General features: G+C 57.6%; 38 protein-coding genes and 3 tRNA genes (1 of these 41 running past the window's edge). 15 read left to right on the forward strand and 26 right to left on the reverse strand.

Annotated features, from left to right (window positions below; genetic code table 11):
- Positions 1 to 112, forward strand: the end of a protein-coding gene (locus tag QMG40_RS11340) for an SACE_7040 family transcriptional regulator (protein WP_283531151.1). Its footprint begins 485 nt before the window's first position; the window shows 112 of its 597 coding nt (coding positions 486–597); its start codon lies off the left edge, out of view; it ends in the stop codon at positions 110 to 112.
- Between the two features lie 97 nt (positions 113 to 209).
- Here QMG40_RS11340 and QMG40_RS11345 read toward each other — a convergent pair whose 3' ends face one another.
- The 3 genes from QMG40_RS11345 to pdhA are packed head-to-tail and all read right to left on the reverse strand — an operon-like array spanning position 210 to position 3,759.
- On the reverse strand, positions 210 to 1,592 hold the full coding sequence (locus QMG40_RS11345) for a dihydrolipoamide acetyltransferase family protein (protein WP_283531152.1): 1,383 nt from the start codon (positions 1,590 to 1,592) through the stop codon (positions 210 to 212).
- A 2-nt stretch (positions 1,593 to 1,594) separates the two neighbouring features.
- Positions 1,595 to 2,605, reverse strand: coding sequence for an alpha-ketoacid dehydrogenase subunit beta (locus QMG40_RS11350; RefSeq protein ID WP_283531153.1), 1,011 nt, complete (start codon positions 2,603 to 2,605; stop codon positions 1,595 to 1,597).
- Complete coding sequence (pdhA, locus tag QMG40_RS11355; RefSeq protein WP_283531154.1) at positions 2,602 to 3,759, reverse strand: pyruvate dehydrogenase (acetyl-transferring) E1 component subunit alpha; 1,158 nt, start codon at positions 3,757 to 3,759, stop codon at positions 2,602 to 2,604. Before pdhA ends, QMG40_RS11350 begins: the two co-directional genes overlap by 4 nt.
- A gap of 143 nt (positions 3,760 to 3,902) precedes the next feature.
- On the opposite strand from pdhA, the gene QMG40_RS11360 reads away from it, so the two are divergent.
- Positions 3,903 to 4,373, forward strand: a complete 471-nt coding sequence (locus QMG40_RS11360) for an Lrp/AsnC family transcriptional regulator (protein WP_283531155.1) — start codon at positions 3,903 to 3,905, stop codon at positions 4,371 to 4,373.
- 167 nt (positions 4,374 to 4,540) lie between these two features.
- Here the strand turns inward: QMG40_RS11360 and QMG40_RS11365 are convergent, their stop codons facing one another.
- Positions 4,541 to 6,166 (reverse strand): solute symporter family protein, encoded by a 1,626-nt coding sequence (locus tag QMG40_RS11365; RefSeq protein WP_283531208.1) that lies wholly within the window; start codon positions 6,164 to 6,166, stop codon positions 4,541 to 4,543.
- A 30-nt stretch (positions 6,167 to 6,196) separates the two neighbouring features.
- A complete protein-coding gene (locus QMG40_RS11370) occupies positions 6,197 to 6,565 on the reverse strand; it encodes a DUF485 domain-containing protein (RefSeq protein WP_283531156.1) in 369 nt (122 codons plus the stop codon).
- A gap of 173 nt (positions 6,566 to 6,738) precedes the next feature.
- Here QMG40_RS11370 and QMG40_RS11375 point away from each other — a divergent pair, with 173 nt between their 5' ends.
- From QMG40_RS11375 to QMG40_RS11390, 4 genes are all read left to right on the forward strand, one after another.
- Positions 6,739 to 7,959 (forward strand): GAF domain-containing sensor histidine kinase, encoded by a 1,221-nt coding sequence (locus QMG40_RS11375; RefSeq protein ID WP_459252997.1) that lies wholly within the window; start codon positions 6,739 to 6,741, stop codon positions 7,957 to 7,959.
- A gap of 65 nt (positions 7,960 to 8,024) precedes the next feature.
- A complete protein-coding gene (locus QMG40_RS11380; protein WP_283531158.1) occupies positions 8,025 to 8,750 on the forward strand; it encodes a LytR/AlgR family response regulator transcription factor in 726 nt (241 codons plus the stop codon).
- A gap of 16 nt (positions 8,751 to 8,766) precedes the next feature.
- Complete coding sequence (locus QMG40_RS11385; protein WP_283531159.1) at positions 8,767 to 9,159, forward strand: DUF485 domain-containing protein; 393 nt, start codon at positions 8,767 to 8,769, stop codon at positions 9,157 to 9,159.
- Positions 9,156 to 10,673, forward strand: coding sequence for a sodium/solute symporter (locus tag QMG40_RS11390; protein ID WP_283531160.1), 1,518 nt, complete (start codon positions 9,156 to 9,158; stop codon positions 10,671 to 10,673). Before QMG40_RS11385 ends, QMG40_RS11390 begins: the two co-directional genes overlap by 4 nt.
- Before the next feature lies 1 nt (position 10,674).
- Here the strand turns inward: QMG40_RS11390 and QMG40_RS11395 are convergent, their stop codons facing one another.
- The 6 genes from QMG40_RS11395 to rpsB form a co-directional block, all read right to left on the reverse strand.
- The gene (locus tag QMG40_RS11395; protein WP_459252998.1) at positions 10,675 to 11,274 is read right to left on the reverse strand and encodes a DivIVA domain-containing protein; all 600 of its coding nucleotides are present in this window, start codon (positions 11,272 to 11,274) and stop codon (positions 10,675 to 10,677) included.
- Between the two features lie 59 nt (positions 11,275 to 11,333).
- Entirely contained in the window at positions 11,334 to 12,224 is an 891-nt protein-coding gene (locus QMG40_RS11400) for a phosphatidate cytidylyltransferase (RefSeq protein ID WP_283531210.1), read from the reverse strand.
- Positions 12,225 to 12,628: 404 nt separating this feature from the next.
- Positions 12,629 to 13,186 (reverse strand): ribosome recycling factor, encoded by a 558-nt coding sequence (gene frr, locus QMG40_RS11405; RefSeq protein WP_283531161.1) that lies wholly within the window; start codon positions 13,184 to 13,186, stop codon positions 12,629 to 12,631.
- A gap of 130 nt (positions 13,187 to 13,316) precedes the next feature.
- Positions 13,317 to 14,072, reverse strand: coding sequence for a UMP kinase (gene pyrH, locus QMG40_RS11410; protein ID WP_283531162.1), 756 nt, complete (start codon positions 14,070 to 14,072; stop codon positions 13,317 to 13,319).
- Positions 14,073 to 14,280: 208 nt separating this feature from the next.
- Positions 14,281 to 15,108 (reverse strand): translation elongation factor Ts, encoded by an 828-nt coding sequence (gene tsf / locus QMG40_RS11415; protein WP_283531163.1) that lies wholly within the window; start codon positions 15,106 to 15,108, stop codon positions 14,281 to 14,283.
- Positions 15,109 to 15,272: 164 nt separating this feature from the next.
- Entirely contained in the window at positions 15,273 to 16,220 is a 948-nt protein-coding gene (gene rpsB, locus QMG40_RS11420) for a 30S ribosomal protein S2 (protein ID WP_283531164.1), read from the reverse strand.
- Between the two features lie 380 nt (positions 16,221 to 16,600).
- Here rpsB and QMG40_RS11425 point away from each other — a divergent pair, with 380 nt between their 5' ends.
- The gene (locus QMG40_RS11425) at positions 16,601 to 17,242 is read left to right on the forward strand and encodes a M23 family metallopeptidase (RefSeq protein ID WP_283531165.1); all 642 of its coding nucleotides are present in this window, start codon (positions 16,601 to 16,603) and stop codon (positions 17,240 to 17,242) included.
- A 39-nt stretch (positions 17,243 to 17,281) separates the two neighbouring features.
- Here QMG40_RS11425 and QMG40_RS11430 read toward each other — a convergent pair whose 3' ends face one another.
- From QMG40_RS11430 to QMG40_RS11450, 5 genes are all read right to left on the reverse strand, one after another.
- Positions 17,282 to 18,496: an acyl-CoA dehydrogenase family protein gene (locus tag QMG40_RS11430; protein WP_283531166.1), complete on the reverse strand. Its 1,215-nt coding sequence runs from the start codon at positions 18,494 to 18,496 to the stop codon at positions 17,282 to 17,284.
- A 229-nt stretch (positions 18,497 to 18,725) separates the two neighbouring features.
- Positions 18,726 to 18,799, reverse strand: a tRNA-Ile gene (locus QMG40_RS11435).
- An 80-nt stretch (positions 18,800 to 18,879) separates the two neighbouring features.
- Positions 18,880 to 20,085 (reverse strand): glycosyltransferase, encoded by a 1,206-nt coding sequence (locus tag QMG40_RS11440; protein WP_283531167.1) that lies wholly within the window; start codon positions 20,083 to 20,085, stop codon positions 18,880 to 18,882.
- Positions 20,086 to 20,127: 42 nt separating this feature from the next.
- Positions 20,128 to 21,030, reverse strand: a complete 903-nt coding sequence (locus QMG40_RS11445) for a DMT family transporter (protein WP_283531168.1) — start codon at positions 21,028 to 21,030, stop codon at positions 20,128 to 20,130.
- The gene (locus QMG40_RS11450; protein ID WP_283531169.1) at positions 21,027 to 21,614 is read right to left on the reverse strand and encodes a CDP-alcohol phosphatidyltransferase family protein; all 588 of its coding nucleotides are present in this window, start codon (positions 21,612 to 21,614) and stop codon (positions 21,027 to 21,029) included. The genes QMG40_RS11445 and QMG40_RS11450 overlap by 4 nt, the downstream gene beginning before the upstream one ends.
- Here QMG40_RS11450 and QMG40_RS11455 point away from each other — a divergent pair.
- The gene (locus tag QMG40_RS11455; protein WP_283531170.1) at positions 21,613 to 21,816 is read left to right on the forward strand and encodes a hypothetical protein; all 204 of its coding nucleotides are present in this window, start codon (positions 21,613 to 21,615) and stop codon (positions 21,814 to 21,816) included. The two genes, QMG40_RS11450 and QMG40_RS11455, sit on opposite strands and share 2 nt — an antisense overlap.
- A 2-nt stretch (positions 21,817 to 21,818) precedes the next feature.
- On the opposite strand, the gene QMG40_RS11460 is transcribed toward QMG40_RS11455, so the two are convergent.
- A complete protein-coding gene (locus QMG40_RS11460; RefSeq protein WP_283531171.1) occupies positions 21,819 to 22,658 on the reverse strand; it encodes a phage holin family protein in 840 nt (279 codons plus the stop codon).
- Positions 22,659 to 22,979: 321 nt separating this feature from the next.
- On the opposite strand from QMG40_RS11460, the gene QMG40_RS11465 reads away from it, so the two are divergent.
- Complete coding sequence (locus QMG40_RS11465; protein WP_283531172.1) at positions 22,980 to 24,200, forward strand: multidrug effflux MFS transporter; 1,221 nt, start codon at positions 22,980 to 22,982, stop codon at positions 24,198 to 24,200.
- A gap of 95 nt (positions 24,201 to 24,295) precedes the next feature.
- Here QMG40_RS11465 and QMG40_RS11470 read toward each other — a convergent pair.
- The 5 genes from QMG40_RS11470 to dusB form a co-directional block, all read right to left on the reverse strand.
- Positions 24,296 to 24,368: transfer RNA gene (locus QMG40_RS11470), tRNA-Asn, on the reverse strand.
- Positions 24,369 to 24,484: 116 nt separating this feature from the next.
- Positions 24,485 to 24,560, reverse strand: a tRNA-Asn gene (locus QMG40_RS11475).
- A 62-nt stretch (positions 24,561 to 24,622) separates the two neighbouring features.
- Entirely contained in the window at positions 24,623 to 26,650 is a 2,028-nt protein-coding gene (gene dnaG, locus QMG40_RS11480; RefSeq protein ID WP_283531173.1) for a DNA primase, read from the reverse strand.
- A gap of 202 nt (positions 26,651 to 26,852) precedes the next feature.
- Complete coding sequence (locus QMG40_RS11485) at positions 26,853 to 28,127, reverse strand: deoxyguanosinetriphosphate triphosphohydrolase (protein WP_283531174.1); 1,275 nt, start codon at positions 28,125 to 28,127, stop codon at positions 26,853 to 26,855.
- A 220-nt stretch (positions 28,128 to 28,347) separates the two neighbouring features.
- Positions 28,348 to 29,529: a tRNA dihydrouridine synthase DusB gene (gene dusB / locus QMG40_RS11490; protein ID WP_283531175.1), complete on the reverse strand. Its 1,182-nt coding sequence runs from the start codon at positions 29,527 to 29,529 to the stop codon at positions 28,348 to 28,350.
- Between the two features lie 266 nt (positions 29,530 to 29,795).
- On the opposite strand from dusB, the gene QMG40_RS11495 reads away from it, so the two are divergent.
- The 3 genes from QMG40_RS11495 (at position 29,796) to QMG40_RS11505 (ending at position 33,560) form a co-directional block, all read left to right on the forward strand.
- Positions 29,796 to 30,575, forward strand: a complete 780-nt coding sequence (locus tag QMG40_RS11495) for an ATP-binding cassette domain-containing protein (RefSeq protein WP_283531176.1) — start codon at positions 29,796 to 29,798, stop codon at positions 30,573 to 30,575.
- Entirely contained in the window at positions 30,575 to 32,923 is a 2,349-nt protein-coding gene (locus QMG40_RS11500; protein WP_283531177.1) for a YhgE/Pip family protein, read from the forward strand. Before QMG40_RS11495 ends, QMG40_RS11500 begins: the two co-directional genes overlap by 1 nt.
- Before the next feature lie 64 nt (positions 32,924 to 32,987).
- Positions 32,988 to 33,560, forward strand: coding sequence for a TetR/AcrR family transcriptional regulator (locus QMG40_RS11505; protein ID WP_283531178.1), 573 nt, complete (start codon positions 32,988 to 32,990; stop codon positions 33,558 to 33,560).
- Between the two features lie 138 nt (positions 33,561 to 33,698).
- Here QMG40_RS11505 and mgtE read toward each other — a convergent pair whose 3' ends face one another.
- Positions 33,699 to 35,057, reverse strand: coding sequence for a magnesium transporter (mgtE, locus tag QMG40_RS11510; RefSeq protein ID WP_283531179.1), 1,359 nt, complete (start codon positions 35,055 to 35,057; stop codon positions 33,699 to 33,701).
- Between the two features lie 491 nt (positions 35,058 to 35,548).
- Between mgtE and QMG40_RS11515 the strand changes: the two genes are divergently transcribed.
- The 3 genes from QMG40_RS11515 to QMG40_RS11525 are packed head-to-tail and all read left to right on the forward strand — an operon-like array spanning position 35,549 to position 38,784.
- Positions 35,549 to 36,850: a type III polyketide synthase gene (locus QMG40_RS11515; protein ID WP_283531180.1), complete on the forward strand. Its 1,302-nt coding sequence runs from the start codon at positions 35,549 to 35,551 to the stop codon at positions 36,848 to 36,850.
- The gene (locus tag QMG40_RS11520; protein WP_283531181.1) at positions 36,843 to 37,637 is read left to right on the forward strand and encodes a class I SAM-dependent methyltransferase; all 795 of its coding nucleotides are present in this window, start codon (positions 36,843 to 36,845) and stop codon (positions 37,635 to 37,637) included. Before QMG40_RS11515 ends, QMG40_RS11520 begins: the two co-directional genes overlap by 8 nt.
- Positions 37,630 to 38,784 (forward strand): FAD-dependent oxidoreductase, encoded by a 1,155-nt coding sequence (locus QMG40_RS11525; RefSeq protein WP_283531182.1) that lies wholly within the window; start codon positions 37,630 to 37,632, stop codon positions 38,782 to 38,784. The genes QMG40_RS11520 and QMG40_RS11525 overlap by 8 nt, the downstream gene beginning before the upstream one ends.
- Here QMG40_RS11525 and QMG40_RS11530 read toward each other — a convergent pair.
- From QMG40_RS11530 to QMG40_RS11540, 3 genes are all read right to left on the reverse strand, one after another.
- Positions 38,722 to 40,035, reverse strand: a complete 1,314-nt coding sequence (locus QMG40_RS11530; RefSeq protein ID WP_283531183.1) for a YibE/F family protein — start codon at positions 40,033 to 40,035, stop codon at positions 38,722 to 38,724. The two genes, QMG40_RS11525 and QMG40_RS11530, sit on opposite strands and share 63 nt — an antisense overlap.
- 74 nt (positions 40,036 to 40,109) lie before the next feature.
- On the reverse strand, positions 40,110 to 41,099 hold the full coding sequence (locus tag QMG40_RS11535; protein ID WP_283531184.1) for a GNAT family N-acetyltransferase: 990 nt from the start codon (positions 41,097 to 41,099) through the stop codon (positions 40,110 to 40,112).
- 2 nt (positions 41,100 to 41,101) lie between these two features.
- A complete protein-coding gene (locus QMG40_RS11540; protein WP_283531185.1) occupies positions 41,102 to 42,487 on the reverse strand; it encodes a glycine--tRNA ligase in 1,386 nt (461 codons plus the stop codon).
- Between the last annotated feature and the right edge of the window lie 203 nt (positions 42,488 to 42,690).

Below are 42,690 nucleotides of genomic sequence, written 5' to 3' on the forward strand. Positions count from 1 at the left end.
TTTTGGCCTGATCAACTCAACTCCTCACAGCGTCCACATCCACGGAGCCCAGAACCCCCCGGCTAGACCGGTGCTTGAGGCGATGGCGTGGGCCTCACTGACCGGCGTCTAGACGTTGTACTGAGCTGACCGCCTCCATTGCCTACTAATATTCACGCAAACACGCCGCTGAGCTGCGCGGCTGACCGCGCAGCTCAGCTTGGGCGTTGTTAGGCAATCACCAAGGCCATGGCCGGGTCAGCCAGCACGGAGCCCACATCCGAAAGGAAACGTGAACCTTGTGCGCCGTCCACAAGCCTGTGATCGAATGACAAACTCAATGTCATTACCTGGCGCAGTGCCACCTCACCCTGGTATTCCCAGGGCATGGTGCGCACCGCACCCAGCGCCAGGATGCCTGCCTCGCCGGGGTTCAGGATCGGAGTGCCGGCGTCAATACCAAACACACCAATGTTTGTGATGGAAAAGGTGCCGCCAGCTAAGTCAGCAGGAGGTGTTTTGCCTGCCCGCGCCGTATCCGCCAGATTGCCCAGGGCTGTTGCCAGTCCGCGCAGCCCCAGCTCTTGGGCGTCCTTGATATTAGGCACCACCAGACCTCGCGGAGTGGCCGCGGCAATGCCGAGGTTCAGGTAATTGAAGTTCACAATTTCCTGATTTTCTTCATCCCAGTGAGAGTTCAGGGCGGGATGCCGTGCCACGGCCAAACTGACGGCTTTGGCAGCGAGTGTCAGCGGTGTCACCTTGACCCCGGCAAAGTCTTTCCTGGCCCGCAGCTTGGCAAGGAAGTCCATTCCGGCAGTGACATCAATGGTCAAGAACTCGCTCACATGCGGTGCCGTGAAAGCACTTTCCACCATGGCCGATGCCATGAACTTACGCACACCCTTGATGGGTACACGTTCCTCCCGTTCCAGATTCCCAGATTTCCTGGGCACACTCTGACTTATTTCCGGGGTTGAGGCGCCAGCTTCCTGGCTTCCGGCGAAAGTCACCACGTCATCGCGGGTGATAAGTCCTCGCTCGCCCGAACCTGTTACTGCTTCCAAATCAACACCCAGATCCCGCGCCAATTTGCGTACTGGCGGAGTTGACCGCGGCCGATCCGCCTGCATTTGCAACGTCTCAGCAGGTTCGCCAACAACAGGTGCCGGCGGAGCGGGCGCGGCAGGGGGTGCTACCGGGGTTGGAGGTGCAACAGCAGCTGGCGCACTTTCTGCGGCCCTGTTGCGTGCCCGGCGCACAGGAGTTGAAGATGTTTCCGGGTCTGCCCCATATCCGACGAGGGTTGGCACACGTTTTGGCGCGCTCTCCTCAGCAGCAGTGTCAGCAGAGGCCGTGTCGCTGCCCTCGACATTCGGGATGTCAAAGGCGATAATGACTTCGCCCACTTCAACCACCGTGCCTGGCTCGTGCGCAATGGCTGTGACCACGCCGGCATAAGGTGACGGTAGCTCTACTACTGCTTTGGCTGTCTCGACATCTGCTATGACCTGATTAAGCGTCACAGAATCGCCCACGGCGACATGCCACGTGACAATCTCGGACTCCGTGAGCCCCTCACCCAAGTCGGGGAGCTTGAATTCAGCGATCATTCTCAGTATTCCAATCCAGTGTGAGAGTTGGGCCGGCCCAGTGCGCGGTCGACGCCGTCCAGAATCCTGTCAAGATCCGGCAGGTGGTGCTTCTCGAGCTTTGAAGGCGGGTAGGGGATGTCGAAACCAGTGACACGCACGGGTGCGCTCTCAAGGTAATTAAAGCAGCGTTCGGTGATGCTGGCGGCCAGTTCTGCACCGATCCCTAGGGTTCGCGCGGCCTCGTGGGTGATCACAAGACGGCCAGTTCGCTGCACCGATTCCTGAACTGTTGCATAGTCCACCGGTGAGAGTGAACGCAGGTCGATGACTTCGATGGAGATGCCTTCGCCAGCCGCCGCACGGGCAGCGTCAACAGCCGTCTTTACCAACGGGCCATAGCTAACGAGTGTGACATCCGTGCCAGCCTCCACTATGCGTGCCGAACCCATAGCCGGCGCCGCCGTAAGGTCTCCCTCTAAGTCAACCTCGCCCTTGACGTGATACCGACGCTTGGGCTCAAAGTACAGGACAGGGTCATCGCTTGCGATTGCCTGGCGGAGCATGGTGTAAGCATCTTGAGGATTTGAAGGGCTGATCACGCGCAGACCGGAGGTATGCACAAAATAAGCTTCGGGTGATTCGGAGTGGTGCTCAGGAGAGCCGATTCCACCACCGAATGGAACCCGAATCGTCATAGGCATTCGGACCATGCCCTGGGTTCTGGCATGCAGTTTGGCGACCTGGGAGACAATCTGATCAAAGCCCGGGTAGATGAAACCATCAAACTGAATCTCACACACCGGTCGGAACCCACGGTAGGCCAGGCCCACTGCGGTTCCAATGATGGCTGATTCAGCCAAGGGTGTGTCGATGACCCTGTGCGAGCCAAAGTCCTTCATCAACCCGTCAGTTACGCGGAAAACACCACCCAAAGTTCCAATGTCTTCACCCAGCAATACTACTTTGGGGTCATCTTCAAGCGCACGCCGCAGCCCGGCGTTGATAGCCTGTGTCAAGGTCAAATTACTCATGAGACACTCCTTTGTGCGTTGGCATTTACGCCCTGTGTAGCGGAGGCTGTCGCTGGCTCGAAGGATGCTAAATACGCCCTGTACTGCTCGCGTTGGAGCTCGAGTTCAGAGTGCTCATGCACATAAACATTCTCAAACAGGCTCATGGCCTCGGGATCCGGCAGATTAATGCAGGCAAGCCGGAGTGCGGCAGCCTGTTCGTCAGCTTTTGCGCTGATCGCAGCTTCGGCTTCGTCGTCGAGCTTGCCGGCGTTGATCAGGAACGTGCGCATACGCGCCAGCGGGTCCTTGGCACCCCATTCCTCCAGCTCCGTGACGCCCCGGTAACGGGTAGGATCATCGGCGGTGGTGTGCGGGCCCATCCGGTAGGTGACGGCCTCGATGAAGCTGGGACCGCCTCCGGTGCGGGCACGGTGAGCGGCCCATCGAGTAGCTGCCAACACTGCCAGCACGTCGTTGCCGTCTACCTGAAGGCTGGGGATGCCATACCCTGGAGCGCGCCCGGCCAGCGGGACATGTGACTGCAGTCCAACCGGTTCGGAGATTGCCCAGTGGTTGTTCTGGCAGAAGAAAATTACGGGTGCTTGAAAACTGGCCGCAAAAACCATGGCCTCGTGCACATCACCTTGGCTTGTGGCGCCGTCGCCCAAATAAGCGATGGCCAACGATTCCTTGCCTTCAAGGGCTAGCCCCATAGCGTAACCTGTGGCGTGCAAAGTCTGTGCGCCGATGATGATCTGAGGTGTGGCCATGTTGTACTCATGCGGATCCCACCCAGTGTTGCTTGTGCCTCGCCAAACGCCAACAGCCTTTGACATCTCAGCCCCACGGCAATAAACAACGCCGTTCTCGCGGTATGTGGGGAAAATGAAGTCTTCTTTTTCAAGCGCCCGCGCCGATCCCACCTGGGAGGCTTCCTGGCCAACCAAGGGTGGCCACAGGGCGAGCTGGCCCTGGCGCTGCAACGCGGTGGATTCAAAATCGATTCGACGAATGACAACCATGTCTTCGTAGAGATTCCGAAGGCTTTGATCATCTAAGTCGCTGACGAATCCGTCAAGCAGCTCATCGGCAACACGGTCTCCGTCGGCTGTGATGAGTTGGTGCATTTTCATTGCGGCTGGGCCTTTGGGCTCGTGGCGCGAATGGGTCATATTGCTCGCCTCCCTTGCATTGTAATGGGGGTGGTTCTTATCACTGTGACGATACTCACGCCATGCATCCGGCGCAATGACCCAGGATAATGTTGAGCAAAATGCACTACTTCACTGCTCTGAACCGTGCTAGTCTGCGCAGTATGTCAACTTTGGATGGAACAGATGCACGGATTCTCCTAGCCCTGATCAAAGACCCTCGCCAGACAGTGGTAGCCATGGCCGAGTCATTGGGAATATCTCGCAATACAGTCCAAGCCCGGATGGTTGCACTTGAGAAGCGTGATGCGTTCCTGCCATTTGACCACCGGATCAGCCCCGGCCCGCTGGGCTACCCTCTGACAGCCTTTATTTCGGTGCATGTCCAGCAGCGAAAAATCTCTGCCTTGGCAACAGCACTGGCACAGATCCCTGAAGTCGTTGAGGCCCATGGACTCAGTGGTAGGGCAGATCTGTTGGTCAAAGTGGTCTCCACCGGAGCCGAGGACTTGTTCCGCATTAACGGCAAGATCCTCTCCTGCGACGGCGTGGAGCGTACAGAAACATCGCTGGCCATGAACGAGCTGGTTCCCTTCCGCATGTCACCTCTACTAAAACGGATGCTGAAACGCTAATTCACGAACCTTCGCGTCAGCGCAGCTGCGGTGCGGAGGTGTCATTATCTCCAATCTCACGGAGGTGAAGGCGGGGCGGAGAGGTGGGGCGGGGCACGCGAAAGGCTCCGTCCGCCGTCGTAATAAACGGTGAACGGAGCCATCGCGAGAGAGCAGTAGCGCGGGTTTTAGTGGTCCACTGCCTTCTCGGCACCGATACCTGTCAGCGAGCGCACTTCCATCTCAGCCTGAATCCTGGGATCCTCGGTGTTCTTATCCAAAACTGTGCCCAACCAGCCCAGGAAGAATGCCAGGGGGATGGAGACAATGCCCGGGTTCGCCAGCGGGAACCAGGAGAAGTCAGCGCCTGGAATCATGGCCTTCTCGCTACCGGAAACAACCGGTGAGAACGCGATGAGGATGATGGCCGCAGCCAAGCCGCCGTACATGCTCCACAGCGCACCCTGAGTAGTGAACTTCTTCCAGAACAATGAGTAGATAATTGTGGGCAGGTTCGCAGAAGCTGCGATGGCGAAAGCAAGTGCCACCAAAAACGCGATGTTCTGACCGTTGGCCAGGATACCGCCACCGATGGCGACCACACCGATCACCACTACAGTGCGACGGGCTACCTTGACTTCCATCTCCGGCTTGGGCTCGCCCTTGACGATGACGTTGGAGTAGATATCGTGCGCAAAGGATGCCGCCGCCGTGATGGTTAGACCGGCTACAACCGCCAGGATGGTGGCGAAGGCAACGGCGGAGATGAAGCCAAGCAGGATCGGTCCACCCACTACGAAGGCAAGCAGCGGAGCAGCGGCATTGACGCCGCCGGGAGCAGCCAGGATGGCTTCCTTGCCAATCAAGGCACCCGCGCCGTAGCCAAGGACCAGGGTGAAGATGTAGAAACCACCAATCAACCAGATGGCCCAAACAACAGATTTGCGGGCTTCCTTAGCTGTGGGCACGGTGTAGAAGCGCATCAGAACGTGTGGCAGGGCCGCCGTTCCAAGGACAAGTGCCAATGCCAGAGAAACAAAGTCAAGCGGGGCCTTGCCATACGCGGCGCCCGGGTTCAGCAGTGCCTCACCGGCACCGCCTTCAGCGATGGAGGTTTGTACTGCTGCCTCCATGAGTGTTGAGAGGTTGAAGCCGTGCATGGCCAGCACAATGATGGTCATGATCGCCGCACCAATAATGAGCAGGAACGCTTTGATGATCTGCACCCAGGTGGTGCCCTTCATGCCACCGATCAGTACGTAGACAATCATCAGCACACCCACAACGGCGATGACGATGTTCTGGCCCACCTTGTTGGAGTTGTCCAAGCCCAAGAGCAGCGAAACCAATCCACCAGCACCTGCCATTTGGGCCAGCAGGTAGAAGAAGCAGACAACCAGCGTGGTGGTTGCTGCGGCAATGCGCACGGGGCGCTGCTTGAGCCGGAAAGAGAGCACGTCAGCCATGGTGAACTTGCCGGTGTTGCGCAGCAGCTCTGCAACGAGCAGGAGCGCCACCAACCAGGCCACCAGGAATCCGATGGAGTAGAGAAAACCGTCGTAGCCGTTCACGGCAATGGCGCCTGTAATACCCAGGAACGAAGCCGCTGACAGGTAGTCTCCGGCAATAGCCGTGCCATTCTGGCCACCGGAGAAGGAGCGCCCAGCCGCGTAGTAATCGGCTGCAGTTTTGTTATTTCGGCTGGCCCGGAACACCACAATCATGGTGATCGCAACGAATCCCACGAAGATCAGGATGTTAATCCATGAATTCTCCTTGGTTTGCTCGGCGAGCGATTTTGCCAGTGGGGCCATAGTGGGAAAAATCAGAGATAAACTCACGGGCTAAACCTCTTCCTTGGTAGTCGCTGCTGCCTCGATCTGAGCCTCAAGACGGGTGCGAATCACTGCCGCCTGAGGATCGAGCTTCCGGTTTGCATAGGTGACATACCAGGTGGTGATGCCGAAAGTGGTGACGAATTGGAGACTGCCCAGGACTAGTCCAACGTTGATGTTCTCCCACACCTTGATGGACATGAAGTCGTGCGCGTACGCGGCTAGTAGAACGTAGGCGAAGTACCAAACCAAAAAGCCAATGGCTACGGGGAAAACAAAGTTCCGGTGTGTCTTACGGAGCTTCTGGAATTCCTGTGAGCTTTGTTCGCCAACAAAGTCCACCGGACCTTCGGTGCTTGCGTGGGCTGAATTACCCATCATTCCTCCTCAAGTAGTGTGATCCCTTTCACTATGGAGTGCGGTAGCTCACAATATCGAGGGGTTGGGGTGGTGCCGCGGTGAACGGCATTGACACTGCGCCGAACGGCAACTTCTTCACCATGGTGCCCAGTGAATCTCCCGCTAGTCTTTAGATCATGTCCTTTCCCGCACTGAGCGATTCCACACTTTTGCTCATCACAGCAATCGCAGCCGTCATTGCCGCCATCGCGATTGTTGCCGCCGTGGGTTTCCGGCTTTCGCGCTCCTACCGTGAGCTGGGTACCGATGCCGAGCGCGCAACGTTTGCCACTCTGCATTCGGCGGCAGCAGCTGGAGAGCAGTTGCGCAATGGTTTGGAGCCGGCAGGGGCGCTGAAGGCCAGCAAACAGTTGCGTGCATTGCTGAACTGCGCAGCGTTCGCCATGACCGATGATTCGCGTCTCCTAGCCTGGGATGGGGCAGGCGCCGCCGCTAAGCAGCCCGATTCCGCCGTCGTCATGGATTTGGCGGCCAAGGCCCTGAGTAACGGACGCACCCAGGTGGCCACCCTGGACGCGCCGCTGCGGGAGGCGCTGGGGTTGCCACTGCAGGGCGGTGAGTTGAAAGCTGCCGTCATTTGTCCGTTAAAAGTTGATTCGCGAGCTGTTGGCGTGGTGATCATTTTATCCAAGACTCCTTCTGCAGGACTGGTCCGGGCTACCAATGAGGTTGCTGCGTGGGTTTCGGCTCAGCTGGAATTGGCCGAGCTCAGTTCCTCCCGGACTCTCTTGGCAGAGGCTGAGGTGCGTGCACTGCGCGCACAAATCAGTCCGCATTTTATTTACAACTCACTCAACGCCATCGCCTCCTTCATCAACACGGATCCGCAACGGGCAAGGGATTTGGTGGTGGAGTTCGCCGACTTCACCAGATACTCCTTCCGCAGGCACGGCGACTTCACCACACTGGCCGAAGAACTGCGCTGCATTGATAGGTACCTGCTACTTGAAAACGCCCGTTTTGGTGAACGCCTGCAGGTCAGCCTGCAGATTGCCCCCGAAGTCCTCAGCACAGTGATACCGTTCCTGAGCCTGCAGCCGCTGGTGGAGAACGCCGTCCGGCATGGTCTGGAGGCGAAAGTGGGCAAGGGGCTGGTGCAGATTTGTGCCAGGGACCTTGGCGCGTACACGGAAGTGACAATCGAGGACGACGGCGTGGGGATGGACCCCGAGCAGCTGCGGCTAGTTTTGGCTGGTCAGCACGACGGCACGCATGTGGGCCTGCGCAATGTTGACGCGCGCCTTCGTCAGGTTTACGGCGACGAGCACGGGCTCACCATTGACACCGGCATGGGGCACGGCATGCTGATCACCATGACAGTGCCCAAGAATCAACCCGGACATGACGCCTAGCGCCTCCCCACCTCCCCAAACTCACTTCGTTCGTTTGGGGCCCCTCGGCGGTTAGGCTTAGCCCCATGATTAATGTCCTTGTGGCCGACGACGAGCTTCCCGCCGTTGAAGAGCTCGCCTTCCTCCTGGGCCGGGACCCGCGGATCGGCGCCATCCACCGGGCCATGAACGGCGCGGAGGCTCTCAAGCTGCTTGCTGTCCACACGATTGACGCAGTATTTCTTGACATCCACATGCCCGGGCTATCGGGGCTGGAGCTAGCGGCTGTCATTGGCAGTTCCAGTAATCCGCCAGTGGTGGTCTTTGTGACAGCTGATGACGACAGGGCACTTGAGGCCTTTGAACTCGCCGCCGTCGATTACCTGTTGAAGCCGCTGCGCCCGGAACGACTCACCCGCACCGTTGACAGAGTGGTAGAACTTGTAGCCCACCCGGCAGCAGCGGACGAGGTGGAGATGATCACAGTTGATCAAGGCGGCGTCAGTAGACTCATCCGGCTCGATGACGTGAAGTTCGTCCAGGCTCAAGGCGACTACGCCAGGCTGCACACAGCCGAGGCCAGCTACTTGATTCGCATCCCATTGGCTGATTTGGAACAACGTTGGGCAGAGTTGGACTTCATCCGCATTCATAGGTCTTACCTTGTGTGCCTGCAATTTGTGACAGCATGGAAACTTGGTGCAGCGAAGCCAACAGTTTCGGTAGGCAACGCTGTCCTCCCTGTCAGCCGCAGACACGTCCCCATGTTGCGTCAGCATTTACAAGCAACAAGGGTGCGCCCCAACTCATGAGTAAGGGACACTGCCAATGACCATGGGACCACGCCGTCCGCCAGCCCCGGGACGCGTCAGGGTGGCCTCACCCCGTACTGCGGCCCGTCGCTTCTTGGATGGCACAAGCGTGTCGCAGGAGGTAGCCGAACAAACGGCTGTGGGCGAAGTGATGGTGCGTTCACTGATCCGCTCACAGTTGCGGCTCGCCCTGGTTGTGGCGGCCGGGTTCACTTGCGCCCTACTGCTTTTCTGGGTGTTTGTCCGATGGGTCCCATTTTTTGCCGATTGGGTCATCTTGGGCATTCCGGCCCCGTGGATACTGCTCGGTGTTGGCGTGTACCCCATCATTGGTGCCTGCGCCTGGCTTTATGTGCGGGCAGCAACCAAAAATGAGGACCAATACCGTGACCTGGTGGACGGAGCATGAACCCAGCAATTGGTTACACTGCTCTGATTCTTGTCTCCGTCGCTACCACCGTCATTGGGTTTTATGGGCTGCGCGTCTCCCGAACCACAAGTGACTTCTATGTTGCCTCACGCACTGTGCAGCCATGGTGGAACGCCTCGGCAATCGGCGGTGAATATCTTTCCGCAGCGAGCTTCCTTGGCATCGCCGGACTCATCGTCATCTCTGGACTAGACGCTCTCTGGTTCCCCATCGGCTACACGGGCGGGTACTTGATGCTGCTGTTCTTCGTAGCCGCTCCCCTACGTCGCTCCGGTGCCTACACGATCCCTGACTTTGCCGAAGCCAGGCTCGAATCAACCACTGCCCGTTATGTCACAAGCGTACTCGTGGTTGTTGTGGGCTGGTTTTATATTGTGCCGCAATTACACGGTGCAGCCTTGACCATCCGAACCACCACGGGGCTGCCGTCATGGGTGGGCGCAGGATCAGTTGTTGTGGTTGTGTGCCTGACGGTTGTTACCGGTGGCATGCGCTCAATTACATTCGTTCAAGCGTTCCAATACTGGCTTAAGCTCACGGCTTTGGCCGTGCCCGCCATCTTTATTCTGCTTCTGGTGACAGGGGCCACCGGCTCGGCGCCGGCGCTACCGCCTACCACCGAACTGTTTCCCATCACCGACCCGCTCGCTGGCGACGGCACTTACCGCACCCTCTCGCTTCTGGTTGCACTGCTGTTCGGCACTCTGGGGATGCCCCATGTGTTAGTACGTTTTTATACAAATCCCGATGGTGCTGCGGCCCGCCGAACCACGCTGATAGTCCTGGGTTTGCTGGCCATTTTTTATCTATTCCCCACCATTTACGGAGTTCTGGGCAGGGCGTTTCTACCTGAGCTGGCCGCCCACGGTTATCCGGATGCCACGGTGCTGCTGCTGCCTGGAAAACTATTTGGGGGCCTGGCTGGGGATCTACTCTCAGCCCTTGTCGTGGCGGGAGCCTTTGCGGCATTTTTGGCCACAACCTCAGGACTCGTGGTTTCCTTGGCGGGAGTCATCAGCCAAGACGTACTAGGTGGTGGTGTGCGGGGGTTCCGGATAGCGGCCATAGTTGCCGCCGTCGTACCCTTTGGCGTTGCCATGGTTACCGACTCGTTGGCATTGGCCGGCAGCGTGGGGCTGGTTTTTGCCTTCACCGCTTCGACCATTTGCCCCCTACTTTTGCTGGGAATATGGTGGCGCGGGCTCACGGACGTTGGCGCTGTGGCAGGGATGCTGACAGGGGCAGTGTTATGCGGAACGGCGATCATTGTGGGCTCTCAGCTGGCCCCGGACTCGCCATGGCGAGATGTGCTGACGCAGCCGGCCGCCTGGAGCGTCCCAGCCGCTTTTCTGGTGACCATCCTGGTTTCCAAAGCGACGCCCAAGCGCCGCAGTGCAACACTTTCACGGTTCATGTCCAAACTACATGTCCCGGAACGTCCTCTTGCGCTAGAGGATCCACGTACGCCACCAAGTCAGCCCAAAGCCGGTTAACTTATTTCGACGTCAGCGGATCGATCGCAGCCATCAGCTCAACCACGCGGTCCAAGAACGCGTCTACTTGGCTTTCTTCGTAGCCTGCCCTGCCCTTTTCTGGGGCAAATACGGCCCGGCGGACCACATCCACGCTCAGCTCACCGTTGTCTTCTATATAAACCAGCAGCTCACGGCACAGCACATCGACGTCGTTGACGTTGTAGCTCTGCACGCTTTTCCTTAAGGGGCGTCGGAACCGTTCCCCATCGGGGCGGTGCAGGCGTGCCCGCAAAACAGAGGCAGTTTTACCGATTTTCATCATCCAGGCTTTTTCACCCTCGGCCACGATCAATAATTCTTTTTCACGAAGTACAAACTCATCTTCGATCCTGTCCATCGCGGCATCCACAGCATGGGCGCTGTATCCGCCCTTGGCCGAGTCGAAGGCGGCCGTGCGCACATCATGGCTCGTTATGGCCAAGTCTTCGGTGTCTGTGTTCAGGAAATAGGCCCGGGCACGCTCGAGGAACACGTCAACCTGCTTGACGTTGTAGCCTATTTCCTTGGGACCCACCAATTTAAATTTTGATTTGGTCCGGGGCGTCTCATCCATTGTCACAGTCATTTCTTGAACTTTTCTCTATGAGTGGCAACTTGCCGGGCACCGGTTCCAGCGCGTTAGAACCGGCCTAAAACAGTAAAGATGGCGTACGCCACGGGAGCAGCAAACAGGATTGAATCCAGCCTATCCATGACGCCGCCGTGACCTGGCAATAAGTTACTCATGTCCTTCACGCCCAGCTCACGCTTGACCATGGACTCGGCAAAATCTCCACCAGTACCTGCAAAAACCATACCAATGGCTAGCGCAAAGCCTACCCACCAATGCTGATCGAGCAGGAAAACCGTTGCTGGTATGGCAACCAGTGTTGCCCCGGCCAGCGAACCGGCGAAGCCCTCCCAGGATTTTTTGGGACTGATCTTTGGCGCCATGGGGTGTTTGCCAAAGAACACACCAACCAAGTAACCGAAGGTGTCATTGGCAACCACCAGCAACAACATGATGACCACCTTCACCACACCAGGGTTGATGTCGTTCAGGTCCAAGGTCAGCCCCAGGGTGGCTCCACTCTCCCCGCGCAGCATCAAGAACACGAAGCTGAGCAAAAAGGGGATCCACATGAGGGAGAAAACTCCGGCGAGGATACTTTTCGCTGCCCCGGGTTCAGCGTCCAGGGAACGCCACAGAACCGTAGCCCCGGCGCTGGCTGCCAAGGCAAAGAGTAGCCCTTCGGCACCCGCGAAATAGGCACACGCCGGCATGGCCAACGCCCCGATCATGACAGGAGTGGTGGGTGCCTTGATCCCTTTGTCCGCCAGTGCACGGTTTACTTCCCACACACCAACACAGGAAAAGATTGTCGCAACCGCAACGAAAGCCGCCGGGTAAAAAAGCAGTGATCCAATAACAAGGATCAGCAGTGCCAAACCCACACTGATGGCGGCCGGAAGGTCTCGACCCGCCTTGGGGGTCCTGATTGCTTTCAAGGCTGTGGCCGCCTCAGGCATTGACGCCAGAGTCCCCTGTGAGGTGGGAATGACAGGCAGCCCGGTGATCCGCATTGCTGGCACCGGGAGAGGTGCTGCCTCATCCTGCCCAACTTCAGCTTCATCCGTCTCTGGGCCGCTGAGGGTGTCCGGGCGCACTTCTCCTGGGTTTTCGCCGCCGTCGTTCTTCTCCGGCAAAGGCTGCTTCTGAACCGCGGGTGATTGAGCAGCTTCTTGCCCCACCTCAGGCTGGGGCTCAGCACTTTTGGGGATGATGATGGGAATCATGCCCGTCAGCTCAGCATGACGTCTGGCCTTCCGCGACGCGAACTGGTAGTCCAGTGGTGCCGGAATGAGCCCAGTATTAGGGTTTAACACCTCCGGTACCTTGCCGGTTCCGATCGGCGTATTCTCTGGGTCGGCCATTAGACCTCGAGAAGCTCGACTTCCTTGCGCTTGAGCAGCTCATCGATGTTCTCCGTGTGGGACTTGGTCAACGTATCCAGTTCCTTCTCGGCGCGTGCTCCATCATCCTCACCCGCATCTCCGTCCTTGACCAGCTTGTCCAGCTGCTCCTTGGCCTTGCGGCGGATGTTGCGCACGGAAATCTTGGCATCTTCACCCTTGGTGCGCACGATCTTAACGTATTCTTTGCGACGTTCCGCCGTGAGCTCAGGCATAACGATACGAATGACGTTGCCGTCATTGGAGGGGTTGGCACCCACCTCAGAGGAGCTCAGTGCACGCTCAATATCGTGCATTGAAGTCTTGTCAAAAGGAGTTATGAGCAAGGTACGGGCTTCCGGAACAGCAAAGGCTGCCAGCTGCTGCAGAGGCGTAGGGGAACCGTAGTAGTCCACCATGACCTTGTGAAACATGGCTGGGTTGGCACGGCCTGTACGAACCGCCGAGAACTCCTCTTTGGCAACTTCGATGGCCTTATCCATCTTTTCCTCGGCCTCGAGCAAAGTTTCTTCGATCACGCGTCTCTCCCTCATAAATGACTACACAACTAATCCACCATACAAATCGTGGCAATTCTGGGTCTATCCTATCGTGACACGAGTGGCGGCTGGGGGCCGCCACACGCTCACTTGCCCAACTGATGAACCCTTACGGGGTGACCAGCGTGCCCAACTCTTCTCCGAGGATGGCGCGGGCCACGTTGCCTTCGCCTTCCATCCCAAAGACCAGCATCGTGACATTGTTGTCTTTACACAGGCTAAACGCGGTCTGGTCCATGACACGAATGTCCCGGGCCATCGCTTCGTCATAGCTCAAGTGATCAAGTTTTACGGCTGTGGGATCCTTCTTTGGATCGGCGGTGTAAACACCATCCACACCATTCTTGGCCATCAGGACAACGTCGGCATGTACTTCCAGCGCGCGCTGGGCCGCCACTGTGTCTGTGGAGAAGTAAGGCAGACCGGCGCCCGCACCAAAGATGACAACACGGCTTTTTTCCATGTGTCGGATGGCGCGGCGCGGAATGTAGGCCTCCGCCACTTGGCCCATGGTGATGGCACTCTGCACTCGTGTGTCCACACCGGCCTGCTCCAGGAAGTCCTGCAGGGCCAGACAGTTCATAACCGTGCCAAGCATGCCCATGTAGTCTGCCCGCGAACGGTCCATGCCGGCTTGAGAGAGCTGTGCTCCACGGAAGAAGTTACCTCCGCCCACCACAATGGCAACCTCCACCTGGTCTACGGTGCTGGCGATTTGTTTGGCGATGTCCCGGATGGTGTCCATGTCGACACCCAGCTTGCCTGCGCCGAAAACCTCACCTGAGAGTTTAAGCAAAACCCGACGACGTTTGACTGCTCCGGTTGCAGTGGCACTGGGCGCAGTCTGCGAAATATTAGTGGTCATGGTGCCTTCCGTAGGTGCCCGCTTTTGCTGGTAGCGCTTGCACAGTCTCGCATCAGCGCTCTGCCTGGGCTTGTGCTGTTTCTGACCTGGCGCGAGGCAGTTCAAGAGCTGCCTTAAGAATCTTATCTGACGTTGGATACAAAGAAGGGGTAACCGCACATTGCGATTACCCCTTCTTCATCACATCCAGCTAGAACACGTGCGTGGATTATGCTCCGACGCGGAAACGTGCGAAAGCAACAGGCTTAACACCGGCTTCTTCCAGAACAGCGCCTACGCTCTTCTTTGCATCCTTTGCGAAGGACTGATCAACCAAAACAATCTCCTTGAAGAAGCCCGTCAGACGGCCTTCTACGATCTTTGTCATGGCTGCTTCAGGCTTGCCTTCAGCCTGTGCAGTTTCGGCGGCAATGCGGCGTTCGCTGTCAATGACATCGGCAGCTACTTCATCGCGTACCAGGAACGTCGGGGACATCGCAGCAATGTGCACAGCTACGTCGTGTGCCACTTCCTGGTTGTCGCCGTCAATGGCGAACAAAACGCCAACCTGGGCCGGCAGGTCCTTGGAGGTCTTGTGCAAGTAGGAATCAACCGTTGCACCCTCAACGCGGGCCAGGCGGCGGATGGCTACCTTTTCGCCCAAAAGTGCGCCAGCTTCGATAACGACCTCCGACATCGGCTTGCCGTCGACGTCAACAGCCAACAGGCTTTCAACATCAGCAGCGCCAGAGGAGATGGCCGAGGCCAGTACCTTGTTGGAGAATTCGATGAAGGGAGCAGCCTTGGCCACGAAGTCAGTCTCGCAATTGACTTCAACCATGACGCCAACGCCATTTTCAACGGCTGCGGCAACAAGGCCTTCAGCAGTTGAGCGACCCTCGCGCTTGGTGGCGCCCTTGAGGCCCTTGATGCGGATGAGCTCCATGGCCTTATCGGCGTCGCCGTTTGCTTCGTCCAGAGCCTTCTTGACGTCCATCATGCCAGCGCCTGTGCGCTCGCGCAGAGCCTTAATATCAGCGGCGGTGTAGTTCGCCATATGAACCCCTCAGTGTAGATGTTTGAGTATAGAAATCAGTAGTTAGGCCAGTTCTGGCAGGACCGCTTTGCCTAGGGGCGGTGCGATCCTGCCAGCGTCTGGTTTCTTACTTGGTTGTGTTGGTCAGGGATGACTCCCTCACCAGTCACTGCCAGGAAAAGTTTTTACTTCTCGGTTGCAGCTTCTTCAGCCTTGGCAGGCTCTTCAACAGCAGCTTCTTGCGCCTTGGCAGGCTCTTGCGCAGCAGCTTCTTGCGCCTTGGCAGGCTCTTGCGCAGCAGCTTCTTCAGCCTTGGCCGGAGCTTCAACTGCAGCTTCTTCAACCTTGGCCGGAGCTTCAGTTGCCTTGTCGCCTTCGAGGAGTTCGCGCTCCCACTCAGCCAGCGGCTCAGCCGGTGCTTCTTCGTTGCCGGTTGCCTTGGCGTTGCGAGCCATCAAGCCTTCAGCGATGGCATCAGCAATCACACGGGTCAATAGTGCAACTGAACGGATGGCGTCGTCGTTACCCGGGATCGGGAAGTCAACTTCGTCAGGGTTGCAGTTGGAGTCCAAGATGGCAACAACGGGGATGTTCAGCTTGTGCGCCTCGTCGATGGCGAGGTGTTCCTTCGGAGTGTCTACAACCCAGAGCACGGACGGTGCCTTGGTCAGGTTGCGGATACCGCCGAGGTTAGTTTGCAGCTTGGTCAGTTCACGCTTGAGGAGCAGGAGCTCCTTCTTGGTGTGGCTGGAACCAGCTACGTCGTCGAAGTCGATCTCTTCGAGTTCCTTCATACGCGAGATGCGCTTGGAAACCGTCTGGAAGTTGGTGAGCATGCCACCCAACCAGCGCTGGTTTACGTAAGGCTGGCCAACACGAGTAGCCTGCTCAGCAATTGCTTCCTGAGCCTGCTTCTTGGTGCCGACGAACAGTACGGTGCCGCCGTGTGCAACGGTGGCCTTCACGAACTCGTAAGCGCGGTCAATGAAAGACAGTGACTGCTGCAGGTCGATGATGTAGATGCCGTTGCGCTCCGTGAGGATGAATCGCTTCATCTTCGGGTTCCAACGACGGGTCTGGTGTCCAAAGTGGACGCCGCTGTCAAGCAGCTGGCGCATTGTTACGACGGGCATGCCGGCGCTCCTTCAATTTATGTTTAACGGTTATTTAGCATGTTGGAACCGGTCCGAAGGCCGTTTCCTTTGCTCCTGGCACCCATTGTGCATTCCATAAACCGCCGTGAGGCGGACCGTATGGTCACAATCCATCAGTAGGATCCAAGATCACTCTTGGACACCTCATCAGGGAGGGGTGCGCGTAGTCAGTGCACAACAGCGCACTGCTCTATCAATGTTACTACAGCGCAGCAATGCTGGCTGACCAAAGCGCACCACTGAAAAGTTATTGTCAATTCGCCCGCATCAACTCCTCCACAGGGGCGTCCGGTTGACTGACTTTGCACAAATTCTCAGGCGAGGCCCACGGGTGCCACGGGTTAGCGCACGATGTAGGGATGAAGACCTTATTTGGCTCCCGGTTTGGCTCCCGCCATCACTTCGCGGACTCACCCGGGCCGGTAACTCGACACACCTCTCTGCTGGGTGCCCTTCTGGTTGTAGTATTTTTTCTGCCCACTTCTTCCGGGCCCTTCGTGCTTTCGCACGCATTGGCTACTTTCCATGATGCAAGCTCGACGGCGGCCTCTCCCCTACCAGCCTCGCTGTCCTGGGCTTGGCCATTGGCAGGAAAACCGCAGGTACTACATCCCTTCGCTCCGCCAGCCAAGCCGTGGCTTAGCGGGCACCGGGGAGTGGACTTTGCTGCTCCTCAGGGCACAGTTGTTTATGCGCCTACTTCGGGTGTGGTGACATTTTCTCAAATAGTTGTGAATCGTCCTGTGCTGACCATTGCCGTTGAGAACGGGCTGCGGTTGAGCTTTGAGCCTGTGACGTCAACGTTGCGCGTGGGTGAGAGAGTGGCGCAAGGGCAAACCATTGGCATCGTGGAGGGTCCAAGCCACTGTGACGGAGCGGCAGCCGGCACCGGCATCAACTCCTGTCTGCATTGGGGCGTGCGACGAGGGCAAGAGTACCTGGATCCCCTGCAGTTCATCTTGGATCTGCGGCCCTCCATCCTGCTTCCTTTAAACGACTGACCCGACGTGCGCTCGCTAGCGCACGTCGGGTCAGTGGAACTATACGATCGCCGAGATCCCTGTGATAGCACGTCCTGTCACGAGCGTGTTGATTTCGTAGGTTCCTTCGTAGGAGTAGATGGCTTCGGCATCTGCGAAGATCTTTGCCATCTCAAAGTCTGTCACTATGCCGTTCCCACCCAGGAGGCCCCGTCCCATAGCTACTGTCTCGCGCATACGGGCAGTGGTGAAGGCCTTAGCCAGCGCGGATTGTTCATCCTTTGCCTGACCCAAGTCTTCTAGCTGGGACAGACGAACCATCATGCCGGTAGATGCCACAGTGTTGCCCAGCATTTTCACTAGCTGGTCCTGCACCATCTGGAAGGAGGCGATGGGCCGGCCAAATTGTTGGCGCTCAACAGCGTAACGGCGAGCTACGTCGAAAGCAGCCATCTGCTGCCCCACGGCCTGCCATGCAACGGCAAGACGAGTGACCTTCAGGACTTTGTTGGTGTCGCGGAAGCTGTTTCCACCGGCAAGCTTGAACTCATGCGGGACAACCACGTTTTCAAGGGTGATGTCAGCATTTTGCACTGTGCGCAATGCCGTCTTGTTTTCGATCTTAGTGGCCCCATACCCGGGCAGTTTCGTGTCAACGAGGAATGCTTTAACTTGGTTATCTGCCACGTCACGGGCGTAGATGACGACCCAGTCGGAGAACGTTGCGTTGCCAATCCAGCGCTTGGCGCCATTGAGGATCCAGTTCTCCCCTTCGCGCACAGCGGTTGTGCGCGTGCCACCTGCAACGTCCGAACCGCCGAGGGGTTCGGTTAGACCAAAGGCACCAATTTTTTTCATAGCGTAGATATCTGGCAGCCATGCAGCTTTTTGCTCTTCGGAAGCCAGCGCCTCAATGGAACCGGTAAACAGTCCGTCATGCACGCCCATGAACGTTGCGATGGAAGCATCTGCACGAGTAAATTCTGCGTGACTCAGTCCCGCATAAAGGCTTGAGTAGCCCTGCCTGTGGACTGGGCTCATGATATCCAGCTTTGCCAATTTCGGAATGAGTTCCATCGGGAACTCACCGCGGTTCCAACAATCAGTGGCAATTGGTTTGACTTCTTTGGCGAGGAAGTCGCGAAGTTCCTGAAGGCGCTCCTGTTCCTCGGCGGAGAGCAACTGCTCAAATCCGTAGAAGTCGCCATCGGCGTAGGGGAGGTTGTTGAGGTCTACTGCAGCCTTAGACACGGGCAATCCTTTGCTTGAACTCATCTTTGAATGGAGAATTGTTCGGCCCAAACCGAACATGTTACTGATGGGTAACTTACCGTATGTGCGTTGTTCAAGCAACAGTGTAATTCCTCTGAGTGCTCAACGTTTCACATTTTTTCGCCCCTCCCGGCCCATATTTCGGATGTAGCGATTTCGGCTGGAACCAATCCGGGCAAAAAAAGAGCCGCAGGTCAGATACTTTGAGGTATCTGACCTGCGGCTTAACATGTAGGGCCACTCGGACTTGAACCGAGGACCTTAGGATTATGAGTCCTGCGCTCTAACCAGCTGAGCTATGGCCCCATGCAAGGTGCCCATCGTGTTCCACACTTCAAAAATGCGGTCCAGGAAAAAGCACTCCCACAATACTAGTGCGTCACAGGCTAAAGTGCATGATCCTCGTAGCTGCCGCCACGATAAATATCTTCGAAAGTGTCAAGTGTCTTTGTTAACCCATGCCGGGAAACCATCGCATGGCTAGCAGCACCCATGGCTTCGCGGTCTTCGCCAGACAGGCTCATGATGGTGGTAATTTTTTCTGCCAAGTCATCGCTGTCGTTGGGAGTGAACAGGTATCCGTTAACGCCGTTCTCTACCAAGTGCGGAAGAGCCATCGCATTGGCCAGCACCACAGGAGTGGAAGCGCTCATGGCCTCCAAGGTCACAAGTGACTGCAATTCTGCGGTGCCAGGCATGACGAACAGATCCGCTTTGAGGTACACCTCACGAAGTTCTTCATCGGTGATCAACCCCGTGAAGGTCACCAAAGAAGACAATCCCAACTTTTCGGCTTGAGCCCGGAGCGCATTCTTTACTTCTCCGCCGCCAACCACAACCAGGTGTAGGTTGAGGTCTCTGGAGGTCTTGGCAATGGCGTCGATGAGAACGTCAATGTGTTTCTCTTCGGCAAGACGACCCACGAACACAACCGTGGGATAGGGATTCCGTGGAACGTCCTCACCAACAGCAAGTTCATAATTACCGGACTCAATACCATTGGAGAGCGGCAAAACTTTACGCAGGAAGGCATGCTCGTGCATTGCCTTGGCGGCCAAGGGAGTCGGGGTTGTCACAACGTCAGCGCGGCTCATCACCTTGCCCATATCCCGCCACGACACCCGGCCAATAATATTCTTAAACCATTGCGGGAATGGCAAGAACGGGTTCAGGTTTTCCGGCATGAAGTGATTGGTTGCCACAATCCTGATGCCCCGACGTGCAGCCTCATAGACCACGTGTTCACCGATCATGTAGTGACTTTGCACATGCACAACATCAGGTTTAATCTCATCAAAGAGCGTCGCAATGTCCTTTTTAATCTCCCACGGTAGGCAGATCCTGAAATACTCGTGGGTTGGCACCGAACGCGACCGTAAGCGGTGCACAGTGGCTTCTGGACGCTGCTCAGTGAACATGCGCCCGCCATCTGCGCGGCATGCCATCACGTGCACCTGGTGGCCTCTGCCTGTCATCCCCGTAGCCAGACGGAAACAGAACTGCGCCGCCCCGTTGATGTGCGGGGGATAAGTGTCGGCTGCGATCAAGATGGTAAGCGGCTTTTGGGCGCTTTCATTCCGGGTGGATGTCACGGATAAAACTCCTGCTGGCTGATTGAAGAGCACGGGGCCCGCTCATTGTTTGCGTTGATCCTTTTTTGCAGCTTTCCGGCGTTTAACCACATCCGGATGGTGCCTGGACAGCGCAATGACCCCAACAATAGCAAGTAAAGCTGCTCCCGCCATGGCAATCGCTACCACTGGTGGAACATCGTCACGAAGCTCACCTAAAATAACTATCCCAATGGCCACTCCAACCATTGGATCAATCACTGTCAGCCCGGCAATCACTAAATCGGGCGGGCCACTGGCATAAGCGCTTTGCACAAACCAGCTACCCAGTCCCCCCGCTGCCGCGATGGCAATGACCGAATACCACTGGACATTCAACAAAAACAGGCCGTTGGGGTCAAAGATCTGCTTGGAAATGATCCGTGTTAATACTGCGACAAAACCAAATAAGACGCCGGAACCCAGGATATAGAAAAAGGCCTTCAGGCGATGCTTGAACATGAGCAGGGCGCCACCAAAAATGATGACGACAGCGGCTAGTAACAACACCACGGTCAGCTCTTGATTGGAGCTGACGTGGGTGTTTTCGCGGACAACGTTCACGGCCATCAGCACAAACAACGCACTGCCGGCAACGCAGGCTGTGATGGAGACAACTGTGGCACGGTTGAGTCTGATGCCTTGGTCGCGGGAGTTAACAATGGTGGTGATCACCAGTGCTATGGCACCGATCGGCTGCACCACAGTCAAGGTGCCCAGGGTCAGCGCCACAACGTTCAACACCGTACCAGCAGCCAGTAGAGTGAGCCCCAACACCCAGCGCGGGTTTCGCAGCAGCCGCAGGAATCCTGCCCCACCCAGTGCCAGTCCGCCGGTGTTATTCTGCACGGCACTGCCCTGGCGTTGGGCACCGAAGGCAAGGAAGAAGGCGCCCGCCACGGCGCATGCCACGGCGATCCACATCATGTGCGGTCCTGCGCTGTAGTGCTTGGGTGATGGAGTTGACGGTGCTTAGCTATCACCTTCACGAAGTACTGGCTGAAGGCAATCACATGCATCACCATTCCAGCACCCAAGAATATCCACGCGAGTGTGTTTGTAAAATCTGATTCAAGCGCCTTAGCCAGCAGCAGCATGGGCGTGCCGATCATGAGCGCTGCAGTCCGTGTCTTCCCCAGCAACGTGACCTTCAGGTCAGCGTCCCCACGGAAAAAATATAGCGTAACGCTCAGCAGGACCACGTCGGGTATCACCAGCAGCAGGAGCAGCCACAAGGGCAGGATGCCGGCGATTACCAAGGTGATGCTGACAGCTACCAACGCCACTCTGTCCGCTAATGGGTCCATCATTCGCCCGAGTTGAGATGTTTGGTTGAGTTTGCGGGCAACAAAACCGTCAATCCAATCGGTACAACCCATCAAGGCTAGAAGAAAAACACCCCATCCGTATTCGTGGCGGGCCAGCACAAGCCACACAAACACCGGGGTCCCCAAGAATCTCACCACCGTGATCACGTTGGGGATGGTGAGAATGGCGTTGGAGCTATCCATGGGTGCGCCTGAACTCCTGGACATCGGTGTCACCTCCCCAGGTGGTTTTCGCGCGGGTGGCACAATGGTCAGCACTCAGTTTGCCAGTGCTGGATTTGCCAGTGCTGGATTTGCCAGTGTTGGGATTGCCGGTGCTGGGTTTGCTAGTGCTCAATTTGTTAGTGCCACGGCTCATGTAGAACATGCCAACGGTGCCGAGTGAAATTATTTCTTCGTCAACTTTCGCAGCAACACCAAACAAGCGGTGGCTGAGACGGCGAAAACACTCAGCGGCTTCCAGCGCTCTTTCACTGTGCCAACCGCCTCGCCCACGGCTCCGGATGCAGCCATGTTCACCGACTCTTTCGCCTTGTGTTTAGCGGTATCTACCAGGTACGTAGTCTGCTTCTTAACATCTGCCTCAGCCAGGAGCTCTTCACGCAGGTCCAACAGGTGCTCACGGCGTGCGGTGGTGCGTTTGAGAAGCTCAGTTGTGTTGGCTTTGGGGCCATGCTCGGCTTCCTTTGCAGCACGCTCTGCAGCGTCCTTGGCTTTGGCTTCCTCGGCTTCCACTTTGCGAACCTTCTTTTCCTCCTTGGTCAGAGGTTCAGGGTCAAGGGTGGTCGGATCAAAGTCGCGGCCCTCTTTCAAGATGCCCAGATCATGGCGTACCCCTCGCCAAGCATGCTCGGGAATCAGTGGCAGCAACCCCTTAAACTTCTTGTAGCCAATTAGCCCGCTAATAGCCATGATCAGCAGCAACGCAGCACTGACCAGCAATGCTGACAGCCACAGCGGCATGATGGTCGCCAGCCCTGCAATTGCAGCAACTACCAAAGCAATGACCAATAGGACCGCGAAGACCAAGACTAAGCCTGCCGATATGGCCACCCCGCTCACACGGGATTTTTTGTGTTCCAGTTCCAGCTTGACCAACGAAATCTCATCGTTAAGCTGGCGAGGGACCAGCCGGGAAGCAGTTTTAACTGCTTCGACCAGAGCCGATCCACTAGTCTTCGGTTTGTCATCCACAAAGCCATGCATGTCTTTTTGCCAGTCCGTCACTGAGACCGCCTCCATAGTGAGGGTTCACGGTGTCTATTTGAATACCCGCACGAACCCGAAATGTTTGTAGCACCACCTCTCAGTGGCACCGCTGTAATGTCAAAATTACCATCCATCCGCCCCGCTGTGGGCGCTGCCTTGCCGGGGCATTGTTGCGGAATAGTAAAGCATTCACTGGTGTTGATGGTTTCGGGGCAGCGAAACTGGCTTCCGGCGTCGTCAATCCCGAGGCATAAATACGCATAGCATTAACCATGTGTTAGTCCTTTCTTCGCACTGGTCTGCACCCACACGTTCTAAACTTTCTTGAGGACTCTCGTTTTGACCACCACCGCGCATCCAGGCGATGCCCTGTCCCGCCGCCAAAAATTGATCTATATTTTGGTTTTGGGGCTCCTTACGGCTTTGGGGCCCTTCACGATCGATTTGTATCTGCCTGCCTTCCCGATCATTGGCCAAGAGTTTGGTGTCAGTGCTGCCGCCGTGCAGCTGACCCTGACGGCCACCACGATCGGCTTCGCTGTTGGGCAGCTGGTGGTGGGGCCTTTTAGCGACAAATTTGGTCGACGTATGCCCCTGATTCTGGCCACTGTGGTGCATGTGGGCGCCTCCGTAGGGGCCGCCATGTCCACCGACATCACCATGTTGGGACTATTCCGTGTGTTGCAGGGAATCGGTGCAGCCGGTGGCGCAGTGGTAGCCATGGCAATGATTCGTGACCTCTTTGGCGGCTACCAACTGGTCCGGATGCTCTCCCGCATGGCCCTTGTCAATGGCATGGCCCCGATTCTCGCCCCGGTGATTGGCTCACAGCTACTGGGCATCATGGACTGGCCCGGCATCTTCTGGTTCTTGGCCGCCTATGCCGCCCTGGTGGTTATTGCCGCGTTCTTCTTCATCATCGAAACTCTCCCGCCTGAAAAGCGAAAGTTCGACGGCGTAAGTGTCGCCGGCCGCTATAAGACGGTGCTCAGCGACAGAATATTTGTTGGCACACTCTTAGTGGGTGGGCTGAACTTCGCTGCATTGTTCACTTACCTCTCAGCATCCACGTTCCTTTTTCAAGTCACCTACCAGTTTTCCCCTCAGCAGTACGGGTTTCTGTTTGCCGTAAATTCTCTGGGCGTCGTCTCCGGCGTGCAGTTGGCGGCTCGCATCATGCGCCGCACTGGACCCCAGTGGGTGATCGCATGGGCCACAGTGGCCCAGGTGCTAGCAGCAGCGGCCATGGTCCTTTTTGATCAACTGCACTTTGGTTTGTGGGGTGTGATTGTGCCGTTGTGGTTCTTCATCTGTGCCACCGGCTTCATGTTCCCCTCCGTCCAAGTCCAAGCCTTGGTGCGTAACGGTAGGCAGGCCGGCACCGCTGCCTCACTGCTGGGTGCTGTTAACTTTGGTTTTGCCGGGCTGATTACACCTGTTGTTGGGCTGGTCGGAGTAAAAACCGCAACCCCTATGGCGTTGATCATGGGAATCGCTATTTTGCTGGCCATGGCTTCGCTGTGGTTCATCGTCCGCCCACGCACAGTCCCCGCGATCTAGCACCTCTACTGCACCCCAGTCCCAACAGGTTCTGGAATTTGAGGCAAGAAAGAACCCCCACACTCTCAGGAGTGCGGGGGTTCTTTATGCTAAAGCTCCCCCACCTGGACTTGAACCAGGAACCTTTCGATTAACAGTCGAACGCTCTGCCAATTGAGCTATAGGGGAATGAAGCAGCTTGAATCGTAGCAGCAAATTACAGCTGAATTCACCAACTATTTTTCCAGCACATCCAACACAATAATTGTCTCCGGCTCACAATGTGACCGGAGACAATATCGCCTTGGCTCCCCCACCTGGACTTGAACCAGGAACCTTTCGATTAACAGTCGAACGCTCTGCCAATTGAGCTATAGGGGATCGTGCAGGAACAACAATAACAAAGGCTTGGCCGGTTGTGAAATCGGAGCTCCCCTCTCCGCCTACCCGTCTCCGCGAAGCTGCCTGCGTGCTGTTTCCAACTCCATGAGTTCGCGTTGCAAAAGCTGGTAGTTCTCCGGATCCACGGCCGGATCCATGCGTTGCAAAGCTCCCAGCCGTTCCTCTTTCAAACGCGTGATCTGCAGTTCAAATAATCTGCGTAAAATATCGCGGCAGTACCTCATCAAAGTGTCCTCACGCGTGGCAGGCAGGGGACTCAGGGCGAGCTCGGCCACCAAGGACTCTAGTTCCACTGGAACGTTCGCACGCACAGCCTCAAGCCACTGAGAGGAAGCCACCGCAGACTCCCCCGCCAGCGCAATGCCCTGCTGGATGGCACGGTATGCGGGAATAACGAACTCAGTGGCTGAAAAATGCTGCCAGTTGCCGGCAGATAGGAGTCCCGGGTGTTGCAAAACAACTTCCAGCGCTTCCCGCTCCATCCGGCTTTGCGGGTCACGAGGATCCGGGCGCGTAAATGTTGGCCGAGCCTCTTGCGACCCCGCCGCTTCGCTCTCAGAGTTTGTCGCGGCAGAGCCGAAGGAACCTTGGCCAGACTGACCCTGCTGGTGTCCATCCTGCTGCCCAACGACCCTATGGCTCTGTTCGTAGGCCTGACGCTGCCCTTGGCCCTGTGACGACTGACCCTGGTGCTGTGATTGGCCATGGCGGTGCCCCTTGGCGTCGGGCTGGCTGTGCAGCTTGCGTTCGGCACTCTTGACAGCACGCAATACCTCGTTGGGGTCAGCCAGCCCGAGCCATCCAGCCAGTTCCTGGCTGTAGCCCATTCGGGTGGAACCGTCACGAATGGCGGCCACCACTGGGGCGGACTCCCGCAGGCCACTTACGCGGCCTTCAACAGTGCTCAGATCAAATTTCGCCAACGTGGACCGGATGGCAAATTCAAACAACGGTCTGCGGGATCGAATCAGGGCATGGACAGCCTCATCGCCCTTATGTTGACGTAGTTCGCAAGGGTCAGCACCTGAGGCTTCAACAGCCACAAACGTCTGAGCTACGAAACGCTGGTCCTCATCAAACGCTTTGAGCGCAGCCTTTTGCCCGGCCGCGTCGCCGTCGAAAGTGAACACCACTTCGCCACCGGTGCCGTCGTCGGAAAGCAGCCGTCTGGCGATCTTGATATGGTCAGTGCCAAACGCGGTTCCGCACGTGGCCACAGCTGTCTGAACCCCCGCCAGGTGACAGGCCATGACATCCGTGTAACCCTCAACAACCACAAGCTGCCGCTTGGCGGCGATACTTCGCTTGGCTAAGTCAATGCCGTAAAGCACTTGGGATTTTTTGTAGAGGGTAGTTTCTGGAGTGTTGAGATATTTTGGACCCTGGTCATCGTCAAAGAGCTTGCGGGCACCAAAGCCCACGGTGTCCCCTGCGATGTCCCGGATGGGCCACATGAGCCGGCCCCGGAACCTGTCATAGATCCCTCGGTTACCTTCAGAGAACATGCCCGTTAGTTTCAGCTCTTCCTGCGTGAAGCCTTTACCCGTGAGGTACTTAAGCAGCGTTTCCCACCCTTGCGGGGCGAAACCCACACCGAACCGTTCGGCAGCTTCACGATCAAAACCACGTTCAGAGAGGAATGTTCGTCCTGTTGCCCCTGCCGGTGTCAGTAGCTGCTCACGAAAAAACTCTCCTGCAATCTTGTGCGCATCAAGCAAGCGCTGGCGCCGGCCAATGTCCTCGCGGCGTGGACCTGTACCGCCATCCTCGTAACGTAATTCATAACTGATGCGACCGGCCAACTTCTCAACGGCTTCAGAAAATGAAATATGGTCCATCTTCTGAATGAAGGAAATAACATCGCCGCTCTCTTGGCAGCCAAAACAATGGAAATACCCCATCTGGGGGCGTACGTGGAAGGACGGGCTACGCTCATCATGAAACGGGCACAACCCCTTGTAGGAGCCAATCCCAGCGGATTTTAATGTGACATAGGCGTCAACAATTTCCTTGAGATCGGTGCGCGTGCGCACCTCGTCAATGTCTTCTCGTTTAATTAGCCCGGCCACCCGGCCAGTTTACGTGACATATTTTGTTGCGCCCCCACATCAGCATGCGCTTGTGGAGAACACCACAGCAAGTGGCAAATCGTGGGGAATCACTGGCACAGCAGGATAGCTGCCCACACGAGGCGGGCAGGCTGCCGGTACTTTCCAGCAGCGCCCCTTCACCACAATCCAGGCGGAGCCGTACAAGCCTGAGGTGAGAATATTAAAGCAACGTGCGCTCGGTTCCCACGAGTCGTTCGTGCAGCGCCAGTGCCGATACATCGGTGAGGGAAGCAATCTGATCGATGACAACGCGAAGGCGGGAATCGTCGTCGTCCGCGTCCCTCCAATCGGCGGCGAACATGGTTTCCAAGTGCGCGTCCCCGGTAGCGCTAAGCACCGCAACCAACTCGCTGAGCACGTCCTGCTGACGCTGGTAGATGGGCTGACGATGGTCTGTTGTCATGACGAATGTGGTTGCCAATCCCTTCATAACAGCAATTTCCAACAGGGTCTCATGAGGAAGAATAACATCAGCGGCGTACCTCGCCAGCCGGCCGGTTCCATAGATTCCCTGGGTTGCCCCCACAGCGCTCTGGCAAAAACGCCCGATCAGCTGACTGGTCATATCCTTCAGCGCGGCCATGGACCGCCGGCTCCCGTCAGCGTGGCGGACCCACACATCAGTGGCCTCCAAACACTGCAGGGCAGCATCGATCTCAGCCGTGCTGACCGCAGGCAAATACCACTGCTGGGTGTAGCCCAAAACCCTATTGCGCTGGTCCGCATTTGCCAGCCACTTCAGCTGCACATGCCCGGCAACAATGGCATCCTCCACATCATGAACCGAATAGGAAATATCGTCTGCCAAGTCCATTACTTGCGCTTCAATGCAGGTTTTCCCCGCAGGAGCTCCCTCACGCAGCCACTCAAACACTGGAAGATCGTCGGTGTAAGCACCAAATTTGCTGGTCCGCAGACCATCAATCAAGGGTGCGTTCTGGGCAAGCCACGGGTATTTCGAGGATGCATCTAAGGAAGCGCGGGTCAGGTTCAGACCGGCCGAGCCGCCGTCAGCCGTGAGAACTTTTGATTCCAGCCGAGTCAGAAGACGAAGGGTCTGGGCGTTGCCTTCGAAGCCACCGATGGTGTGCGAGAGGTCATTCAGGACAGACTCGCCGTTGTGCCCAAAGGGCGGGTGGCCAAGATCGTGAGCCAGGCAGGCAGTATCAACCACGTCAGGGTCGCAACCCAGTGTTCTTCCCAATTCCCGGCCAATCTGGGCCACCTCAAGGCTGTGGGTGAGCCGGGTGCGCACAAAATCATCGGTGTCTGGGGCAACAACCTGGGTCTTGGCACCCAAGCGACGCAACGCCGAGGAATGCAGCACCCTGGCCCTGTCCCGTTCAAACACTGTGCGGAAACTGGATTTCACTGCCTCTTGAACCCAACGCTGTTGGTCATGGGGCAAGTACACTGGCTGCATTTCGGTGGACATGTCCCTAAGTTTAGGGCCAACACTGGGCACTCCGGGGACGTTGCCCACTAGCTGCGCCGATCACTGCCCATACCGGCACTGAGGTCAGAAGTAGTTAGTCTGCCAGGACAATGGTGTTCAGGTACGTGGGGGATCTTACTGATTCCGTGAGATCAATGGCATGTCCCAGGTAGTGGAGTGAGCGAGCGTCAGGGTAAACACAACGTGGAGTGAGCGAGCGTCAGCCGCCGGAGACGTCCAGCTCAGCTCCTGCAATTTCTACTTTTTGTGAACCGCTCAGGGTCCTGTGTTCCAGCCAACCAGCTGGAAGTGCCGTGCGTTTGGGTGTACCGGCACGGCCGCGGGGGCCCTCGGCATCCACGCCAGGGTACTCCTCGGTCATATCCAACTGATCCAACAGTCCGCGCAGAACTTCTAAGGTTGGCACGGTAGAGAGCTTGGCCCGAAGGTCGCCACCCACCACATACCCCTTGAAGTACCAGGCCATATGTTTACGGATATCACGCAGAGCCTTATTTTCATCGTCAAAGGTATCCACTAACAGCTCAGCATGGCGGTAAACGGCTGCCGACACCTCAGCCATCCCTGGCTTGTGGCGGGCATCGCTGCCCTCAAAAGCAGCCATCAAATCACCAAAAAGCCACGGGCGTCCCTGACAGCCACGGCCAACAACCACGCCATCAACACCTGTTTGACGAACCATGGCAATAGCGTCCTCGGCACTCCAAATATCTCCGTTGCCAAGCACCGGCACATCCGGGAGCGCTTCACGCAGACGCGCAATGGCATCCCAATCCGCCTTACCGGAATAAAACTGGCTGGCCGTGCGCCCATGCAGTGCAACCGCGGCCACACCGGCGTCACGGGCAATGCGGCCCGCCTCCAGGTAAGTGAGGTGGTCCTGGTCAATACCTTTACGCATTTTGATAGTCAACGGCAGCCCACCCTTGGCGGCTTCACGGACAGCTGTCTGAACTATGGAGGTGAACAGGTCAAGCTTCCACGGCAGTGCTGCACCGCCGCCACGCCGGGTCACCTTGGCCACCGGGCAACCAAAATTCAAGTCGATATGATCCGCGTGGTCTTCCTCCACCAGCATGCGTACGGCCTGGCCCACAGTTTCCGGGTCCACGCCGTAAAGCTGAACCGAGCGGATTGCCTCATCCTCGTCGTGGCTGATCAAACGCATCGATTCCGGCGTGCGCTCCACCAACGCACGGGAGGTCACCATTTCTGAAACGAAAACGCCGCCACCATGTTCACGGCAGAGTCTGCGGAACGCCGTGTTCGTAATTCCAGCCATGGGGGCAAGCACCACAGGTGTTTCCACTGTGATGTTGCCAAGTTTCAAAGGCGGCAGATCGATTTTTGTTTCGCTGGTGGGGATATCAGTAACAGTCACCGGATAATTCTCTCAAATCCCACCAAATTAAACCTAACCCTCCTCATTTTTCCTAGCTCCTTCCGTACCCCAGTGAACAAAGTCACGCACAAAATCTGGTCAGGACCGTAAAAAAGCAGCGCAAAAGACTGCTAAACTGACTGGTCAGTACAAAGAATCGAAGTGGTAGTTTGTGGCCCCTTGAAAGTGCCGCTGACGCTGGGAACCAACTAAGTGTTGTTCCACCAGCTTCGAAACCCATCATCTTCCCCAGAAAAGGAACCACTGTGCAGATCCACGCCAACCACCTAGCGCTGTCAGCAGGCCGCGGCCCTGTTTACGGGCCGCTGACCTTTAGCTTGGACAGCGGCCTGAACGTCCTCCGCGGCGATGCCGGCACCGGACGCACCTCCTTACTCCTCACCCTTGCTGGCCGCATGAAGCACGACGCCGGAACCCTCACCGTGGGCGGAGAGGAACTCCCCCGCAACCTCCGTGCCGTTCAAAAGATCAGCGCAGTAGCCGGTTTCACTGGCATTGACGGCCTCGAAGAATCCGTCACAGTTGGCGCCGCATTGCGCGAACGCCGCGCGTGGTTATCTCCGTGGTGGTCACTGGTACGCAAGCTCACCGATGCCGATGTGGCCCGGATCGCCGCCCCGGTTTTTGGCCCCGAAGCCATCCCGGCCGCCACTACAGTCATCTGGGATCTAACTGACACACAAAAAATGCTGCTGAGGATCTCCCTAGCCATGATGGCCAAACCAGAGTTTTTATTTGTCGATGATGTGGAGCAGATCCGCGGCACCGAATCTCGGGCGATCATCTGGGACAGGCTGGCCTGGCTCGCTGCCGGAAAAACCACCGTGGTTGTCTCCGCTTCCAGCCTCGATGTTGGGCTGTGGGAGGCCTTGGACATCCAGCCGCACATCGTGGATCTCAACGATCAGGAACCTCCGGCAGAGATCGAGCCCGTAGCGCACGACGTTACAGACACAAATACAGATACAGATACACCTAGCGAAACAGCCACAGAACAGCATGAATTGATCGAGGAGATTATCTAATGTTTGCCTTCTTATCCTCCGGCACTGAATTGAGCCGCTTCAAGCGAGGCAAGATGCCTAAAATTGCCGTGGCCGTGATGCTCTTCATCCCGCTCATTTACGGCGCTCTTTACCTTTGGGCGTTCCAGGCCCCTGACAAACACATGAATGATCTGCCCGTGGCCCTGGTGAATCAGGATGTGGGCGCCACTAACGGCGATGAGGCTGTCCATGCCGGCGATGACCTGGCTACCAAGCTGATGGCCGGAATGGACATGAAATGGGAGCAGACCGATGCTGCGGCCGCGGCCGACGGGGTGGGCAATGGCACCTATTACTTCGCCATGACGATCCCCGCGAACTTCTCCGAAACGGCCGTCTCGGTGGGTACTGACACACCCGCCCAAACCAGGCTGGATGTTCAGTTCAACGACTCCAACAATTTCCTCTCCAGCGTGTTGGGCAAACAAGCCATGACCCAGGTCCGTGACGCAGTCTCAGAACAGCTCGGCCAAAAGACGTCCTCCGCTCTCCTTGTTGGTTTGCACGACGCCGGTGCCGGATTGCGTGCCGCAGCGGAAGGTTCCGCCCAGGTCACCGAGGGCATCGACAGTGCCAAGGACGGTGCCGGCAAACTTGTGGTTGGCATGAATGATTTGGCGGCCGGGTCGGTAACTCTCAAAGATGGTGCCTTCGCGCTGGCAGACGGTGCCACAAGCCTCTCAACCGGTATTGATACTTTGGCCGGAGGTGCCGGTTCCCTCAATAACGGCGCCACTGCTTTATCCACCGGGGCAGGCTCCCTCGCATCAGGGATCGGCAAGCTTGATACCGGTGCCACTGCTCTGCATACCGGCAGCAGCACTCTTGCTGCCGGCACCTCAGAGCTGGCAACCTCGCTGACTAACTCGATCCCGCAGGCACAGAAACTTGATGCGGGTGCGGTAACTCTTTCCTCAAGCGCAGGTACCCTCTCCGAAAGTGCGGCGAGCATTTCCTCTTCAGCAGCAACGTTGGCCACCAGCGCCGGGGACCTCGCCCATGGCGCCACTGCCGCCGAAGCCCAACTGGCCAAACTGATTGAAACAGCTCAAAATCTGCCTGCCGGAACCCCGGCGAGCGCACTGGTTGAGAGTTTGCAGCAACTGCAGCTCAAAGGTGTCTCACCGCTGGCAGCGGGCACAAACCAGCTTGCTGCTGGCGCGAACCAACTTTCCACTAAGGGGCTCATTCCTCTTGCCAGCGGTGCCGCCAAGCTGGCGGTGGGGGCTGGGGATGTTTCCACCGGGGTCACCTCGTTGACGGGTGGGGTCACGGCAGCCGCTGACGGCGCCAGCAAACTCTCAACCGGCGCCGCCGCCCTGGAAAGCGGTACAGCCACCCTGTCGCAAGGCACACACACTGCCGTTGCAGGCTCAACGGAACTAGCAGCGGGCGCCTCAGAACTATCCGGCGGGGCAGCCCAACTATCTGCCGGCGCCAACACCGCCAAAGATGGCGCCGCGGCTTTAGCCACCGGCGCCGGAACCCTCAGCGGCGGCAGCTCTGAGCTGGCGGACGGAACCGGAAAGCTCCTTGCAGGTGGTACACAATTATCAACTGGAGCTGAAAAATTATCCACGGGAAGCCACGAGCTAAGCACTAAACTTGACGAGGGGTCCAAAGCCGTCCCGAACGACTCGAAGCACCTGCTGTCCCAAAAATCAGAAGTTCTAGCGACACCCGTGGCCGTCAATGCACAATGGTCAAACCAGTCAAAGAGCTTTGGTGAAGGCTTTGCCCCCTTCTTCATCGCCTTGGCGACTTTTGTGGGTGCCTTGATTTCTTGGCTCCTCCTGCGTGCACTGCCCACGCGTGCTCTTGCAGCCGGAGCCAGTGGTCTGCGCTCGGCCATGACCGGCCTGCTGCCTGCCCTTGCCATTGGTTTGGGCCAGGTGCTGATCATGGTGGCTGTGCTGTTGTGGGGACTTGATATGCAGCCCGTTTACCCTGTGGCCATGGCGGCGTTCATCTACCTGACAACGGTGGCGTTCCTGGCGTTGCAGCAAATGTTCATCATTGTCTTTGGCACTGCGGCAGGGCGGGTCCTTAGCCTTGTGCTGTTGATGTTGCAGCTCAGTTCATCTGGTGGAACCTACCCTGTGGAAACCACACCAGTGTTCTTCCAAGCCTTGCACCCTTACATGCCAGCCACCTATGTGGTGAGTGGACTTAGAGAGTTGATGACTGGTGGAATAGACTCCCGTTTGTGGGTGTCAGTAGCATTCCTCGCTATTTTGACGATTGTCTCCATCGCCATCAGCTCGTTCAGTGCGGGGCGCCAGCGTGTCTTCACCATTGAGCGTTTGCATCCCGAACTGGAAATGTAAGCTGCCCTGCAGCACTGATTCGTTACCCTCTTATATGTCTTGTCCCTAGAAACAAAGGAATCCCGTGCCCCGCATCTCAGCCACCAAACAAGCCATTTTGGCTGCCGCGTTGGAGCTCGGTGCGCTGCACGGGATATCCGGCACCACCATGGACCAGGTGGCTGAGCGGGCCGGGGTGGCCAAGGGCAGTGTCTATTACAACTTCTCATCCAAAGACAAACTTTTTGAGGAGTTGCTGACAACCGGTGTCAGTTCGCTTTCCCAGACACTGCGTCAGGCCCGTCAATCGAGCACCGGCTTTGGCGCCATTGACGCCATGGTCACGGACATGCTGATGTTGATCGCAGAGAATCGGCCCCTGGCAAAAATGATGGCGGCAGAAATTTTTCGCACCGACAGGGCATGGCAGGATGCCGTCTCTGTGCTGCGTCGAGAGGCAGTAACAGAGATTGGTGCTGCTTTGCTCCCCTTAGTCCCACCGGGAACTTCCGAGGGCAGCAGGTTGCTGATGGCTGGCGGTATTTTTGGGGCCACGCTGGTGAGCGGGCTGGAATGGCTACTTTTTAGCTCGGACACTCCCGCCGACGAAGTATCTGCCGCCATCTTGTTCCTGTTCTCAGGCCAGCTGGCGGAATAATCCCGGCTCACCCACATCGTTGACATAGCGCTCAGAATCTAGAAAACGGCATCTAAAAAACGGCGGCGGTTCCCTCGGCCTTCCCTATGGAAGGTGGGGGAAACCGCCGTCGTACTTTTTTAGAGCGGAAGTTCTCCTCTACAGCCCGAGGATGCTGGTGGCGATCAGGAAGTAAATGATCAACCCGGCCGCATCGACAAACGTGGAAATGAACGGGTTGGAAAACACTGCCGGATCGGCCCTGACAGCCTTGCCTAGGAGCGGCATCAACCCGCCGATGCTAGCGGCCATGGTGCACACACCCAACAACGTCAGCCCAATGACCAAGCCCATCGGCACAGTGAACACCAATGAGGCGATCGCAAAGCCCAAGGAGCCGAGGAGCAGTCCCAGAAACGCCCCCACACGCACCTCGCGGGCAAAGACTTTCAGGAAATCCCGGGGACGGACATCGCCCAACGCCAGTGCACGCGTAATGGTTGTGGCCGCCTGGTTGCCGGTGTTACCGCCAGTCCCTATCAGCAAAGGGATAAACAGTGAGAGCACAACCTGTTGTTCAAGAGTCGCTTCAAAGGCGCCTATGACCTGCACCGTCAGCGTGGCACCCACCGCCAGCACCAGAAGCCACACCACCCTGGCGCGGACAATATTAGAGACCGGGGTGGCCAAATATGGGCGACGCAACGGTTCGGTGCCACCGGAGCGGGCCGCATCTTCGGTTTCTGCATCCTCAAGGATCTGCAGGGCGTCATCCACTGTCAGAATGCCCACTAGACGGTCCTCGGCGTCAACAATGGGCAGCACCAGGACCTTGGCATCGGCGCAGTAACGTGCGGCTTCTTCGGCGCTTTGCGTGGCTGGGAAGCTCAAGGGCTTCTTCATGATTTCCGCTACAAGCGCCGAGTCATCGGCCCGTAAAACGTCACGCAGGGAGAGCACACCAACCAGGTGCCGGCCGGTGTCGGTGACAGGAATGGTGTAGACACTTTCAGCGTCATCGAGATGCGAGCGTACCCGGGCAAAGGTTTCGCGGATGTTCAGTTGCGGGTGCGTTGTCACAAATTCAGGTGACATGTAGCGCCCAACGGCTCCCTGCGCGTAGCCAAGCACTGTGCTTGTCAGTGCACGTTGCCTCTCATCCAGCCCTAAAATTAGCCGGTTGGCAACCGATGCCGGGAGTTCATCGATCAACGCCACACGGTCATCCGGGCTCAGCTCGGCGAAAACTTCAGCAACGTCCGCTTCCTGGAGCCCGGCTACTAAATCTGCCTGAAGCGCGGCGTCAAGGCGCTCAAAAATCTCGATCGCACGGCCCTTGGGTAGGGTACGGTAGGCCACTGCCCGCTCCACGGTGTTTAGCCGTTCCAACTGATCCAGTGTCTCGTTGACGTTCAACGGCAACAACGCCTGCGAGACGGCGGCCAGGTCATGGGCGCCCAAGGCACGGCTGAGCAGATCGGCGCTGTCGTCAAACGTCTGGACGGGGTATTTAATCATTGTCCGGTTCCCTCCGGTGAGTGCATCCGTTCTCTAGCCTCAGCGGAAACCGCGGCGCGCTGAAAGGACGTCTGCAAAGAATTGTGTGGTGGTGTGGTGCGCTGAGGCTGCTACCGCAAGAACCCATGGCCTAGAGGGACTACCCACTGAACTAGTAGTTCAGTTAACTCGTGCACCTTCTCAGCAATGACCTAGAACACGAAAAATTACCGTGGGTCATCACGATGTTTAAGGATTATGAGGGGCTTTTTCCCACTGGCGAAAGCGAGGCTCGGGCGGTGTGGTAGATCGACTTTGTCCGTCATCCATGAGTCCGGCTCACCTCCAACTATCTAATGCCCCGTTGGGCGTAGCGCGCGCCCTTGAAAGAGTTTCAGGAGAAATCCGGGCGTCCTTGCAATTCTAGGCCACAGGGATGGTGAACCACGAATCACTGGGTGCACCGCCGAACCGGCATTGTGTTCTGTGCTCTCAAACCATAAGAATGGACTATGACGGTCACCTTGAGGTCCCTTGAAATTGCTGTTCCGCCCACCATCCTGATCCAGGAGCAGGCCCGGGACGTCTTCGCCAACCAACCGGGGTTGACAAGGCTAGGTCAACGTTTGGTGCGAACATGTTTTGATTCGGCAGCCATTGACACCCGCCATACGGCGGTGGCTGAGATGAGCTTGGATTCCCACGGCCCTGATCCAATGTTTTACGACGGCGAGACTGGCCTGTTGCTCAACCCGGGCACCAAGGCTCGCAATGACCTCTTCGCGGAACAAGCTACGGCCCTGTTCATTGAGGCAGCACAGAAAACTGTTGCAGCCTGCCCTGAAATTTCCGCGGCAGAGATCACCCACGTTGTGACGGTCTCTTGCACGGGCTTCTTCAACCCCGGCCCGGACTACAAGATTGTGCGGGCCCTGGGGCTCAGCCCTGCAACGCAGCGTTATCACCTAGGCTTCATGGGTTGCTATGCAGCCTTCCCGGCATTGCGAGCCGCTAAGGCGTTTTGCGAGGCCGACCCCAACGCCGTGGTCCTGGTGGTTTCGGTGGAACTCTGTTCACTGCATGTGCGCACCTCCAATGACCCCGACACCATCATGGGCTCTTCACTATTTGCCGATGGCGCCGCCGGCGCACTTGTCACGGCTCGCGAGCTGGCGTCTTCTGAGCCTGTTATTGAACTTGATTTCTTTGAGACAGTGCTGACACCTGTGGGAGAAGACTCGATGGCGTGGAACATTGGTGACCACGGTTTTGAAATGGTGTTGGATACTTATGTACCCAAAATCATTGACGAGCATATTGTGGGTGCGCTGGAACCCTTACTCGCCCGTGCACCGGAGTTGGCCGATCTGCCTTACAGCAGCATCAGGCACTGGGCCATCCACCCAGGCGGGCGAAGCATCCTGGATAAGGTAGCAGCAAAACTGGAACTTACGCACGAACAACTGCTCCCTGCCCGGGAGACGCTGAGAAATTATGGGAACATGAGCAGTGCAACAGTCATGTTCGTCCTTAAATACATCCTGGAGCAGCCGGCCGAGCAAATGCGCGAAACCATTTGCGGCATGGCCTTTGGCCCGGGCCTGACAGTGGAGACGGGACTCTTTACCAAAGTTGATCCCCGCCTGGCAGTGCTACCTGAGTCGGTGCAGCCTGAGATGGTTCAGAACACTGCCGAACAGACGGTGTCCGCGCAATCGGCATCAGCTCAGGAGGAAGCAACCGGATTGGATGCGGAGTTTACCCCAGGCTCAACACCCGCTGCCCCTGCAGCGGTTCCGGCAAATCATGACTAGCATCCCTCCTGAGCCTGGGCAGTCTTACAGTCGGCAGATTCCTGGCCGACAGCACCGTTTTTTAGCCGCCAGGGACGAGCATGCACTTGAGGAAATGGACAAGCCTGATTGCGATCCTGGTGCACTGACCCGCACCTACGCTCAGTTTCCGCTGATTAATAGTGTTGTTTCTCGCTGGCACGGGGTTTACAAACAACACATCAGAGCGCTGCTTTCACCGTGGCACCCCACAACTCTTTTGGACATTGGCTGCGGGGGCGGAGACATTGCCGGCGCCCTTGTCCGTTGGGCGGCACGCGACGGGCTGCAGCTGCACATCACGGCCATCGATCCCGACGCACGGGCCATTGACTTCGCCCGGGCCAACGTTGCCAACCAGCCAGCAGATACGGAGCCGGTAGGTAACCAGAGCGTGAGTTTCCGGCGCGTTCACAGCAGCGAGTTGGTTGCTGATGGTGCGGTGTTTGATTTCGTTATTTCCAACCACATGATCCACCACCTCACCCGAGCCGAGTTGCAGGGTTTGCTGACTGATTCTGCCGTTTTGGCGAGGCAGGCGGTGATCCATAGCGACATTGTCCGCAGTCCACTGGCCTACGCAGCCTTCTCACTAGCCACGCTGCCGTTCTTCCCCGGGTCTTTCATCCGGCGTGACGGGCTGACCTCCATTAGGCGCAGTTACACCGGTTCCGAAATGCGCGCCGTCCTGCCGCCGGGATGGCGGGTCAAGACGGCTTTTCCGTACCGTATTTTAATGCTTTACTCTCCCGTTGCTGCGCATGTTTGATGTTGTGATTGTGGGGGCTGGCCCCATCGGGTTGTACCTGGGCGTGCTGCTGTTGCAGGAGGGGCATAGTGTGCGGATTCTGGAGCAGCGCAACGAACCCAGCCTGCATTCACGGGCCATAGGCATCCACCCGCCAGCACTTGCCGCCTTGGACCAGGCCCAGGTGGCGTCGGCAATGCTGGCCGAGGGCGTGCGCATCCCGGCAGGAATTGCCCGAAGCGGCGGGCACCAGGTGGCGCGGCTTTCTTTCGGAGAGGCGTCCCAGCGATGGCCGTTCGTACTCACGTTGAAACAGGCCCGCACCGAAGCTTTGTTGGAGGCACGGGTCAGGGAACTGGACCCGGCCGCCCTGGAGCGGGGATTTTGTGTGGATTCCCTGTACGACGCCGGAACTTTCCTCACGCTTACAGGTCACCAGGGCGAGGCGGAAGAGCTGAGATCACACCGGGCCAAACTTGTTATTGGCGCTGACGGCGCCTACTCGACTGTCAGGAGGCTACTGGGCATTTCCACTAGCGGCCGTGATTACCCGGACACGTATTTGATGGGAGATTTTCCCGACACTGGGACTGATGGCAGTGCCGCTGTGCTGCATTTAGAGCCTGCCGGAATCGTCGAGTCCTTTCCGCTTCCGGAGGGGCTGCGCCGCTGGGTTCTCCACACCGATTCCTTATTGAAAGATGCAACGGCGGCTGACTTGGCAGCCCTTGTCCAAAAGCGCACCGGGGTTAAGTTGGATCCGCAGGCAAACAGCATGCTCAGCGCTTTTGGTGTCCGCTTCCGGCTGGCTACTTCCATGGTGGCGGGCCGGGCCGCCCTGGTTGGTGACGCCGCCCATGAAATCAGCCCCATAGGTGGTCAGGGTATGAATCTGGGATGGCTGGATGCTGCCGCACTGGCGCCCATCATTACGGCTGCACTGCGTGGGCAAAATACTGGATTGTTACTGCAAAAATATGAGCGGACCCGGCTGGCCGCGGCCCGCAGTGCCGGACGGCAAGCGTGGCTTAACATGGCGCTGGGACGGCCATTGCCGCCGTCGGCCCTGCATCTTCGACACGCCGGCCTTCAGCCGCTCCTGCGGCTACCGATGTTCCACAAGCTGGTGGTTCGCCGCTTCACCATGCACGGTTTCAGCCTGAACTGACGGCGCAACCGCAATAGCCGCGGGACGCCCCGTTGCCTTCACAACGGCAACCGCAACCGCCGTCGTGACCGGTATGGCCAGCACTAATCCGATGGAACCAACTAAAATCCGCACGATCTCCTCCGCTAACTCCACACCTGTCAGGGCGCCGAGCAACGGCTGATCGTAGAGCGAGACCATCAGCAGCACCGGCAACGCACTGCCGGCGTAGGCGAAGGCGATCGTGTAGACGGTTGAGGCAATGTGATCGCGGCCAATGCGCATGGCGGAGGTGAACAAATCCCTGGTGCTGGTGTGCGGGGCCAGTTCATACATCTCCCAGACGGCCGAAGACTGCGTGATGGTCACGTCATTGAGCACTCCCAGACCCGAAATGACCAGCCCACACAAGATCATTCCCGACAGGGACATGCCTTCAGTCATATTCAACAACTGGTACGCATTGTGTCCGGAAGTTCCCGTCAAGGCGGCAGCGTCCACTGCCCAGGCTGCCAGCCCGGCAGTCACACCCAAACCAAACAGGGTGCCCAATAACGCGGTGGACGTCCGGGCGGAAAAACCATGAGCAAAATACAGGACACCAAACATGATGGCGGAGGATCCCACCAGGGCTACCCAAAGAGGCGACTGTCCCTGGGCTAAAGCTGGCAAAACAAACCACGCCAGCACACCAAACGCGCCAACAAGCCCCACCATGGCCCGCAACCCGCGCCACCTGGCCACCGCAACAACCACAACCGCGTACAGCAGCGCCAACAGTCCCATGGGCACTGTGCGCACAAAGTCCATAAACACATAGGTTGGCCCCACATGATCGGCTCCGGTAATAGCTGCCAACCCGGAGAGGTTCAAATAGCTGATGGTGTCCCCAGCATCGACCCCACCTGCTTGGACAATGTCGGGGCCGACCAACACGGGAACCTCGCCAAGACCCTTCACAACGGTGTAGGCAATGAAGCAGCTACTGCCCGGATTCCCGCTTGAGCTCACCGCACAGTCTTCAGTCGCCGTGCGCTGCACCGTCCCGGAGTCAATACTGGCCCCCGGCGCGGCAGAATAAGGGCTGTTCACCGAAGGCGGCGCAGTGTCAGCGCCAGGGAACATCAGGACCATGGCAACGGCAGTCAAAAGCGCAAGGGGGCCTAAAATCCAGCTCAGTAACACCACGGCCCGGCGCCGCGCCGCCTTGCGGCGGCGCAGCTCCGGACGTGTCAGTCCCGTTTCATCAACTGGCCCGTGTGAATGGCCCATGGGCGCTCAGCAATCCTTCAATAGGTGCGGTGGAGGTGTCATTATCTCCAATGTCAACGGAGGTTGGGTGGCTGCTACTCCCCCAGGACCAGCGTTTCGCTTCCGCGCACCTTGGCAGCATTCACAGCAATCATCGGGTTGATCACGGCCGAGAGTGCCTCCATGGAATCGTCAAGCTCCACCAGTACGGGGTATTGGTGGGTGATCAAGGCCAGCAGGTCATAGACGGCCTGGACAGCCTCCTCGTGTTCCAGCGTTGGCTCAACACCAAGAAAAACCTCGGAGGCAGCAGCAGCCACCTCTTCAGAAGTAGCGATGCTGCCTTGCGAGTAGCTAAGCGCAAATGCCTGGATCTTACCCTTCTTGCTGGGCGCCACGTCGGTGCCAAAGGCGCTGGCCGGCTCCGCCCGCAGCACCAGAGCGCCATGGGCACCTGTGAGGTCATCCAAGAACATCCGCTGCACAACACCTGGACTAAGCGGTCCGGTGGGATCCCAACGGTTCACGGACTCGTAGTAACGGCCCACAATGTCAGTTAGTTCCACCGAACCCGTCGCCAGATCCTGCACGCGAGCAGTGGCTTCTTCCTCGGTACCCTCACCAAACATAGGCAGCTTCAATGCCCCTGGGCCAACCTCCACCACACGGTTTCGCTGCAGAACAGCGAACCCCATCGCCTCGGCAAACCCCGCGCCGGTTGTGCCGGGTGCAACTTTGGTGCGCAACGCCGCTGTACCGACCAATCCACCAGCACGCGCGCCGTCAACTTCACGGCGCAACATGGTTAGCAAAGTTCCACCCACGCCAGCACGGCGGTGGTCCTTGGCAACTTCCACGAACGCCCACAAGCGGGCCGGGTGAAGCTTGGTTGAATAAACAACGCCCGCCGCAACAGGGATACCCTGATCCTCGGCAACTATGGTGCGTCGCCACGGGTTTTTATCCTGCTCCGGTGCCAGCGCGGCACGGAACGCCCCGGCTGGGGCGGATTCGGCGTCACCCCACAGCTGCCGAAGCGTTAGATCGTCGCCATCCTGCCAGGTCCGGTATGTCAGTTCAGCCACGCCTAGGCACCCAAAAGTCGTGTTGCCAGGTACGCCTGCACCTGATCCAGGGGTACGCGCTCCTGGCTCATGGTGTCGCGTTCGCGGATGGTTACGGCGTTGTCCTCAAGAGTTTCAAAATCCACTGTGATGCAGAACGGCGTTCCAATTTCATCCTGACGGCGATAGCGGCGGCCAATTGCCCCGGCATCATCGAACTCGATGTTCCAATGCTTGCGCAAAGTATTGGCGAGTTCCTTGGCCTTCGGGGACAAGTCCTCGTTGCGGCTCAACGGCAGGACCGCAGCCTTGACGGGAGCCAGTCGCGGATCCAGCTTCAGGACCGTGCGCTTGTCCACGCCACCCTTGGCGTTGGGTGCCTCATCTTCGGTAAAAGCATCCATCAAAAAAGCCATCATGGAACGGGTCAGACCGAAAGAGGGCTCAATGACGTACGGTGTGAAGCGCTCACCGGTGGCCTGGTTGAAGTAACTCAAATCAGTTCCGGAACCCTTGGTATGTGAATTCAGATCGTAGTCTGTTCGGTTGGCAACACCCATGAGCTCGCCCCACTCCGAGCCCTTGAAGCCAAACTTGTATTCAAAGTCGATCGTTGCTGCGGAGTAGTGGGCGCGTTCACCGTCGGGGACGTCAAAGCGGCGCATATTATCCGGATCAATACCCAGGTCAACGAACCAGCTCCAGCACAGTTCAACCCACTCGTTGAACCACTGCTCAGCGTCCTCGCCGGGCACAAAGAATTCAATTTCCATCTGCTCAAACTCACGTGTGCGGAAAATGAAGTTTCCCGGCGTGATCTCATTGCGGAAAGCCTTCCCGATCTGGCCAATACCAAACGGGGGCTTCTTGCGAGAGGTGGTCAGGACGTTGTTGAAGTTCACAAAGATGCCCTGAGCAGTTTCGGGGCGCATGTATGTCATGCCGGCGGCGTTGTCGACCGGGCCCAAGAAGGTCTTCATGAGCCCTGAGAATAGTTGCGGTTCGGTCCACTGTCCCTTGGTGCCACAATCGGGGCACACGATGTCATCCATGCCGTTTTCCGGTTCGCGGTTCTTCTTCGCCGTGAACGCCTCAATGAGGTGGTCTTGGCGGTGGCGTTTGTGGCACTGGGTACACTCAACCAGCGGGTCGGTGAACGTGGCAACGTGGCCCGAGGCTTCCCAAACAGCCTTGGGCAAGATGATGGAAGAATCCAAACCCACCATGTCCTCGCGACCGCGGACAAATGCCTGCCACCATTCGCGCTTGATGTTTTCTTTCAGCTCAACACCCAGGGGGCCATAATCCCAGGCGGAGCGTGAGCCGCCGTAAATCTCACCGGCTTGAAAAACAAAGCCGCGACGTTTCGCGAGGGAAATGACCTGATCTAGCTTGGATTGGGGCGCCACTATCTACTCCTAAAAATTACGAGGCCGCTGGGTGCGGTCCGTCCGGGAACAACCCTACAGTCGGGTGCTTGCTTGGGCAGAATTCGTGCTGTTCGGCAGTGGCTGATCTGCCCCACAAAAAACTCTCTCTAGGCGATCAAAATACAGCTCGGGCTGCCAAAATCCAGTGTCTGTACAGGCTCTGTGCCAGGTAGTCCGTTCTT

The sequence above is a fragment of the Arthrobacter antibioticus genome, assembly GCF_030063205.1.
GTDB lineage: Bacteria > Actinomycetota > Actinomycetes > Actinomycetales > Micrococcaceae > Specibacter.

Bases quoted from the DNA above. Each gene is read 5' to 3' on its own strand.
- QMG40_RS11345 (WP_283531152.1), bottom strand. From the start codon at position 1,592: ATGATCGCTGAATTCAAGCTCCCCGACTTGGGTGAGGGGCTCACGGAG.
- QMG40_RS11350 (WP_283531153.1), bottom strand. From the start codon at position 2,605: ATGAGTAATTTGACCTTGACACAGGCTATCAACGCCGGGCTGCGGCGT.
- pdhA (WP_283531154.1), bottom strand. From the start codon at position 3,759: ATGACCCATTCGCGCCACGAGCCCAAAGGCCCAGCCGCAATGAAAATG.
- QMG40_RS11360 (WP_283531155.1), top strand. From the start codon at position 3,903: ATGTCAACTTTGGATGGAACAGATGCACGGATTCTCCTAGCCCTGATC.
- QMG40_RS11365 (WP_283531208.1), bottom strand. From the start codon at position 6,166: ATGGCCCCACTGGCAAAATCGCTCGCCGAGCAAACCAAGGAGAATTCA.
- QMG40_RS11370 (WP_283531156.1), bottom strand. From the start codon at position 6,565: ATGGGTAATTCAGCCCACGCAAGCACCGAAGGTCCGGTGGACTTTGTT.
- QMG40_RS11380 (WP_283531158.1), top strand. From the start codon at position 8,025: ATGATTAATGTCCTTGTGGCCGACGACGAGCTTCCCGCCGTTGAAGAG.
- QMG40_RS11385 (WP_283531159.1), top strand. From the start codon at position 8,767: ATGACCATGGGACCACGCCGTCCGCCAGCCCCGGGACGCGTCAGGGTG.
- QMG40_RS11390 (WP_283531160.1), top strand. From the start codon at position 9,156: ATGAACCCAGCAATTGGTTACACTGCTCTGATTCTTGTCTCCGTCGCT.
- QMG40_RS11400 (WP_283531210.1), bottom strand. From the start codon at position 12,224: ATGCCTGAGGCGGCCACAGCCTTGAAAGCAATCAGGACCCCCAAGGCG.
- pyrH (WP_283531162.1), bottom strand. From the start codon at position 14,072: ATGACCACTAATATTTCGCAGACTGCGCCCAGTGCCACTGCAACCGGA.
- tsf (WP_283531163.1), bottom strand. From the start codon at position 15,108: ATGGCGAACTACACCGCCGCTGATATTAAGGCTCTGCGCGAGCGCACA.
- rpsB (WP_283531164.1), bottom strand. From the start codon at position 16,220: ATGCCCGTCGTAACAATGCGCCAGCTGCTTGACAGCGGCGTCCACTTT.
- QMG40_RS11425 (WP_283531165.1), top strand. From the start codon at position 16,601: ATGAAGACCTTATTTGGCTCCCGGTTTGGCTCCCGCCATCACTTCGCG.
- QMG40_RS11430 (WP_283531166.1), bottom strand. From the start codon at position 18,496: ATGAGTTCAAGCAAAGGATTGCCCGTGTCTAAGGCTGCAGTAGACCTC.
- QMG40_RS11445 (WP_283531168.1), bottom strand. From the start codon at position 21,030: ATGATGTGGATCGCCGTGGCATGCGCCGTGGCGGGCGCCTTCTTCCTT.
- QMG40_RS11455 (WP_283531170.1), top strand. From the start codon at position 21,613: ATGGGTGCGCCTGAACTCCTGGACATCGGTGTCACCTCCCCAGGTGGT.
- QMG40_RS11450 (WP_283531169.1), bottom strand. From the start codon at position 21,614: ATGGATAGCTCCAACGCCATTCTCACCATCCCCAACGTGATCACGGTG.
- QMG40_RS11485 (WP_283531174.1), bottom strand. From the start codon at position 28,127: ATGTCCACCGAAATGCAGCCAGTGTACTTGCCCCATGACCAACAGCGT.
- QMG40_RS11500 (WP_283531177.1), top strand. From the start codon at position 30,575: ATGTTTGCCTTCTTATCCTCCGGCACTGAATTGAGCCGCTTCAAGCGA.
- mgtE (WP_283531179.1), bottom strand. From the start codon at position 35,057: ATGATTAAATACCCCGTCCAGACGTTTGACGACAGCGCCGATCTGCTC.
- QMG40_RS11515 (WP_283531180.1), top strand. From the start codon at position 35,549: ATGACGGTCACCTTGAGGTCCCTTGAAATTGCTGTTCCGCCCACCATC.
- QMG40_RS11520 (WP_283531181.1), top strand. From the start codon at position 36,843: ATGACTAGCATCCCTCCTGAGCCTGGGCAGTCTTACAGTCGGCAGATT.
- QMG40_RS11525 (WP_283531182.1), top strand. From the start codon at position 37,630: ATGTTTGATGTTGTGATTGTGGGGGCTGGCCCCATCGGGTTGTACCTG.
- QMG40_RS11530 (WP_283531183.1), bottom strand. From the start codon at position 40,035: ATGGGCCATTCACACGGGCCAGTTGATGAAACGGGACTGACACGTCCG.